This is a genomic window from Falsochrobactrum tianjinense, assembly GCF_019100495.1.
In the GTDB taxonomy this organism is placed as follows: domain Bacteria; phylum Pseudomonadota; class Alphaproteobacteria; order Rhizobiales; family Rhizobiaceae; genus Brucella; species Brucella tianjinense.
The window spans coordinates 399,949-457,619 of record NZ_JAHRVA010000001.1; the positions used below are offsets into that span (position 1 = coordinate 399,949).

Below are 57,671 nucleotides of genomic sequence, written 5' to 3' on the forward strand. Positions count from 1 at the left end.
TGAAGGGCAGCGTAGCGAAATTGCCGCGCGAGGAGAGATAGCGTGCCACATCGTCAACGCGAGGATTTTTAAGCCGTGCGAGGGTCACATGGGGTGTGAACTTGCGCGGATCGGCGGGAAGCCCCAGACGCTGGCAGATGCGCTCGATCTCCGCCTGCAATGCATTGAGATCGGGCGAGGGGGATATACCAGCATAGATGCTATGCGGCTTTTTGGAGCCGAAAGCGTCAACGCCGGTGAGATTGAGCATGAATTCGGGCCGCCTTATCCGGTCGAGTGCATCGGCGATCTCGTCGGCCACATGTCCTTCCACATCTCCTATGAAGCGCAGGGTTAAATGATAGTTTTCAACATCAATCCAGCGTGCGCCGGGAAGACCGCCTCGTAACAACGAGAGCGAAAGCGCGGCGTCGCGCGGGATTTCGAGGGCAGTGAAAAGACGCGGCATAAGCATCCTCCTCGAATCATTTTAACGCCTCTTAGCGAATCATCGATTGGTGTCGGGGGCAAGCTGATAATGTCCCCGAGCGGTTTCAGCCTCCCGATGTCCCCTTGTTTTGCACCTGTTTCAGGCTTTTCTCGATTGTGGGCATGAAATTGGACACAATCGTTTCGACGCCTTTTTCGTTGGGATGCATTCCGTCTTCAAGCAGAAGCCCCTTGTGCGTGGCGACGCCCTCAAGAAAAAACGGATAGAATGGCACCCCATGTTTTTGTGCGAGTTCCGGATAGACCGGATTGAACCTGTTGGCATAATCCTGACCCATATTGGGCGGGGCCAGCATCCCGGCAAGAATGACGGCAATGCCGCGCTCCTTCAGCCGCGCCAGCATAGTGTCGAGGTTCTTTTCAGTAATATCGGGTGAAATGCCGCGCAGCGCATCATTGGCGCCCAGTTCGAGAATCACGAGATCGGTGCCATCAGGGATCGACCAGTCGAGGCGCGACAGCCCGCCAGTCGTCGTGTCGCCGGAAACGCCGGCATTCTCGACACTGACCTCGTACCCCTTATCGTTGAGCGCTTTTTCAAGCTGTTGCGGAAAGGCAGCATTGGCGGGCAGAAGATAGCCGGCCATGAGACTGTCGCCAAAGCCGACGATCTTCATCTGCGAGAGCTGCTCGGTGGGCAGCGCGTCTTCAAGTCCCGTCGGATCTTCCGCCCGCGCACCTGCGGCCGCAACAAAAAGCACGAATAAGGACAGGCTAAGCAGGTGCAGCAAGGTCGGTTTGGGAGTTGAGAGTTTGAAACGCATCTTCGATAACCCATATTTGAGGAACTGCGGGCAAACCGCTCAGCAACTTCTGTGCGATAATCGACGCAAAACAAGTCCAAATTTGTGGCGTGCTCTGATTCTAAATATTCATATAGGAAGAAAAACGCGTGACGGAACACAGGCTCGCCCCGATTATTTCTCTTGAGAATGTCGATCTGACGCTGGGGCACGCAGCCTCCTCGGTCCATGTGCTCAGGGACATATCCCTCAATATCGAGCAAGGCCAGTCGGTTGGCGTGGTTGGGCCTTCCGGTTCCGGCAAGTCCACGCTCCTGATGGTGCTGGCGGGTCTGGAGCATGTCGATAACGGCATTGTGAAGATTGCCGGCGAGACGATCAGCGCGATGAGCGAAGATCAGGCCGCTGCTTTTCGCGGTGCGAATATCGGGATCGTGTTTCAGTCCTTCCATCTCATTCCCAATATGACGGCGCTGGAAAATGTGGCAGTTCCACTGGAACTTGCCGGGCGCAGGGATGCATTTGACGCGGCAGAACGCGAATTGCGCGCGGTGGGCCTTGGCGAACGCCTGACGCATTATCCTTCCGAGCTTTCGGGCGGCGAGCAGCAGCGTGTGGCGATTGCGCGCGCAATAGCGCCTTCGCCCAAAATTCTGATTGCCGATGAACCCACCGGCAATCTCGATACGGTAACGGGCGGCCAGATCGCCGATCTTCTCTTCGCCAAGCAGCGCGAGAACGGCCTGACCATGGTGCTCGTCACCCACGATCCCTCGCTCGCGGCGCGTTGTGACCGCGAAATTCCGGTGCGCTCGGGCCGGATTGAAGAAACGGATCAGACCGGCGCTGCCATCAAGAAACTGGCGGCAGGCGCATGAGTCCGATGCGATCTTTTGCTCTCGCCCTGCGTTTTGCCTTGCGTGAAATGCGCGGCGGCCTGTCCGGCTTCTATATTTTTCTTGCCTGTATCGCGCTGGGGGTGGCCGCCATTGGCGGCGTCAATTCGGTAGCAAACTCGGTCAGCAACGGCATCACATCGGAAGGCCAGGCCATTCTGGGCGGCGATGTCAGTTTCGCGCTCAACCAGCGTGAAGCGACCAGTGACGAACGCGCTTTCATCGAAAGTCTGGGCCGCGTAGCGCAAAGCGCCACCATGCGCTCCATGGCGCGCCTGCCCGATGGCTCCGACCAGTCGCTGGTCGAGGTGAAGGCGGTCGATGCGGCCTACCCGCTCTATGGTGAATTGAAAGTCGGGCCGCAGCAGACGCTTGCCGATATGACCGGCGAAAAGGATGGCGTCTATGGCGCTGCCGTTTCACAGGATTTTCTCAACCGCATGGGGCTTTCGCTCGGCGCGAAAATATTGCTCGGTTCGGAAACTTATGAACTGCGCGCATTGATCGAAAGCGAGCCGGATCTCCTGTCGTCGGGCTTTAATTTCGCGCCGCGTTTTCTGGTTTCTCTGGACGGATTGCGCGCGTCCGGCCTGATCCAGCCGGGAAGCCTTGTCGACCATATCTATAAAGTCGCCCTGCCCGATAATGCGCCCGACTCCGCCATAGCCCAGGTGCGGCGGCGGGCGACAGCCGACTTTCCCGATGCGGGCTGGAACATCCGCTCGCGTGCCAATGCCGCACCGGCCTTGAGTGCCAATATCGAGCGTTTTTCGCAATTCCTGACCCTGGTGGGATTGACGGCGTTGATCGTTGGCGGCGTCGGCGTCGGCAATGCGGTGCGAGCCTATCTCGACGGCAAGCGCGGCGTGATTGCGACCTTCAAATCGCTTGGCGCGCCAGCGGGTTTCGCGGTGCTGGTTTACCTCACGCAGATCATGGTCATCGGCGTCATCGGCATCGCCATAGGTCTCGTGCTGGCGGCGATCATGCCTTATGCTGCTGCCATTGCGCTCGCCAATTATCTGCCGGTGGTCGATGGCGGCGGCTTCTTTCCCGGCGCGCTGGTGCTGGCTGCAGTTTTCGGCCTTGTCACGACGCTCGCCTTTGCCATCATCCCGCTTGGCCGGGCGCGCAATATTCCGGCGACCGCGCTTTTCCGCGAGCAGGGTTTTGAACAGCGCGGCCTGCCGCCCTTCCTCTATCTCGGCCTTGCCATCCTCCTGATTGCCGCACTCGCCGGGCTTGCGCTTTACGTCGCCTATGACCGGCGTACCGCTGCGATCTTCATCGTCGCGGCCATCGCCGCTTTTGGCGTGCTGCGGCTGGTGGCCGATGGCATAGGCTGGCTTGCCCGCCGTGCGCCGCGTGTGCGTTCGACACCACTCAGGCTTGCCATCGGCAATATTCACCGTCCGGGCGCACTCACGCCTTCAGTGGTTCTCTCGCTCGGTCTCGGCCTGACGCTGATGGTGGCGCTGGCGCTGATCGATGGCAATCTGCGCCGCCAGGTGACGCAGAATATTCCCGCACAAGCGCCGGATTTCTTCTTTGTCGATATCCAGAGTAACGATATTGGCGATTTCACCAAGCTGGTCAGCGGCATCGTGCCCGATGGCAAGCTTACTTCCGGCCCGATGCTGCGCGGACGCATCGTGGCCTTCAATGACCAGAATGTGCGCGAAATGACCATCCCGCCGGAAGCAGCATGGGTTCTGCGCGGCGATCGCGGCATTACCTTCGCGCAAGATGTGCCGGAAAACTCGACCCTGACCGAGGGTGCGTGGTGGCCTGCCGATTATAGCGGCGAGCCACTGGTGTCCTTTTCCGAGCGCGAGGGCAAGGAACTGGGATTGAAGCTCGGCGACCGGGTGACGGTCAACGTGCTTGGGCGTAATATTACCGCGAAAATTGCGAGCTTCCGGCAGGTGCAATGGGAAACGCTGGCGATGAATTTCGTGATGGTCTTCTCGCCCAGCAGTTTTGCCGGTGCGCCCGCTACATGGCTTGCGACGCTGACCATTCCCGATGGCCAGAAGAACCTCGCGCCTGATGTGCTGCGGCAGGTGACGAAAACATGGCCCGCCGTGACGACGGTGAGCGTCACCGATGCGCTGGACGTGGCCAATGATCTCATCAGCCAGCTTGCGACCGCCATTCGCGCGGCGGCGGCAATTGCGCTCGCCGCTTCCGTTCTGGTGCTTGGGGGGGCGCTGGCGGCGGGCAATCGCGCCCGTGTTCACGACGCAGTGGTGCTCAAGACGCTTGGCGCCACGCGCCGCACACTGATCACCGCTTATGTAGCCGAATACATGCTGCTTGGGCTTGCGACGGCGGTCTTCGCGCTTATCGCTGGCGGGGTTGCAGGCTGGTATGTCGTGGCGGAAATCATGAAGCTCAAGGCGCAGTTCCTGCCTGATGTGGCATTGATGACCATCGTGGTTGCGTTGCTGCTCACTGTCGGGTTCGGTCTGGCCGGAACATGGCGGGTATTGGGGCAAAAACCGGCAGCCGTGCTGCGCACTGTATGAAACATTTGTAATGACGTGGCAGCGAAAAGGTTAACCCATTGGAACGCATGGGGAATGCGTTTGTGTTTTCAAGCTTTTGCGTCACGATTTTTTACAGGTAGTACTTGTACGAATGAACTGAAACCCCCATAATACCCACAGGCATGCTGGGGTCCCGCCAGCGGCGCCTGGTGGCGGCTTGAAGCGTATCTTGAAAGTCCGAAGGTTTTCGGATCAGGTGCGCCGGAACCAAGAAGAAAGCGCCCCGACACCGGACGGGACAACGCAAGAGGATTTAAGTCATGGCTGACTATCGAAACATTCAGGCGCAGAGGCCCGTAGACGGTACTCGTGTTGGTGCCGACATCGATCAGGATCTGCGCAGCTATATGCTGGGCGTCTACAATATGATGGCTATCGGTTTGGCCGTTACCGGCCTTGCCGCCTTCGCCATTGCTGCTCTCGCAACGACCACGGACCCATCCGCTGCCGTTGCCCAGCTTCCTAACGGCAAAATGATTACCGCGCTTGGCGCTGCACTTTACACGTCTCCGCTTCGCTGGGTCGTCATGCTCGCGCCGCTGGCAGCAGTATTCTTCCTGAGCTTCCGTATTGAGCGCCTTTCGGTTTCCACCGCCAATGCGGTCTTCTGGGGCTATGCCGCACTCGTCGGTCTGTCGCTGTCATCGGTCTTCCTCGTCTTCACGGGGCAGAGCATCGTGCGCACCTTCTTTGTGACGGCTGCTTCCTTCGGCGCGCTGTCGCTCTATGGTTATACGACCAAGCGCGACCTCTCCGCCATGGGTTCGTTCCTGATGATGGGTCTGTTTGGCCTGATCATCGCCTCGGTCGTCAATATCTTCCTCGGCTCCACCGCATTGCAGTTCGCAATCTCGGTGATGGGTGTTCTGATCTTTGCAGGTCTGACCGCCTATGACACGCAGTCGATCAAGGAAATGTATTACGAAGGCGACGCTTCGGATACGCAGGGCCGTAAGGTCGTGATGGGCGCGCTGCGTCTCTATCTCGACTTCATCAACATGTTCATGTTCCTGCTTCAGTTCATGGGTAACCGCGAATAAACGGCGAGAACACGGATTGAATGAAGGGCAGCGTTTTCGCTGCCCTTTTTGCTTTCAAGCGGATGCTTCCTGATGCATGTTGTGATCCTTCTCAATAACATTCCCGGTTTCTCATGCCTGTCATACGTGATTACCATTCCGCCGATATCGATGCCATTACCGCAATCTATTCCGAAGCCGTGCTGAATGGCGCAGGCTCCTACGAGATCGAGCCGCCTACGCTGGAAGAAATGAAACGCCGGTTCGATGATTTCGTCAGACAGGGGTTTCCGCTTCTGGTCGCCGAGGAGGACGGCAAGGTGCTGGGTTATGCTTATGCAAGCCATTTTCGCGCCCGACCTGCTTATAACTGGCTTGCAGAAGATTCGGTCTATGTCGCCCCGGAGGCGAAAGGCAAAGGCGTGGGCAAGCGCCTGTTGCGCGAACTGATTGCCCGCGTTACGGCGCTGGGCTTCCGGCAGTTTCTCGCGGTTATCGGCGATGGCGAGAGAAATATCGGCTCCGTGAAATTACATGAGAGCCTGGGCTTCATCCATTGCGGAAACATAAAAGGGTCGGGCTACAAGCATGGCCGCTGGGTCGATACCGTGCTGATGCAACTGCCGCTCAATGGCGGCAGTTCGAGCGATCCTGACAGAGCGCCCCTGTCAGGGGCTATCTGATCCGTTGAAAAGCTGCCAATAGCGCGGACGAAAGGCGATCCGGGTTTTTTCCGAGGCGGGATGCTCGGCCGGGATTTCGATTTCTATGCGGTCGCGCGCGCCGCCGATTTCCAGTTCCACCCGTCTTTTGCCGCCCGAACGACGGCTGGCCACGACCGTTCCTGCAATGCAGCCGCCGCAGCCGTCAAGCAGCTCCACATCGTGCGGGCGAAAGTAAAGCTGCGCTTCGCCATCGGGCTCATTTTCCGCTCTCAATCCGACATTGCGGTCGGCGAGCCATATCTCGCCACTTTCGACGCGGACGGACAGGGTGCTCGATTCCCCGATAAAGCCATAGACGAAGGGCGAGTTGGGCTTGTCGTAAACCTCGTCCGGCGTGCCGATCTGCTCGATACGGCCCTGGCTCATGACGACCACGCGGTCAGCCAGTTCAAGCGCTTCGTCCTGATCATGCGTGACGAAAACTGTCGTATGGCCGGTCTTGTCGTGAATTTCCCGCAGCCAGCGGCGCAATTCCTTGCGCACCTGCGCATCCAGCGCGCCGAAAGGCTCATCCAGCAGCAGGACCCTGGGTTCGATGGCCATGGCGCGGGCCAGCGCCACGCGCTGGCGCTGGCCGCCCGACAATTGCGACGGATAGCGGTTCTCCAGCCCCTTCATCTGCACCAGCTCAAGCAGCTCCAGCGCGCGGCGGCGGATCTCGGCAGCGGCAGGACGGCTCCTGCCCGGACGCACCTTGAGGCCGAAGCCGATATTGTCGGCAACCGTCATGTGGCGAAACAGGGCATAATGCTGAAACACGAAGCCGACATTACGCTCCTGCACGCTTTTTTGCGAAGCGTCCTCATCGCCAAAATAAATCGCGCCTTCCGTGGGTGTTTCCAGCCCCGCTATAAGCCGCAGCAATGTCGTTTTGCCCGACCCCGAGGGGCCGAGAAGCGCGATCAGTTCGCTTGAGCGAATATCCAGCGACACATTATGCAATGCCGGAAAGCGAGCAAACTCCTTGCGCACACCAGCGACCTTGACTTCCATTCCAGATCCTTCCTGTCAAAGCCCCGAACCCGCGGCCAGTTCCTCGCCAAAGCGTCGTTCAAGAATGGCCTTGAGCGCCAGCGTCACCAAAGCCAGAAAGGCCAGGAGCGACGCTACTGCAAAGGCAGCGACGAAATTATATTCATTGTAGAGAATTTCCACATGCAGCGGCATCGTGTTGGTGAGGCCGCGAATGTGGCCCGACACCACCGAAACAGCGCCGAACTCACCCATCGCGCGGGCGTTGCAAAGCAGGACGCCGTAAAGCAGGCCCCATTTGATATTGGGCAGGGTGACATAGCGGAAAACCTGCCAGCCATTGGCGCCCAGCGAAATCGCCGCTTCCTCGTCACCGGTTCCCTGCTCCTGCATGAGCGGGATAAGCTCGCGCGCGACAAAGGGAAAAGTCACGAACATGGTTGCCAGCACGATGCCGGGAACCGCAAACAGGATCTCGATACCATGGCCTGACAGCCACGGCCCAAGCAGGCTGTGGCTTGCAAAAAGCAGCACGAAGACAAGACCTGAGATGACAGGCGACACCGAAAAAGGCAGGTCGATCAGCGTCGTCAGGAGCGCCTTGCCCTTGAACTCGAATTTGGCGATGGCCCACGCTGCTGCCACGCCGAAGACCAGATTGACCGGCACCGCGATGGAAGTAACCGTCAGGGTCAGCTTGATCGCGGCCCAGGCATCGGGTTCCGCGAGTGCCGCCAGATATTCGCCCACCCCCTTGCGAAAGGCTTCCACGAAGACAGCGACCACCGGCATCACCAGAAAAAGCCCCAGAAAAACCAGCGCTATGGCGATGAGCGCGATGCGCGTCGGCTGGCTTTCGGTGATCGCCTCATGATCGGAGTTGAGCTGCTCATTCGCCATCTGCATATCTCCGCCGTGACCATGACTGAAAGAGATTGATGAAAAGCAGCATCGCGAAGGAAAGAACCAGCATGATTGTCGCCAGCGCCGTGGCGCCGGCATAGTCATATTCTTCGAGCTTGATGATAATCAGCAGCGGGGCGATTTCCGACACATAGGGCGTATTGCCGGCAATGAAGATCACCGAGCCGTATTCGCCGATCCCACGGGCGAAAGCCAGAGCGAAGCCGGTGAGAATAGCGGGTTGCAGGCTTGGCAGCAGCACGCGCCAGATTGTCTGGAACCGCGTTGCGCCAAGGGTCGCTGCCGCTTCCTCCACCTCGCGGCTGATTTCCTCGATAATGGGTTGCACCGTGCGCACCACAAAAGGCAGGCCGATGAAGATCAGCGCCACGACGATACCGGCGCGCGAAAAGGCGATGCGGATATCGAACGGCGCAAGCAGACTGCCGATCCAGCCATTGGGCGCATAGATCGATGCCAGCGCGATACCGGCGACAGCGGTGGGCAAGGCGAAGGGAATATCCACGATCGCATCGATGAAGCGTCGCCCGGCAAAACGGTAGCGCACCAGCACCCATGCCAGAATAGTGCCGAACACGACATTGACCAGCGCCGCAAGAAAGGCGGTGCCGAAACTGGTTTCCAGCGCCCGCAGGGTGCGCTCATCGGTGGCGAGCCGCCAGAAGCCAGCCAGACCGACATCCGTCGAGCGCAGGATCAAAGTTGCGAGCGGAATGAGGATAAGAAGCGTGAGATAGGCGACACTGAAACCGAACGTCAGTCCGAATCCCGGAATGACGCTCGGTTTTCTGAAATGCCACCCTGCTCTGATCGGTGCAGGGAGTGAGGGCATCAATAGTTGTTCCCTTTGTCGTTTATTCCCGGTTTCGGCGTTGTGGTCAGCCTATCTGCCCGGCCAGTCTATCATCTGCCCGGCTTGTAAATCTGGTCGAAAGTTCCCCCATCGCCAAAATGATAGGGCTGTGCCTTGGCCCAGCCGCCAAATATGGGATCATCGATCGTCACCAGCGACAATTGCGGAAATTTACGCTGCTGGCCTGCAGGGATGGCATCGGGTTTGGAAGGGCGATAGAAATGTTTGGCAGCCAGCGCCTGACCTTCGGGTGAATAGAGATATTCCAGATAGGCTTGCGCCACTTTGCGCGTCCCCTTCTCATCGGCGTTCTTGTCGACCAGCGCCACCGGCGGTTCGGCAAGAATTGATTGCGGCGGCACAACGATATCGAAAGCATCTTCACCGAATTCCGTAATCGAAAGATAGGCTTCGTTTTCCCAGGCCAGCAATACGTCGCCGAGCTGGCGCTGCACGAAGGTTGTTGTGGAACCGCGCGCGCCCGTGTCGAGCACCGGCACATGGCGGAACAGTTCGGCTATATAGTCTTTGATCTTCTGTTCATCGCCGCCATATTCCTTGTTCGCCCAGGCCCAGGCAGCGAGATAGTTCCAGCGTGCGCCGCCGGAAGTCTTGGGATTGGGCGTGATGACCTCGACCTCTTCCTTGACAAGATCGCCCCAGTCCCTGATCCCTTTCGGATTGCCTTTGCGCACCAGAAAAACGATCGTGGACGTATAGGGCGAGGAATTGTTGGGAAGGCGCTGGCGCCAGTCCTTGTCGATTTTGCCCGAGAGCGCCGCAATTGCGTCGATATCGCTTTGAAGCGCCAGCGTGACGACATCGGCCTTCACCCCATCGATGACCGAACGGGCTTGCTTGCCCGATCCGCCATGCGACATGCGGATGGTGACGGTCTCTCCGGTTTCGTCCTTCCAGTGCTTGGCGAAAGCGGCGTTATAGTCCTTGTAGAGTTCGCGAGTCGGATCATAGGATACATTCAGAAGCGCCTGATCCGCATGGCTGACCGCAATGGTCCCCATCATGGACGGCACTGTCAAAAATGCCGCCAATATCAATGAGCGTCTCGATAACTTCATGACTGTCTCTCCGTATTTTACAGGTCGAACAGTATCAGAGGTATTGCTCTTCAAGATGACCCAACATTACCATAATTTAAAAAGGGTACGAATTTTCTGCGCGGCAATACGGGACAGAAGAGAATAAATTTCCTGTTGTCGCGCAGCAAGCGCGTAGGTGCGAATGATAATTATTCATAAGGCGAGAATGGGAACGGCCGGGCCAAGCGTGATTGCAAAATATAAAGCAAAATAAAATCAGTCAAATCGCAATAAATGAGGCCCGGAATGGGATTGCGGGGGCAAGTTAGTTCCGGGCCTCAACCAGTCTTTCGACCAGCACCATGATAACGAAGCGCCGCCAATTTTGTTGCAATATTCTTCTAAAAATTTTCAATTCGATTTTATTTCCCTGATGGCGCGCCCTTTCGCGATGTCTGTGGCGGGGCGATTATGGTACCAGGTAATGGTTGGCCCATTCGCTTTCGGGTACTTCCTCACCGATCTTGTAGTGGAATGAATATATATTGATATGTTCATTATCCGTCTTGCAGACGAAGGCGAGTTTGTACCAGTGGTCGTTGCTCCGAAAAGCAGCGCCGTCGGCTCGGATGCTGTTCTTTTCAGCCACTGGATCGGAAAAAGCATAAGCAAGAACCTTGTCGACCGAGAATTTTTTCTGCTCATGGCTGATCCGTTCCATCGCCTCGACATCGCAGCGCTGTTCAAGACGCGTTGCGGGGTCGAGCTTTTCCAACTGCTCCTTTTCCAGTGCCGTCATGGCTATCGACGCGCCCGTGGCGGCGATAAGAATTGTGAAAGCGCTCAGCGTCAGCAGATACGGGGTGAAGGGAGAGAGGATCGAAGCGGATAGAAATTTCATGGGGTTTCAGGTAACTCGTTCGGTGTGAATTTTAAGGATAGAGTCTTTTTACATACTTTTTGCGTCGGCTTGTCGACCATCACGGGGAATTTATCTCCATAATCGATAGCGTGATTTTCCCGACGCTCTTGATTTGCACCGTGTGCCCATGCTTGAACCTGCTGATACGACCCATATGCTGTCCATGGCAGGCCATTTACGCTCCTGTCGCGAAAGGAAGAGACATGAAGCCCGTTTTTCTGCAATTGCAATGCACCCCCGGCAAGACCTACGAAGTGGCCGATGCCCTCTACCAGCGTGAGATCGTATCGGAACTGTATTCCACCAGTGGTGAATATGACCTGCTGGTGAAAATCTATATCGCGGAAGGGGAGGATATCGGCAAATTCATCAATGAAAATGTGCTCAACATCCCTCATATCGTGCGTTCCCTGACTACGCTGACCTTTACGGCTTTCTAAAGCATGATTATCATTAAACGCGACGCGCTTTAAGTGGGTCGATATGTCAATGTTTGATTTACCATAATGGATTATCGTTTCTCTTTCGGGAACCTCTTTGTGTCCTGTGCATTCACTGCATGATACCGCTCAAACGGATATCCTTGAATCTGCGTCCGGGGTGGCAACAGGAACGATAATGGATGATCTTGAACATAGGCGGGTATTGGTTGTGGAAGACGAAATCTTCGTCGCCCTTGATGTGGCCGCTACGGTTGAGGATGCCAACGGGACCGTTGTGGGTCCGGTCGGTACTGTTCGGCAGGCAATCGATCTGATAAACCACCAGCATATCGACGCTGCCATTCTTGATGTCAATCTGGCTGATGGCGACCTGGAGCCGATCCTCGACCGTTTGAAAAGCCGCAATGTGTTCGTCGTCATTCATACCGGCGGTGGTCTACCTGCGAGAATAGCGGCGCGCTACCCGGAAATGCCGGTTTTTCAGAAGCCTATTCCCCCCTATGTGCTCACACGCACCCTGGCAACGGCTTTCTCTTCGAGCATAACGTAAGAATAAAAGAAATTTCGTTACGTTTGAACCGGAAAATCTTTTGCATTATATCATGAATATGCTAGGTTGACGGGGTCGGTGCCTGCGCAAGCTGTCGCACGCCGGAATCCTCTCCGTTGACCGCAATTCTGCAAAACCGCTCTTTCGTCGACAATGTGGGGCAATTTGCGCTTTGCCTGCGGCGAATGGTTCTGGCATACCGGCAACAAGGTTAGATAGTTTCCAAAAGGTTTGAAAATGCCTCCTTATCGTTCGCGAACAACCACCCACGGTCGTAATATGGCTGGCGCGCGCGGCCTATGGCGCGCCACCGGCATGAAGGATGAGGATTTCGGCAAGCCCATTATTGCGGTGGTGAACTCATTCACCCAGTTCGTGCCCGGCCATGTGCACCTCAAGGATCTGGGCCAGCTCGTCGCGCGGGAAATCGAAAGCGCTGGCGGTGTCGCCAAGGAATTCAATACCATCGCGGTCGATGACGGCATCGCCATGGGCCATGACGGCATGCTCTATTCGCTGCCTTCGCGCGAGCTGATCGCCGACTCGGTCGAATATATGGTCAATGCCCATTGCGCCGATGCGATGGTCTGCATTTCCAATTGCGACAAGATCACCCCCGGCATGTTGATGGCTGCTATGCGTCTCAATATCCCGGTCGTCTTTGTTTCGGGCGGTCCGATGGAAGCAGGCAAGGTCGTCTGGGACGATGAGGTCAAGAAGCTTGATCTCGTGGACGCAATGGTTGCCGCTGCCGACGATCACTATAGCGACGAACAGGTCAAGGCGATCGAGCGCTCCGCTTGCCCGACCTGTGGTTCGTGCTCGGGCATGTTCACGGCAAACTCGATGAACTGCCTGACCGAAGCGCTTGGCTTGTCGCTGCCGGGCAATGGCTCGACGCTGGCAACACATGCCGACCGCAAGCGGTTGTTCGTCGAGGCCGGTCATCTGATCGTTGATCTCGCGCGCCGTTATTACGAGCAGGACGATCCAGATGTGCTGCCGCGTTCCATCGTTACTTTCGAGACTTTCGAGAATGCCATGACGCTCGATATCGCCATGGGCGGCTCGACCAATACGGTGCTGCATCTGCTTGCCGCCGCGCAGGAAGCGGAAGTCGATTTCACCATGGCCGATATCGATCACCTGTCGCGCCGTGTGCCGGTGCTTTGCAAGGTCGCGCCTGCCATCGCCAATGTTCATATGGAAGACGTGCATCGCGCGGGCGGTATCATGGGCATTCTCGGCCAGCTCGATAAGGCGGGCCTGCTCGATACTTCGCGTCCGACGGTCCATTCCAAAACGCTGGGCCATGCGCTCGACCAGTGGGACGTCACCCGTTCCAAGAGCGAAATGGTCCATAAGTTTTTCAGTGCAGCCCCCGGCGGCGTGCCGACGCAGGTGGCTTTCAGTCAGGAACGCCGCTTTGACAGCGTCGATGCCGACCGCGAAAAGGGCGTGATCCGCTCGAAGGAACATGCCTTCAGCCAGGATGGCGGTCTGGCCGTGCTTTACGGCAATCTGGCCGAGGATGGCTGCATCGTGAAGACGGCGGGCGTCGATGATTCGATTCTCAAATTCTCCGGCCCCGCACGTATTTTTGAAAGCCAGGACACTGCGGTTCTTGGCATTCTGAACGGCAAGATCAAGCCGGGCGATATTGTGCTGATCCGCTATGAAGGCCCGCGCGGCGGACCCGGTATGCAGGAAATGCTCTATCCGACCAGCTATCTCAAGTCGAAGGGGCTGGGCAAAGCCTGTGCGCTGATCACCGATGGACGCTTTTCTGGTGGTTCTTCGGGTCTCTCGATTGGTCACGTCTCGCCGGAAGCAGCCGAAGGCGGCACGATCGGGCTGGTGCGCGAAGGCGATATCATCGATATCGACATTCCCAATCGCAAAATCCATCTTGCCGTGGACGATGCGACCTTGGCCGAACGCCGTGCCGAACAGGATGCAAGCGGCTGGAAGCCGGTGGAGGAGCGCAAGCGCAAGGTTACCACGGCGCTGAAAGCCTATGCTGCCATGGCTACCAGCGCCGCCAAGGGTGCGGTCAGAAAACTGCCCGATTGATTGGAAATTATTCGATTATAAAGCCCCGCTTCGGCGGGGTTTTTATTGCAATGTCTTCGCCACCGCTGGCATCAGATCGTTTTGCACCGATTGCGGCGTAAACGGCCCGACATGCTTATAGACGATCCTGCCATTCTGATCGACGAGGAAGGTTTCCGGCACGCCATAGACGCCCCATTCAATGGCAGAGCGGCCTGCGCGGTCGGCACCGACCGCAACATAGGGATTGCCCAGATCGCCCAGAAAGCGCCGGGCATTTTCGGGGCTGTCCTTATAGTTGAGGCCAACCACGCGGATGCGCTCATCCTTGGCGAGTTCCATCAATAATGGATGCTCCTGACGGCACGGCGCACACCATGACGCCCAGATATTGACCAGCGTCAGCTTGCCCCCCGGGCCTGTCTTGAACTCGGCATTGTTAAGGCCGGGCACAGGCGCGCCATCGCGCAACAGGCCCTCGACGGGCGCAAGCACAGTCTGCGGAACCTGCTTGCCGATCAGTGCCGAGGGGATGGTGGAATTATCCTTGCCCGAAAGAAGCTGCACGGTGAAGATCGCGGCAAGCCCCACAAAAATCGCAAGCGGCAGCAAGGCGATCCACGTAGCGCGTTTCTTTGGTGCGGGTTTTTCCATTGTTTCAGTCATTGGGCGGTCTTTCGCGATGGTCTGGCTGAACGGCGGCGCACGCCCTGCGCTTCAAGCCGTTTCATCTCACTTTTCTGTATGCGCTGGTCGAGCAATATCCAGCCAATCATGATGGCAAGCACGATCACGGTAAGACCATAGGAGGCGATGACGAAACCGAGATGGTTCATACGGCGCTCTCCTCCTGCGTTGGCGTCGTCGCACGACTGCGGTCGGCATTGCGCGCGGCGAGCTTCTTCATGGAAGCCACGCGGCGGCGCCAGATTTCATTGCGCATCGCCATCATGTGCAGCGTGACGAACAACAGCGTGAAGCCGATGGCCATCACTAACAGCGGGCGCAGCATGGAAGCGTCGATGGTGGGGCCGTCCATGCGAAAAACCGAAGCGGGCTGATGCAGTGTGTTCCACCAGTCGACCGAGAACTTGATGATCGGAACATTGATGAAACCGACGAGCGTGAGTATCGCCACGGGTTTTGCGCTTTTGGCGGGATCATCCATGGCGCGCGACAGGGCGATAATGCCCAGATACATCAGAAAAAGCACGAAGACGGACGTAAGTCGCGCATCCCACACCCACCATGTTCCCCACATGGGCTTGCCCCAGAGCGACCCGGTCGCGAGCGCCAGCGCGGTGAACACAGCGCCCAAGGGTGCTGCGGCACGCACGGAAACATCGGCCAGCGGATGCCGCCAGACCAGCGTTCCGAGCGAGGAAACGGCCATGATCGAATAGCACATCATAGAAAGCCATGCGAAAGGCACATGAATATACATGATGCGCACGGTGATGCCCTGCTGGTAATCGTCGGGCGAGAGGAAGACCATATAGAGGCCCACAACCAGAAACAGCGCCGAAAGCCCGGCCAGCCACGGCAGCACCTTGCCCGCAAAGGCAAGAAAGCGCGTAGGATTGGCAAGGTCGAGCCAGCTCGTGGGTTTGCCTGTGGTTTTGGTCATTTCCTTCTTCATGGCCCCATACTTACCTTGCCCGGATATGCCGTTCAATTGATCGCAATCAACTGCGTCAATCCGCCGACGCTTTAAGCGCCGCACTTGCGGCAAGCGGTCCCATAACTGCGAAAAACAATGTCAGCGCGGCGAGAATAAGGAAAGGTGCCAGAAACGGCGCAACAGTGTCGGTTGCGCCATAAGAAGCTGAAACACCGAAAATCAGCACCGGGATTGTCAGCGGCAGCACGATCACCGAGACGAGCAAGCCGCCGCGCGGCAACGCTACCGCCAGTGCCGCCCCGACCGCGCCGATAAAGGCGATGGCCGGGGTGCCGACCAGAAGCGTCAGCATTGTCGCGCCAACCGCCACTGCGTCCATATTCATGAACAGGCCCAGCATGGGCGATGCGATCACCAGCGGCAGCACGCTTGCCAGCCAGTGGGCGAGGCATTTGACGAAGATGGTGAGGGGGAGCATATGCCGCTCCGCACCGATCAGCAGAAGATCGAGCGAACCGTCCTCGCGGTCGGCCTGAAATAGCCGGTCGAGGCCAAGCAATGTGGCCAGGAGCGCGCCAATCCACAGCATGGCGGGGCCGATGCGCGCCAGAAGATTGAGATCGGGACCGACGCCGAACGGCATGACGGAAATCACGGCAAGGAAGAACAATATGCCGACCAGCGCGCCGCCGCCAGCGCGGATGCTCAACCGCATATCGCGAAGCAGCAGCGCCAGCATCAGGCAGCCTCGATGGAACAGGCGGCCATGTCGAGCGTCTTGATATTGTCGAGGCCCAAAGGAATATGCGTGGCGGCGACAATCATCCCGCCTTCGCGCATATGATCGCGCATCAATCCGGCAAAACGGGTTTCCGACGCCTTGTCGAGACCGGCTGTCGGCTCATCCACGATCCACAATGGGCGATGGCTGATCAGAATTTTGGCGATGGAAACGCGACGCTTCTGGCCGGTGGAAAGATAGCCAAATGGCAGATGTTCCACGCCCGGCAGGTCGACCGCCTCCAGCGCCTCGTCGATTTCGAGCGCTTCCGCACCGTTGAATTTTTGCCAGAACAGGAGATTTTCGCGCACGCTCAGTGCGGGTTTCATGGCGTTCTGGTGGCCAAGATAATGACAGGCTTCACGCACCGGCACATTTTCGCCGTCTTCGGTGAGTTCCACCCGGCCTGTCTCCGGCTGGAGCAGGCCGCAGATGATTCGCAGCAGGGTCGACTTTCCCGAGCCGTTCGGGCCGGTGACGACCATGGCCTCACCTGAAAAAAGATCGAAGGAGAGGGGTGAGAAAACCCTCTCGCCGCCGCGCTCGCCTGCCAGATTCTCGGCCTCAAGCCGCATTTTCTCTCCTTGAGCCGCTTCAGGCTGTCTCTCGCACCGCCCGAACGGAACTATCGTAACATTTCGCCGCAAGGCGACGAATTCGTAAGATTCAGTCTGGAATCGTTTTAGAAAACTCTCTATATGAGAGCTACCATGCCAGCGGTCGGCGTGGAAACCATTTTTGGCCGATCTCAAACACTTGGCGCCTTTGCGGGCATTAAGTTTCGGGACGGACAGCGGAAATGACTGCACCCGCACCTTGGCGCGTCCTTGAAACGCTAGCCTAGGCGTTCGTCCTGGTTTTCCGGCCAGTAGCATGAAGGACGAACCCGTGTCTCACATCGACAGTTTCAAATGCCGCAGAACCCTCACCGCAGGGGGTAAGGAATATGTCTATTACAGCCTGACCGAAGCCGAAAAGAACGGTCTGGAAGGCATCTCCAAACTCCCTTTCTCGATGAAGGTTCTGCTTGAGAATCTGCTCCGCTTCGAGGACGACCGCTCCGTCAAGAAGTCGGATATCGAGAACGTCGCCAAATGGCTGACCGATCATGGCCGGGCTGGCGCTGAAATCGCCTATCGTCCGGCGCGCGTGCTGATGCAGGATTTCACCGGCGTTCCGGCCGTGGTTGATCTTGCTGCCATGCGCGACGGTCTTAAGGCTCTCGGCGGCGATCCGGAAAAGATCAACCCGCTGGTTCCGGTCGATCTCGTCATCGACCACTCTGTCATTGTCGACGATTTCGGCAATCCGAGGGCATTCAAAAACAATGTCGATCTGGAATATCAGCGCAATGGCGAACGCTACCGCTTCCTCAAATGGGGCCAGCAGGCGTTCAAGAACTTCCGCGTTGTCCCGCCCGGCACCGGCATCTGCCATCAGGTCAACCTTGAATATCTGGCTCAGGCCGTCTGGACCAAGGAAGAGAACGGCGAAACCGTCGCCTATCCCGACACCTGCGTCGGCACCGATTCCCACACCACCATGGTCAACGGCCTTGGCGTTTTGGGCTGGGGCGTCGGCGGTATCGAAGCTGAAGCCGCCATGCTCGGACAGCCGGTTTCCATGCTGCTGCCGGAAGTCATCGGCTTCCGTCTGACCGGCAAGCTCAAGGAAGGCGTGACCGCCACCGACCTCGTGCTCACTGTCACGCAGATGTTGCGCAAGAAAGGCGTCGTCGGCAAGTTCGTCGAATTCTTCGGCGCTGGCCTCGATAATATGACGCTGGCCGATCGTGCCACCATCGGCAATATGGCGCCGGAATATGGCGCGACCTGCGGCTTCTTCCCAATCGATCAGGAAACACTTTCCTATATGCACATCACTGGCCGTGACGAAGATCGCATCGCGCTGGTCGAAGCCTATTGCCGTGCGCAGGGGATGTGGCGTGAGAGCGGATCAGCAGACCCGGTCTTCACCGATGTTCTCGAACTCGACATGGGTGATGTGGTGCCTTCGATGGCTGGCCCGAAGCGTCCGGAAGGCCGCATTCCGCTGGAAAACATCGGTTCGGGCTTCGCAGATTCGCTTGAAACCGAGTACAAGAAGACCTCTGGTCAGAACACCCGCTATCCGGTTGAGGGCGAGGAGTTTGACCTCGGTCATGGCGATGTGGTGATTGCTGCCATCACGTCATGCACCAACACCTCCAATCCGAGTGTGCTTATCGCAGCCGGTCTTCTGGCCCGTAACGCGGTCGCCAGGGGCCTCAAGACCAAGCCCTGGGTCAAGACCTCGCTTGCTCCCGGTTCGCAGGTGGTTGCCGCCTATCTCAGCGATGCGGGGCTTCAGAAGGACCTCGACGCGCTCGGTTTCAACCTGGTTGGCTTCGGCTGCACGACCTGTATTGGTAACTCTGGACCGCTCGCTGCGCCGATTTCCAAGGTGATCAACGAAAAGGGCCTGATCGGCGCTGCCGTTCTGTCCGGCAACCGTAACTTCGAGGGTCGCGTTTCGCCGGATGTGCAGGCCAACTATCTGGCTTCGCCGCCGCTCGTCGTGGCCCATGCTCTCGCAGGTACAGTCACCAAGGATCTGACCAAGGAACCGCTTGGTGAAGACCAGGACGGCAATCCGGTTTATCTGCGCGATATCTGGCCTTCATCTCAGGAAATCAACGATTTCATCGTGAAGAACGTCACCCGCAAGATATTCTCCGAGAAATATGCGGATGTATTCAAGGGCGACGAAAACTGGCAGGCTGTGCAGGTTCCTGCTGGCCAGACCTATACATGGGACGACGATTCGACCTATGTGCAGAACCCGCCTTATTTCGTGGGCATGGGCAAGTCGGCCGGTACGATCGCAGACGTCAAGGGTGCCCGCGTTCTCGGCCTCTTTGGCGACAAGATCACCACCGACCACATCTCGCCTGCCGGCTCCATTAAGGCACAGTCGCCTGCTGGTAAATATCTTCTCGACCATGGCGTCGCCATTGCCGACTTCAACCAGTACGGCACGCGTCGCGGCAACCATGAAGTGATGATGCGCGGCACTTTTGCAAATATCCGTATCCGCAATCACATGCTGGGCGAAAACGGACGCGAAGGCGGCTACACCATCCACTATCCGTCGAAGGAAGAGATGTCGATCTACGACGCGGCCATGGAATACAAGGCCGAAGGCGTGCCGCTCGTCGTCTTTGCGGGCGTGGAATATGGCAACGGTTCGTCGCGTGACTGGGCGGCCAAGGGCACCAACCTGCTTGGCGTCAAGGCGGTCATTGCGCAATCCTTCGAGCGTATCCATCGTTCCAACCTTGTCGGCATGGGCATTGTGCCTTTTGTCTTCGAGGAAGGCACAAGCTGGCAGACGCTGGGCCTCAAGGGCGACGAAATCGTCACCATCGAAGGACTGGCCAATGTGCGCCCGCGCCAGAGGGTGGACGCTTCCATCGCCTATGCCGATGGCTCAGTGAAGAAGGTTCCGCTCATCTGCCGTATCGATACGCTGGACGAGCTCGACTATATGAAGAACGGCGGTATCCTCCAGACCGTTCTGCGCGATCTGGCTGCTTAACGCGAAAGCGGATAAACAGGATAGCCCGAAATCGAAAGGCCGCCGGAGTGATCCGGCGGCTTTTTCATATCTGTACTGAATCTCACCGCAACGTGAATTCCTATTGATCGATGCAATTCATACATAATAGATGTCAGCATCAATTATTGCAGGATGACGAAGCGCGATGATCCAACACCCCATTTATGGAACAAATGCCTGGCATAGCCCGGAGGCTTTCTCCGGCTGGCGTAGCGTTTGCGCCCTTGTGGGACTGGCATTCACAGGCTCTTTGTCCATGACAGGTACGGCCCAGGCGCAGGATGGCAGCAACAGAACCGCCGTTCTTGAGCTTTACACCTCTCAGGGCTGCAAATCCTGCCCGCAAGCGGACAGGAATTTAGCCGGCTATGCCGATGATCCTAATGTGCTGGCGCTGTCGTTTCACGTCAATTACTGGGATTACATGGGCTGGCGCGACACGCTGGCAACGCAAGAGGCGACAGACAGGCAGAATGCCTATCGCAATTCCTTCAACACCAAGATGGTCTATACACCGCAGGTCATCGTCAATGGCGCGACAGAAATGAATGGCGGCGACACGGCTGCAATCAACGAGCATCTCGCAGCAGCCAAGCTCAACGTTCCGGTTTCCATCCAGCGGTCGGACGATGGCCGCCTTTCCATTGAAATCGCAGCGGGCAAAAAGCCGCAAATGCCGGTGCATGTCGTTCTGTTCTATTTGCGCGATTCGGTGACAATTCCGATCACCAAGGGCGAGAACGCCGGACAATCGCTGACCTATCGCAACACGGTGAGTGACATCAACACGATTGGTATGTGGGATGGTGAGGCTATGAAAATCGAACTTCCCGTTTCTGAACTCGACCGGAAAGACGTTACCGGCTGCGCAATCGTCTTGCAGGAATACCGCAGCGATAATTCCCTCGGCCCCATTCTCGGATCGGCTCTTTTCACTGAAAAAGGCCAGGAAGGTCTCTGATTCAGATCTGAAGCATGTCACGGAAAAGTGGGAACCGATTTTCCGATAAAGACATGGGTAAAAACAAAAAGTCACAGCGTGTCATATGAGTATAATTAAACGCGACACGCTTTAAGACTGAAGCGTGTGATTCCAGTCAGGCGGAAATGAAGTTCTGGTTGGGCGACGACGGTGCTGGACGATGGAAGGTAGGTTCGGCTCGGGCAGTCCTTTGGGCGGGGGGCTTGGGGTCGGACATACCCGAACCGAACCGTCTCAGGCAACGCGTAGATGCTGGAGCCATAATCGGGCTGGAATGCGAAGTTGACAAGGCGAAAATGTGGCTGGTAATCACCATTGAGGACGCCTGTTTTTTTTCGTGAACAGTGAGGCCCCAATTTATTGGGGTTCTAATTTACCGTTTCGACCCCATGAATGACAAGCGAGCTTGAATTTATTTTATAAAAGCATCACCTTATTGTCATTAATCGAATGATCGGCGCTCTGGCATATCCGGACCCGTTCATCTTCCACCGATAGCGGAAGGAAGGATATGGATACATCAGGCGCAGCTCCGAAGGCCGCTAATGAGGACACGGCGTCCCATTCGGCGGTTACGGCCCGAATGGTTCCTCTCGGCCAATCGCGGTCCGATTCGCCCGTCGTCAGCTTCAACCGGCATGAGCTGGGAAAAATCCTCAATATCTATGGCCGTATGGTCGCATCGGGTGCATGGCGTGATTATGCCATCGACCATTTAAGCGACAGGGCTGTCTTTTCCGTCTTCCGTCGTGCAAGCGAAATTCCGCTTTTTCGTATCGAAAAGAATCCGAAATTGACACAAAAACAGGGTGCCTATTCAGTTATTGCGGCAAGTGGCTTGATCATGAAGCGCGGCCACGAGCTGGAGCGGGTCTTGCGCGTTTTCGACAAAAGCCTCAAACTGGTCGAGAGTTGAATCTCGCCGGGCAGGGCATTCCGGTCGCCATGTAGGATGCAGCGCATGGCGCGACCCGGTTTCAGGCGATATGCGCTGCTGATTTTCGTAATGCCTGATGTAGAAACGCTTGATGCAGAAATGTCTTGTGCAGGGTTGTATTATTTTTAATTTCAGTATGTTAGGGTTGTATTGCCCTGAAGTTACATAACGCAACATTAATACCGGGAAACAATTGTGCGTTGCGATTCAAACGGTTTGAATATCACCACAAGCCAGTGTCGCATTTTGGCCAAATGCTCTCGACATTCAAGGAACCGATCACGGATACTGTCGTTTCCCTGAAATAGACACCCAATTGAGTCCCAGTATCCACCCGCCATAACTTATCCCTCGGAAAGGCTGTTAAGGCACATGCCGGAATTGTCTTCTTCGCTGTCCAATTCGTCCACCTCTGATCGTAAGACCCTGGATCGGATTCCGCCCGAGCAACCTTCCCCCATACGCGCTCACTATAAATCCGAGGATGAACTGCGTGAACTCGCAGCTTCCGTCGCGCGCGGCGAAGAGCTGACATTGCCGGGCTATCAGGCTTTCGCCTTTGACCAGCGCCTGTCCGAAAATGACAAGCTCATTCTCCATGCCTATCGCTCGGCTGACGCAGCCTCGCGCGCGGGCGAGACGATTACGCCTGCCGCGCAGTGGCTGCTCGATAATCACTATCAGATTGACAAGACTGTTCAGCAGACCCGCCGCGATCTGCCACGCCGCTTCATCCAGCAATTGCCGCCCTATGCAGCCATCAAGGACATGCCGAGGATTTTCGCGCTCGCCTGGCTTTATGTGGCTCATACGGACAGCAATTTTTCGCTCAAGTCCCTGACGGCGCTCGTGCAGGGATTCCAGACCGTCGAGCCGCTGAAGATTGGTGAACTCTGGGCTCTGCCTGCGGCGGTGCGTTATTTCCTGATCGAAAATGCCCGCCGTCTGGCGCTGCGTGTCGATCGGGCGCGCAACATGCGCAATCTGGCCAATACAGTGGCGGACCGGATCGTTCTGGCTGCCAACGATCAGGAACTGGAAGCGGTTCTGGCGCAATATGCGCAGGCCGCGTGCGACAGCACTTTCGCCACCCACCTTCTCTATCGCCTGCGTGGCGCTTCCACTGACACTTCGGCTGCGGCAAGCTGGCTGGAACGTATTCTCGAACAGGAGGGCAGCAACCCGGAAGATGCCATTGTCGAGGAACATGCTCGCCAGTCCACCGGCGGCGTGACGATGGGCAATGTTATCCGCAGCCTGAAATCAATCGACGATATTGAGTGGGAAACCTGGTTCGAGACCGTCAATGAGGTCGATGCGATCCTGCGCGAGCACAGCGATTTCGAGCTTCTGGATTTCCGCTCCCGCAATGCCTATCGCGTGACCATCGAAAAGCTCGCCCGCTTTTCCAATCTGAGCGAAATCGATATTACCTGGGCGGCGTTGAAGCTTGCGCAAGAGAAAAGCGATGCCGAAGGCGGAGCTTCTGGGCTAGCGGGGGGCAATGCTTCGATTGCCTATTACCTCTCCGGTGAAGGCCGCGGGGAGCTTGAGAAGGTTTGCGGCTACCGGGCGCCGTTCAGTGTCAAAGTCCTGCGTTTCTATCGCAATATCGGCCTGTGGGGTTTCTTCATTCCCACGGCGATCTTCACCATCCTGATTCTGCTGCTGGTGAATTACTGCATGATCCGTGCGGGTCTTTCGACCGATCTGCGCACGCTGTTCACCTTGCTGGCGATCTTCCCTGCGATGGATGCGTCCTATTCCTTGTTCAACGCGCTGGTGCCATGGTTCATGCAGCCGACACGGCTGATCGGCTTCGAGTATAAGGACGGACTGCCGCCGGAAGCACGTACGCTTGTCGCGGTGCCGACCTTCATCACCTCGCGAGATTCAATCGACGAACAAATCCGCAATCTCGAAGTCCATTATCTTACCAATCCGCGTGGCGAGATCTTTTTCGCGCTCGTCAGCGACTGGATGGACGCGAAGCAGGAAATCACGCCTGCCGATATGGAGATTTTCGAATATGCGCGCGACGAGATCGCCAAGCTCAACGAGCATTATACCGGCGATGAACAACCGCGTTTTTTCCTTCTCCACCGCCGCCGTCTCTATAATGAGAAGCAGGGCTGCTGGATGGGCTGGGAGCGCAAGCGCGGCAAGCTGCATGAGCTGAATCTGCTTCTGCGCGGCGATCAGGATACGAGTTTCTTCCCCGGCGATCCGCGCCTGCCTAGGGATATCAGATACGTTATGACGCTGGATGCGGACACGCGTCTGACACCGGAAGCCGTCACCAATCTGGCGGGCAAGCTCAGCCATCCGCTCAACCGTCCGGTTCTCGATGCGAAAACCGGGCGCGTGACGCGGGGATACGGCATTCTCCAGCCGCGCGTAACGCCTTCATTGACGACCGGCGACGAAGCGTCGTTTCTCCAGCGCGTATTCTCCGTCAATCGCGGCATGGATCCTTATGTCTTTGCGGTTTCCGATTCCTATCAGGATCTTCTGGGTGAGGGCACTTTTACTGGCAAGGGCCTTTATGATATCGACGCTTTTGAAGCGGCGCTCAAAGGACAGGTGCCGGAAAATACGCTTCTGAGCCACGATCTTCTCGAAGGCGGCTACGCCCGCGCAGCGTTGGTCAGCGATGTTGAAGTGGTGGAAGATTATCCCACCGGCTACAATGTCGATGTCTCGCGCCATCACCGCTGGGCACGCGGCGACTGGCAGCTTCTACCATGGCTGTTTTCGACCACTAGCGGGGTAAATACGACCACGCGCTGGAAAATGGTCGATAATCTGCGCCGCTCGCTCAACCCGATCTTCTGGGTTCTGGCAGCCGTCGTCGGCTGGAGCGTTCTGCCTATTGGTCCCGCTGCCGTCTGGCAGGCATTCCTGATTGTTAGCATGTTCGTGGCGCCGACTTTCGGCATCGTCACGAATCTCATTCCGGCAAGCATGGACTATTCGCTCAAAGGTCACGCCCAGTCGATTCTCACCGATATTGCGCTAGGTACTGCGGATGTGGCGCTGCGCACGACCTTCATTGCTCATTCCGCCTATCTCATGGCCGATGCGATCGCGCGCACGATTTACCGCCTGTTTGTCTCGCGCCGCAATCTGCTCGAATGGCGCACAGCGGCGCAGGCCAGCTCTTCGCCTGATACGCTTCTCTATTATTACCAGATGATGTGGCCAGCGCTTGTGATTGCTGGCGCTGCTATACTCCTGCCGCTTGCCGCCGAAAGCCATGCCGCGTTGATCGCAGCACCCTTTGCGGTGATCTGGTTCGCCTCGCCGCTGATTGCCTGGTTGGTCAGCCGCTCGGCCAAGCCGCAGGATACGCTGGAAGTTCTTACCGAAGACAAGGCGGATTTGCGCCGTTATGCGCGCCGCACATGGCGTTACTTCGCCGAATTCACCAATGCGGAAAACAATCATCTGCCGCCGGATAATTTTCAGGAAGAACCGGCACCGATCGTTGCGCAGCGTACCTCGCCCACCAATATCGGCGTCTATCTTCTTTCGGTCGTGGCGGCGCGAGATTTCGGCTGGATTGGTTTTGAGGAAACGCTGAACCGCATCGAAGCGACCGTCACCACGCTTGAGAAGATGGAGAAATATCAGGGCCATCTCTACAACTGGTACGAGACCCACACGCTGACCCCGATGACCCCGCTTTACGTTTCGGCGGTGGATAGCGGCAATCTGGCTGGTCATCTGGTCACGCTTTCCTCGGCGATGGAAGAATGGGCCGAAGCGCCATCCGTCTATATGCAGGGTGATCTCGACGGGATTCTCGATGTCAATGACATCGTCGAGAAAACGATTGGCAAAATCCCCGATGATCGCCGCATCTTGCGGCCGCTTCGCCGTCGTCTGGAAGAGCGCATCGCCAATTTCCGCCGCGCCGTGCGCACCATTAAGGAAGAACCGGAAACGGCATCTTTCCGCACGATCAACCTGTCGTTGTTTGCCTCCGACATCGTGCGGCTGATGGATGAGCTGGATAGCGAGGTCGAAACGCCCGCCAGCGCCGAGGCCAGCGAATGGGCGCGGATTCTCGTCGATACCTGCAAGGCCCATACCGACGATGCGATGGGCGAACACAATACGGATGAATTGCGCGAGCATCTGCGCGATCTCGCCTCCCGCTCGCGCCAGCTTGCTTTCGATATGCAGTTCGGCTTCCTTGAGCGCAAGGAGCGCCGCCTGCTTTCCATCGGCTTCCGCGTGCAGGAAAACGAACTGGACGAAAGCTGCTATGATCTGCTCGCATCCGAAGCGCGCCTGGCGAGCCTCTTTGCTATCGCCAAGGGCGATGTGCCGGTTGAGCACTGGTTCAAGCTCGGTCGTCTGCTGGTGCCGGTCGGCTGGAAGGGGGCGCTGCTCTCCTGGTCCGGCTCGATGTTTGAATATCTGATGCCGCCGCTGGTCATGTCGGAGCCTCTCGGCTCGCTGCTTGACCAGACGAACAAGCTTATCGTGCAGCGCCAGATCGATTACGCGACCTCGCGCGGCCTGCCCTGGGGTATTTCGGAAGCGGCGTTCAATGCGCGCGACGCGCATATGAATTACCAATATTCCAATTTCGGCGTACCCAATCTCGGTCTTCAGCGTGGCCTGTCGCGCAATGCGGTCATCGCGCCCTATGCGAGCCTGCTGGCCGCGCAATATCAGCCGGCTGCAGCGGTCGCCAATCTCAAGCGGCTGGAAAAGCTTGGTGCGCTGGGTCGCTATGGCTTTCATGATTCGGTAGATTTCACCCCGTCGCGCGTGCGCGAGGGTGAGGCCTATGCGGTGGTGAAGAACTACTATGCGCACCATCATGGCATGGCGATCATTGCGGTCAACAACGTGATCTTTGAAGGCCGCATGCGCGAGCGCTTCCATTCCGACCCGGTGATCGAGGCGGCGGAACTTCTGTTGCAGGAAAAGGCCCCGCGCGAAATTCCGATGGTCTACGCCAAGACGGAAAATCCGATGCGCGTGGATTCAGGCGGCTTCGACGATGCGCCGATGCGCATCATCGATGTGCCGTTCAAGGCTCCGCGCACCACGCATATGATGTCCAACGGCCAATATGCGCTGATGGTCACGGCCAATGGCTCCGGCTACAGCCGCTGGCACAATTGGGACATTACCCGTTTCCATGCTGATGCCTCGGAAGACCTGCAAGGCACCTTCCTGTTCCTGCGCGACATGGAAAACGGTTACTGGTGGTCGGCGACCGGCGAGCCGGTGCGCAATCCGGAAGAGGAAAGCAAGACCGTCTTCACCGAGGACAAGGCCGAGTTCTACAAGACTGCCAATGATATCAAAACGGTCATGGAAGTGATCGTTTCCTCCGAATGCGACGGGGAGGGCCGCAGGCTCGATATCATCAATACGAGCGCCAGCGACCGGATGATCGAGGTCACATCCTATGCTGAGCTGGTGCTCACTGACACCGACAGCGATGCGGCGCATCCGGCATTCGCCAAGATGTTCGTTGAAACCGAGATCGATGATAATGGCTCGACGATCTACGCCAAGCGCCGCAAGCGCGCGCCTTCCGATCCCGATATTCATGTCGCGCATTTCGTTGCCGATCTGACCGGAGCAGTGCGCGAAACAGAAATCGAAACTGACCGCCGCGCCTTTATTGGCCGAGGCCGCTCCCTGCGCAATGCCGTGGCTTTTGACGAAGGTGCCAAATTTACCGGCAGTCAGGGCTGCGTGCTCGATGCGATTGCATCGGTGCGCACCCGCGTCCGCGTTCCAGCCCACAAGAAGGTCAGTCTCGTTTTCTGGACCTTTGCAGGCGGCAGCCGCGGTGCGGTTGAACATGCCGTGGCGATGCACCGTCATCCCGAGACGTTCGCCCGCGAATATTCGCTCTCATGGACCAGTTCGCAGGTGCAGCTATACCATATCGGCATCAGGCCGACGGAAGCCGCCGATTACCAGAAGATAGCCGCCTATCTGCTCTATCCTGAGCGCACGCTGCGCCAACCGCCGGAAACCATTGCAAGCGGCCTTGGCAAGCAATCCGATCTATGGCCGCTGTCGATTTCGGGTGATTATCCGATCTTCGCGCTGCGCATCGACAATGAAGCCGACCTCGATGTGTTGCGTGGAGTGCTGCGTGCGCAGGAATACTGGCGCAGCAAGGGATTGACCGTCGATGTGGTCGCGGTCAACGAACGCGCTTTCTCCTACGCGCAGGATACTCAGCGCGCCATTGAATGGATTGTGGAAGGCTTCCGCGCGCGTGGCGGTGGGCAGTCGCATATTTTCGCAGTGCGTCGCGACCAGATGAGCGAGGAAACCTACAACACGCTTCTGGCTTCAGCTCGCATTGTGATGCATGCGCAGAATGGTTCGCTCGCCGAACAGTTGCGCCGCAGCGAGGAAATCACCGGCGATCTGGCCGCGCGCAGCGATGCCCGAATCGTCGCTGAGGAGTTGACGCAAGTACCGGACGGGAGCGAACGCGTGCCGTCTGTCGCAAGCCGAAGCGGTGAAGAGCGCCGCCTCGCTTCCGCGCCGCGTCCTATCGAAGTGCCGCGTCCTTCGGGCGACGACCTGAGCTTCTGGAACGGCTATGGCGGTTTTGCCGAAGATGGCAGCTATGTCGTACGCGTCAATGGCAGCACCAATACGCCGCATCCATGGATTAATGTGATAGCCAATCCCTCCTTCGGCTTCCATGTTTCGGCAGAGGGTTCAGCCTTCACCTGGGCAGGCAACAGTCGCGACTATCAGCTTACGCCCTGGGCGAACGATCCAGTCACTAATCGTACTGGCGAGGCGATCTACATTCTCGACCGCGAAACGGGTCGCACTTTTGCACCGACTGCCAATGTATTGCGCGATGAGGCGGTCACCTATGAAGCCCGCCATGGCCATGGCCACAGTGCGTTCTCGGCGCAACATGGCGAACTGGCGTTGGAACTGACCCATATTGTCGATGTCGAAAAGCCGGTCCGGCTCTCGCGCCTCACCATCGCCAATCATGGCCGGGCAATGCGCAAGCTGCGTATTTATGGCTATGTTGAATGGGTTCTGGGCAATGTCCGCGCGAAAAATGCACCCTTCATCGTGCCTTCGCATGATGATGAAATGGGCGCGCTTTTCGCCACCAATCCCTACCATCCGGAAAAATCCGGGCAGGTGGCTTTCTTTGCCGCAAATGAAAAGCCGCATTCGCTTACATCCGACCGCAATGAGTTCATTGGCGCTACCGGTTCGGTCGACAGGCCGGAAATCGTGCTTCAGGGCAAATCGCTTTCCAATACGGTCGAGGCTGGCCGCGATCCATGCGCAGCGCTTGCATTCGATATTGAAGTGGGGCCGGGCGAAAGCCGTGAACTGGTCTTCCTGCTTGGCAATGCCGACAACCAGGAACAGGCCACAGCACTGGTATCCGAAATCCGGCAAGTCTCGTTCGACGAGAGGCTCGCCGCGACCGAAAAACAATGGGAAGGTCTCTTCAATCGCGTGCAGGTGAAGACTCCCGATCCAGCTTTCGACCTGATGGTCAATGGCTGGCTGCCTTATCAGGCAGTGGCCTGCCGGATCTGGGCGCGTGCTGCCTTCTATCAGGCCAGCGGCGCTTTCGGCTTCCGCGACCAGTTGCAGGATACGCTTTCGCTTCTGCTCATGGATTCCTCGCTCGCTCGCGCACAGATCATCAATGCGGCTTCGCGCCAGTTCCGCGAGGGTGACGTGCAGCATTGGTGGTTGCCCGCAACAGGGGCAGGTGTGCGCACGCTGATCTCTGATGATGTGGTCTGGCTCGGCTATGGTGCCTCGCTTTATGTCGAGACCACGGGCGACCGCTCCATTCTTGATGAAAAGCTGCCCTTCCTTGAGGGCCGCAAGCTTGAAGAGGGTGAACATGATGCCTTCTATGAGCCGGAAATCTCCAAAGATACCGCAAGCCTTTACGAACATTGTGCGCTGGCGCTAGACCTCGCGGTCACACGCACCGGCAAGCACGGCCTGCCGCTCATTCTTGGCGGCGACTGGAATGACGGCATGAATCTTGTTGGCGTGAAGGGCGAGGGCGAAAGTGTATGGCTCGGCTGGTTCCTTGCCTATACGCTCAAGCAATTCATTCCAATTGCTCAATCGCGTGAGGACCCCGCGCGCGCGGAACGCTGGCAGGCGCATGTGGAAAGCCTGACCAAAGCCCTCGACCGCGATGGCTGGGATGGCGAATGGTATCGCCGCGGTTTCTATGACAATGGCGCACCGCTCGGCTCCAAGGACAGTGACGAATGCCGCATCGATGCCATCGCGCAGTCCTGGAGCGTACTGTCGGGCGTTGCCGATCCCAGACGTGCCGAACAGGCTATGGCCTCGCTCGAAAAATACCTGCTGGACGACGGGGAAGGCGAGTTGCTGCGTCTGTTCACGCCGCCTTTCGACAAGACGGTACAGGAGCCGGGCTATATCAAGGGCTACCCGCCCGGCGTTCGCGAAAATGGCGGCCAATATACCCATGGTGCGACCTGGGCCATTCTGGCGCTGGCGCGCATGGGCAAAGCGGCGGAAGCATGGCGGCTGTTCTCGCTCATCAGCCCGATCAGCCATGGCCGCAACCCGGATGTCTACCGCGTTGAACCTTATGTGATCGCCGCCGATATCTATTCCGTTGAGCCGCGTCGCGGGCAGGGCGGTTGGACCTGGTATACCGGATCGGCGGGCTGGTTCTATCGGATTGCGACTGAGGGAATCCTTGGCGTGACCAGGCGCGGCGACCGCCTGCATCTCGACCCGGCGCTGCCGCCGGAATGGGATGGATACGAGGCAAGCTTACGCTTTGGCGATGCTCTCTACCGTGTCAAGATTATCACCGGTGCAAAGAGCAAAGCCCTCCGGTTGAATGGCCGCAAGCTCACAAAGCCGGATGACGGCGTACCGATCAAACCGGACGGCGAACATGAAATTGTCATGGAGCTTCCCAAAAACCAGTGAAGCATTTAAAAAGGCGGGCGAAACCCGCCTTTTTTGCTGCGCCCGGTGTTAAGGGCTGCGGCGCTTATGGAATGGAGGCCGTCATGGCCAGAACTGATATTGCGCGACGCGTGTATAACCACGCATGGAAGCTCGATCCGATTGTCCGCAGCCTGCTGGACACGGATTTTTACAAGCTCCTGATGTTGCAGATGATCTGGGGTCTTTATCCCAAGGTGAACGCGACCTTCTCGCTAATCAACCGCACGACTTCCGTGCGCCTGGCCGACGAGATCGATGAGGGGGAGCTGCGCGCCCAACTCGATCATGCGCGCACATTGCGTTTCTCCAAGAAAGAAATGATCTGGCTTGCAGGTAATACCTTCTATGGCCGCAAGCAGATTTTCCAGCCGGAATTCCTTAACTGGCTGCCTGATTTTCAACTGCCGGAATATGAATTGCGCCGCCGCGATGGCCAGTATGAGCTGCATTTTCATGGGCCATGGACGCACACCACCATGTGGGAGATTCCGGCGCTTGCCATCATCAATGAATTGCGCTCGCGCGCGGCCATGAAAAATCTCGGGCCATTCTCGCTTGATGTGCTCTACGCTCGTGCCAAGGCCAAGATGTGGAGCAAGGTCGAACGATTGCGCAAGCTGCCAGACCTCAAGGTCTCGGATTTTGGCACCCGCCGCCGCCATTCTTTCCTCTGGCAGCGCTGGTGCGTCGAGGCGTTGAAGGAGGGTATTGGCGACGCCTTCACCGGCACCTCCAATGTACTGCTGGCCATGGATACCGATCTGGAGGCGCTTGGTACCAATGCCCATGAACTGCCGATGGTGCTGGCGGCCCTTGCAAAGACAGACGACGAATTGCGCAGCGCGCCCTACCGCGTGCTTCAGGACTGGAACCGCTATTATGGCGGCAATCTCCTGATCGTGTTGCCCGACGCCTTTGGAACAGCTGCCTTCCTGCGCAATGCGCCTGACTGGGTCGCTGACTGGACCGGCTTTCGTCCCGACAGCGCGCCTCCCATCGAAGGCGGCGAGCGTATCATCGAATGGTGGAAATCGCGGGGCAAGGATCCGCGAGAAAAGCTTCTGATCTTTTCCGATGCGCTTGATGTCGACACCATCGAGGAAACCTATCGCCACTTTGAGGGCCGCGTGCGAATGAGTTTTGGTTGGGGTACCAATCTGACCAATGACTTCGCCGGATGTGCGCCCAACACCATTCATGGCCTCAAGGCTATATCGCTGGTCTGCAAGGTCACGGACGCCAACGGGCATCCGGCGATCAAGCTTTCCGATAATCCGCAAAAAGCAACGGGCGACCCGAAGGAAGTTGAACGTTATCTGAAATTCTTTGGCAATGAAGAGCGGGTAGAGCAACTCGTCAAGGTGTGACGTTTAATCGATATCCGTCACCGATTTGGTGCTCAATCCCGCATTTCGGTGGCCCATGGCGGGTTGGCGCCCGCGCGTGAAACCGTGATCGCCGCTGCCCGGACTCCCAGAGCGACAGCTGCATGAATCTGGTCCTCGTCCAGATTGGCGATGGCCTGTTTGTCCAGCAGGCCCTGCACGTGCAGGCTGGCCAATATGCCGGCATTGACCGTATCGCCCGCCCCGACTGTATCCACCACATCCACCTTGACGCCCGGAACCCGTACGCTTGCATTGGCGCTATAAGCGTCGGCCCCATGAGCTCCCTTGGTGATGACGATGAGCTTTGGCCCAAGCTTGAGCCATTCACCTGCAATCTCGTCATGGCTACCCTTTTCGCCGAACCAGTCGAGATCCTCGTCCGACAGCTTCACGATATCGGCCAACGCGATCATGCGCTTCATGCGCGCCAGATGCTTTTCGCGGTCGTTGATGAAGCTCGTGCGGATATTGGGATCGAGGAACATGACGCGCTTTGACGCTTCGCGGATCATCAGCGTTTCATAGATATTGCCGCACGGTTCCGAAATCAGGCTGATGCAGCCAAAAAGCATCGCCTTGACTGTGTCATCAATGAGCGGCATGTCGTCTTTGGACAGCATGCGCCCGGCTGTGTTCTCGTCGTAAAACGCATAGCGCGCCTGCCCCTCGATCAGCCGCACGAAAGCAAGCGTAGTCGGTCGGTCGGAGATTGCCGCGAAGGAATAATCGACATTGGAGCGTGCGAGTGTATCGCGCAAAATCTCGCCCAGAAAATCCGAAGAAAGACCGGAAAAGAAGCCAGTCGGGACATCCAGCCTGCCCAGCGCGATAGCTGTATTGAATACCGAGCCGCCTGCGAAAGGCATAAAAGCCGTTGCGCCTTCCGCAGTTTCGCGCGGCAGCATGTCGATCAGGGCTTCACCGCAGCAAAGGATCATCGCCGGTCCTTTCATCTCCCTATTATCAGACGTGCTGGCCGCCATTGATATGAATTTCCGATCCTGTCACATAAGAGGAGGCTTCGTTGCACAGGAAATAGATGGTTTCCGCCACTTCTGATGTTTTGCCAAGGCGGCGCATCGGCAATTGTTCGACCAGCTTGTCGGTGCCTGGCGACAGGATCGCAGTATCGATCTCGCCCGGCGCGATGGCGTTGACGCGAATGCAGTGCGGGCCGAAATCCGAGGCCATCTCGCGGGTCAGCGCGGCAAGCGCCGCCTTCGATGTCGCATAGGCCGTGCCTGCGAAGGGGTGCACGCGGCTTCCGGCGATGGATGTGACATTGACCACCGAGCCTTGCGCGGCCTCCAGCTCCTTGAACAGACCCCGCGCCAGCATGATGGGGGCCATGAGGTTCACCTGAAAAACATCGCGCCATGTCGCCATTGGCGTTTCCAGCGAGTTCATGCGGCGACCGCCCTCGCCTTTGGGTGAAATACCCGCATTATTGACCAGCGCATGCAGCTTGCCGCCATTGTCTTCCAACCTGCGGCGAATTTCAGCGATGGCCTTGCCGATGTCTTCCTGATCGGCAAGATCGACCTTCACATGATCTTCCGGACCGGCAGGCCATGGGCAGTTCTCCGCGAAATCCTGCCGCGAGCAGGTGATGACGCGCCATCCCGCGCGCGAAAACCGTTTCACCGTTGCATGGCCAATGCCACGGCTTGCGCCTGTCAGGACCAGTGTTTTGCGCTCCGCATCCGATTTGGGAGCATCGGACTGGGACATATCGTTATTGGAAACTGTGGACATGACAACCTCACTCTCAATCCCTGCATAGACTAAGCCGCGCGGGATTTCGAGTGGATTTAACGAAGATCGACCCAGCCTGCCTCACTAAAGCATATCTCCCAAAAGCGGGAACCGGTTTTGGGTTAAAGACATGCGAAAGAACAAAGATTTAAAGCGCGTCGCATGATTACCATTAAACGCGATGCGTCTTAGACCGCGAGATCGGGCTGGCTACTGCGGCTGGCCCGAACACTTATTGCGAATTACCCATGATAATGTCGAGCAGCGTTGTTGATTTGCGCTGTTGCGGCTCGCTCCCTATATTGGCGGGCGGCATGGGTCGATTATCGTTGGCGCTGACTGGATAATTGGCTGGTGTACCCTGTTTCTGGCCCTGTTGCTGGATTGAATTTCGCGTGGGCGAATCCGGCGCGGGCGGCCAGTAACCGTCATCGCCATTGCCCGCGATGGGCTGATTGCCATAGCCGTCCTGCGACATCAGGCCCGGATCGTAAGGCGCATTCGGATCGATCCCGTCATTGCCGCCGGGCAATACATCCTGAATCTCGTAATGCCCGGGCAGTTCCATGATGGGAACGCCCTTATGGGCTTCCTTCATGAAGGTTTTCCAGGCTGTTACCGGCAGGCCCGATCCGAAGACGCGCTTCATGGCTTTGCCGTCATCATTACCGAACCAGACGCCGGTGGTGAGGTTGGCGGTATAACCAATGAACAAGGCATCGCGGAAATTCTGGCTGGTGCCGGTCTTGCCCGCCGCGGGCCAGCCGAAAGCGGCACGTCTGGCGGTTCCGTCTTCGACAGTGCGACGCAGCATGGCGTTCATCATGCCAAGATTGCGCTCACTGATGACACGCGGGCCGACGCCATCCTGCTTCTGATAAAGCACATTGCCCTGCGAATCCGTGACCTTCGTGATGAAGTAGACCGGCGCGCGATAGCCGCCATTGGCAAAAGGCACATAGGCGTCGGTCAGTTCGAGAAGCGTTACTTCCGATGTGCCGAGCGCAAGCGAGGCGTTGGGCGTCAGCTTCGACTGCACGCCGAGCCGGTGCGCGGTGTCGACTACTGTCTGCGGGCCGACTTCCATAACAAGCTGGGCGGAAACGGAATTGAGCGAGTGGGAAAGCGCAGTTGCAAGCGTCACCGGCCCCATATATTTGCCGCTATCGTTGCTTGGCGTCCATTTTCCGATGCGTATCGGCGCGTCATTGCGGATTGAATCGGGCGTGCGTCCCTGTTCCAGCGCGGAAAGATAGACGAAGGGCTTAAAAGCGGAAGCGGGCTGGCGATGGGCGTCGGTTACGCGGTCGAACTGGCTTGCCGCATAATCATAGCCGCCCACCATGGCGCGCACCGCGCCGGTATTGTCGATGGAAACAAGCGCACCCTGGCTGACATTCATCTTCTTGCCGTTTTCCAAAATCTGATCCTTGATCGCACCTTCAGCAGCCTCCTGAAGATTGAGATCGACCGTCGTCTGGACCGTGATGTCATCGCGAGCTTCGCCGATCAGATCGGGCAGTTCGGAAACCACGCGGTCGGCGACATAATTCTCCGATCCTTGCCAGTAGGATGGAGCGCGGGTGGGCGGCTCGCTTTCCGCGATAGCCAACTGCCTGTCATCGATCATGCCTTCCTCGCGCATTGCGCCGAGAACGACCCTGGCGCGCGCGGCAGCCGCCTCCGGGTCACGCGCGGGCGAAAGGCGCGACGGTGCTTTGAGGAGACCGGCCAGGGTGGCCGCTTCCATCAGGTTCACGTCCTTGGCAGATTTGCTGAAATAACGTCGTGACGCGGCATCGACGCCATAGGCGCCCGAACCGAGATAGACCCGGTTGAGATACATTTCGAGTATCTGGTCTTTGCTGTATTTGTGCTCAAGCCAGAGGGCGAGCATGACTTCCTGAACCTTTCGCTCCAGCGTGCGTTCGGGCGAAAGGAACAGGTTCTTGGCAAGCTGCTGCGTGAGTGTCGAGCCGCCCTGTACGGTGCGGCCCGATGCGATATTGGTGACGACCGCGCGCGCCAGACCGATCGGATCAATGCCGAAATGCGAATAGAAACGGCGGTCCTCGATGGCCATCACGGCTTGCGGAATAAAGGACGACATTTCATGCAGGCCGACGGCCTGTCCGCCGGTCGTGCCGCGATTGGCGATCAGATTGCCGTTCACATCGACGATGCGTACATTGGGCGGCCGGTCGGGAATGGCCCAGTCGGTTGTGGGTGGCATTTTGGCTGCGAAATAAACCAGCATTCCAGCGAAAGCGATACCACCCCACAGGCCAAGCACCAAACACCAATAGATTGCGCGGCGCGCAAAGCCGAAAAATCCCCCGTGTTTTGTCTTTTTGCTGCGACGCGAGCCGCGCGGCCTGCGATCTTTCGGCGGCTTTCCTGCCTGTGGCGTTCTGGCCATGCGGTCCCCCTCATCAACGGTGAACATGTCTTCGTCTGCTTGCCGAGCTTTCCCGAAGGTAGGTTCGATACGTTCTTTTCTGCCGCCTCGCGAAGCCATATCTGCTCAGATCCGCCCACCACTCGCAGGTCGCCTCGATGAATGAGACCCGCCTTTATCAAACTTACACGCACATATTGAGGGCGCTGTAACCGCCTGAAGGGTAAATGCGGCAGTTTAAAGGGGCGTAAACCCGATGCAGATAAATTGTCTCGAATATTTCAGTAAAAAGAAAAGGCCCCGCATTGCGGGGCCCTTTATCAAGATCGGTTTGAGCCAGATCAGAACTTATACGCGAGGCCAAGACGAACGTCGTGGGTCTTGAACTTGTTCTCGACGTCGTAACCGGTGTCGAAGTCATAATCCTTATTACCGTAATCGGTGTAACGGTATTCAAGCCGCAGGATGACATTGTCGGTCGCCGCATAGTCGATACCGCCGCCAATGGTCCAGCCAGTGTGCGTCTTGCTTTCGGAGTAGCCGACGAAATCCACGCCATCTGTAGCCGAGATCGAGTTCTTGATGCTGCCGAATGCCACACCGCCTGCGATGTAAGGCAGGAAGCGATCAAAGGCATAACCGGCGCGAGCGCGCACGGCACCCGACCAGCGCAGCTTGCTGTCGAGGCTGGTAGTAATGCCCTGATCGGTTTCGGAATAGCCGTCTTCAAGGTCATTGTAGGTTACGTCAGCGTCGATACCCAGAATGAAATTGTTTCCAACATCAAAATTATAGCCGCCATAGATACCGCCAAGAAAGCCGTCGGGCTTGACCTCGAGGTAATCTACGCCGTCGCTGAATTCTGACTTGCCCCATCCATAGCCGATCTGGCCACCGATATAGGCGCCTTCCCACGAGAAGGCAGGAGGAAGAATAACCGGTGCGGGCTCTTCCTGAATGATAGCATCAGCCGCCTTGGCGCCGGTTGCGGCGAGAAGAGCGACAGTCGATGCGAGAAGCAGAGCTTTGATCTTCATGATGGTCCTCCAAGGGAAAATGTTACCCCTAATATAAGCGAATCCTCAAAAGAGTCTGTAGCAAGCAGGACACACCTGCCACTTTGTGACAGGTCTATTACATAAGCCCCTTACGATTGAAGGAAAGATTTGTGCGTTGCAAAGCTGTCCGCCAGCGCGATCAGTGCTGTAATTTCTGACAATCCCACGCTATAAGCGGCCAGGGTGACACAAGCATTTCCGGCTGAAAAGTGAACTGCCCTGAAGGAGAAAAACAGATGGGTGGAGGCGCGGGGGCTGCACGTCGTATCGACTGGGTCGATATAGCCAAGGGCATCTGCATTATCTTCGTGGTTATGATGCATTCTACGCTTGGCGTGGAAAAAGCGGCTGGGGCTCAGGGCTGGATGCATTATGTCGTCGCCTTCGCCAAGCCTTTCCGTATGCCGGATTTCTTTTTGATCTCAGGCCTGTTTCTCAGCCTCGTCATCGACAGGCCGTGGCGGCGCTATCTCGATCGCAAGGTCGTGCATTTTCTTTATTTCTATATTCTCTGGCTGACGATCCAGTTTGCCTTCAAGGCGCCAGGCATTGCCAGTGAAGCAGGCATCTCCGGCGTCGTGAATGCTTATCTCATGGCCTTCATAGAGCCGTTTGGAACGCTCTGGTTCATCTATATCCTTCCTGTTTTCTTCATTGCGACGCGGCTTTTGAAGCGGGTGCCGGTGGGGATTACTTTCGCTGCGCTGGCTTTTCTGGAAATCCTGCCGATCCATACAGGCTGGGTCATGGTGGATGAGTTCTGCTCGCGCTTCGTCTACTTTTTTGCGGGCTATGCCTTTGCGCCTGCGATCTTCCGTATTGCCGACTGGCTGCGCCAGCGGCCACTAATCGGGATTGCCGGTCTGCTTGTCTGGAGTGTCGTCGAGGTGAAGCTTGTCTTCATGCCAGTGCCGGAGAGCCTTGCTTTCCTCATTCCACCTGCTGCCGATCTTCTGGATGGGCGCGGAGCGGTGAGCGACCTGCCGATCATGTCGCTTCTGCTCGGAATTGTTGGTGCATTGGCGATTATTTCGGTCTCGTCCCTGCTTGGTCTGCTTGCGGAAAAAAACTGGCTGCACAGGGGGCTGAGCTGGCTCGGAGCACATTCGATCGTCGTCTATCTCGCCTTCTTCCTGCCGATGGCCATTGCCCGGACAGTCCTGTTGAAACTCGGTATCGGCGATATAGGCACGGTCTCTCTGCTGACGACAGCCAGCGGCGTGATAGGCCCGGTCATTCTTTATGGTCTCATCCAGTGGACCGGCTACGGGCAGTTTCTGTTCCGTCGACCGGCCTGGGCTTATATTGACGCGATGCCGCAAAAGAAAACGGCGGCCACTGCCGCCGTTTAAACTGTTAACTATGGGAGAATATGTCGGTTTCCGGCCAGCCCATGAGATCGAGTTCCGAACGGGTTGGCAGGAACTTGAAGCAGGCTTCGGCCTGCTTTGTGCGGCCATCGCGCTCAAGACGCTGTTCCAGGACAGCTTTCAGACGATGCAGATAGAGCACGTCGGAAGCGGCATATTCGAGCTGCGCCGGCGATAGTGTTTCCGCCGCCCAGTCGGAGGACTGCTGCTGCTTGGAAATGGAAACGTCCAGAAGCTCACCGCAAATTTCCTTGAGACCGTGCCGGTCCGTATAGGTTCGGGTGAGCTTCGATGCGATCTTGGTGCAGAACACCGGCTGCGGCATGGTACCGAAGGCATGCGCCAGTACCGCCAGGTCGAAACGGCCGAAATGAAAAATCTTGGTGATCGAACGGTCTTTCAGAAGCTTCACCAGATTGGGAGCTTTCTTCTGTCCAGCCTCGATCTGGATTACGTCCGCAGTGCCGTCACCGGGCGAAATCTGCACCACGCAAAGCCGGTCGCGATGGGGGTTGAGACCCAGCGTTTCGGTATCGATGGCAACCGCATCCACCTGATAATTGTCGAGGTTCGGCAGGTCGTTCTTGTGAAAACGGATAGTCATTTATTCTTCCTTGTTTGGCCGCGATAGCGACCATGATATGCGCCCTACCTGGCAGCGATAGCCGCCATAATTCGGGCCCATGAGCGCTGCCCCTTATGAAAGGAGTTCAGTTCGTATTTTTCGTTTGGCGAATGGATGCGGTCATCTTCCAGGCCGAAACCGACCAGCAGCGATTCCATGCCGAGGAACGTGTCGAAATCGCCGACGATCGGGATCGAGCCGCCCATGGCGATCAGCACGGCAGGCTTCGGCCATTCGTCTGAAAGCGCGTCCTTGGCCTTCGAAACGAGCGGCGAGTCGTATGGCAGCTGGATGGCAGGCGAACCACCATGCGGATGGAATTCCACCGAGCAGTCAGCCGGAATCCGTTCCTGCACGAAAGCGCGGAAGGCTTCGCGGATTTTTACCGGATCCTGTTTATGCACAAGGCGGAACGAAACCTTGGCGGAAGCCTCCGCCGCAATGACGGTCTTGAAGCCTTCGCCGGTGTAGCCGCCGGTGATGCCGTTCACTTCCGCCGTCGGGCGTGCCCATGTCAGTTCAAGGACGCTGCGGCCCTTCTCGCCGGACGGAATCGACAGGCCGATCGGGCCGAGGAAATTTTCCGCTGTGCGACCGAGACCTTCCCATGATTTGAGAATCTGAGTCGGCGTTTCTTCCACGCCTTCGTAGAAACCCGGAACTGTCACGCGTCCGGTTTCGTCGTGAAGATCGGCCAGAATCTTGCTTAGAATGTGGATCGGATTTGCTGCAGCGCCACCGAAGAAGCCCGAATGCAGGTCGCGGTCGGCTGCCTTGATGACGATTTCCTCGCCGACGAGGCCGCGCAGGCCAACGCTGATGGCAGGCGTTTCAGCATCCCACATGGCGGTGTCGCAGACAAGCGCCACATCGGCTTTTAGCTCTGCCTTGTTGGCATCGAGGAAAGGCTTCAGCGATGGTGAGCCGGATTCTTCCTCACCTTCGAACAGGAGCGTCACCTTGACCGGCAGCGTGCCGTTGACGGCCTTATAGGCGCGGCAGGCCTCTACGAAGGTCATGAGCTGGCCCTTGTCATCGGACGTGCCGCGTCCGGTCAGAATCTTGCGGCCGCTGCCCATGTCCTTGATCGCCGGAGCGAATGGATCGTTTTCCCACAGGTTCAGCGGATCGACCGGCTGCACGTCATAATGACCGTAGAACAGCACATGCGGCGCGTCCGGTGTGGCACCTTCATGATGGGCAACCACCATCGGATGACCGGGCGTATCGCGCACGCTGGCGTCGAAACCGATCGAGTTCAGGTCCTCTACCAGCCATTCTGCTGCCTTGCGGCAATCAGCCTTGAAGGCCGGATCGGTGGAAATTGACTTGATCCGCAGGAGATCGAACAGATGGTCAATGCTTTTGTCGAGATTGGCATCGAGATGGCCGAGAACTTTGTCGAGGTTGGACGTGGGATGCGTGGACATGGGATTTGCCTGCCTGCGATTCATGAAACTGGCGGCAGACTACAACCAGAGCCTTCAAGAAGAAACCCGGTGCGCCCGTTGTGAACTTCATTTGCGCGGACCATCAAGGAAAAATGGTGTAAAAATGATTGACCGTTGTGGTGAGGGTATACCACAACGGCCATATCACTATACTCAAAGCGGCAGCCCGGAGAGGGGAATGAGGCTGCCGCATCATCCGGTATCCAACGGGGGACGGGTTGGAACACCGGCGATCGACGAACTGTCGATGATTAGGATTTGGCCCTTCAAAAGTGGCTATTCAAGGGCACGGAAGATTACAAATCTGTAACAAAAACGTTATTAACGTGATGAGACTTGAAGTCTGCAGATCGCGCGATCCGCGCCTTTCAAGTGGATGGCGCAGCCCTCTGCCACTGCGTCGGTTTTCTTTGCGTCCGCTTTGCTTTAAGCCTTGAAACAAATTTCAGCAAAAGTGCGTAGCGGTTTTGCGCCCGGACTCCGAAATTGCGTAAGGACCAGGAACAGGCATGAAACAAGGCGATCATCTCTTTCTCGTTGACGGCTCTGGCTATATTTTCCGCGCCTATCATGCCCTGCCGCCGCTGACCCGCAAGTCGGATGGCCTGCCGGTGGGCGCGGTCGCAGGTTTCTGCAACATGCTCTGGAAGCTGCTCAAGGACGCACGCAATACGGATGTGGGTGTGGCTCCCACACATTTCGCGGTTATTTTTGACTATTCGTCAAAGACGTTCCGCAATGAGCTTTATCCCGAATATAAGGCCAATCGCACGGCTCCGCCCGAAGATCTCATTCCCCAATTCGGCCTTATCCGGCAGGCGACCCGCGCCTTCAATCTTCCCTGCATCGAAAAACAGGGTTTTGAAGCCGACGATCTGATCGCAACCTATGCCCGCCTTGCCGAGCAGGCGGGCGGCGATGTCACCATCGTTTCGTCTGACAAGGACCTCATGCAACTCGTGACGCCACTAGTGTCCATGTATGACGGCATGAAGGACAAGCAGATTTCCATTCCCGAAGTCATCGAGAAATGGGGCGTTGCCCCGGAAAAGATGATCGATCTGCAATCGCTTACTGGCGACAGCACCGATAATATCCCCGGAATTCCCGGCATCGGTCCGAAAACGGCGGCGCAATTGCTCGAAGAATATGGTGATCTTGATACGCTGCTGGCTCGTGCGAGCGAGATCAAGCAGAACAAGCGCCGCGAGAATATCTTAGCCTTTGCCGATCAGACCAAACTTTCGCGACAGCTTGTCACGCTCAGGACGGACGTTCCACTCGACGTTCCGCTTGATGCACTGGTGTTGGAGCCTCAAAACGGGCCGCGGCTGATCGGTTTTCTCAAGACGATGGAATTTACCACGCTCACCCGCCGCGTGGCCGAGGCAACCGATACGGATGCGTCGGCGGTCGAGCCATCTCATGTCGAGACCGAATGGGGCGCGGATGCCCACGGCCCCGATATCGATGTGCCGGAAGGAGAGACATCGCAAGCTGCATCTGTTGGCGCTCATGCCGCAGCCGATGGCTATACGCCGCTTGATTTGGCGCAAAAGCGGGCATCGGATGGATTGGCGGAAAAGATCGACACAAGCGTCTATACCTGCATTCGCGATCTTGGAACGCTGAATCAATGGCTGGCCGAGGCGGTCGAAAATGGCCTTGTCGCTTTCGATACGGAAACGAACTCGCTCGATCCGATGCAGGCGGGACTGATCGGCTTTTCGCTGGCGCTTGCTCCGGGCAAGGCGGCCTATATCCCGCTTCAGCATAAGTCCGGTGCTGGCGACCTGCTTGGCGGCGGGATGGTCGAGGGGCAGATTCCGCTTGGTGAAGCGCTTGCTGCCCTGAAGCCGGTGCTTGAGGATCCGTCTGTCCTCAAGATCGCGCAAAACATGAAGTATGACTGGCTGGTCATGCGCTGCCACGGCATCAATGCCGTTGCTTTCGACGATACGATGCTGATCTCCTATGTGCTGGACGCAGGTGTTGGCGGGCACGGCATGGACCCGCTGGCGGAGCGCTGGCTCGGACATACAACAATTCCCTACAAGGACGTGGCGGGTAGCGGCAGAAGTGCCGTGACCTTCGATATGGTCGATATCGACCGCGCCACGGCCTATGCGGCGGAAGATGCAGATGTCACCCTTCGTCTCTGGCAGGTACTCAAGCCGCGTCTGGCGGCAGAAGGACTGATGTCGGTCTATGAACGGCTCGAACGCCCGCTGGTCGATGTGCTGGCGCGCATGGAAGAGCGCGGCATCTCGGTTGACCGACAGGTTCTCTCGCGTCTTTCCGGTGATCTGGCGCAGGCCGCCGCAGCTTTCGAGGACGAAATTTACGAGTTGGCGGGCGAGAAATTCACCATCGGTTCGCCCAAGCAGCTCGGGGATATTCTGTTCGGCAAGATGGGATTGCCGGGGGCTTCCAAGACCAAGACCGGCCAATGGTCCACCTCCGCGCAGGTATTGGAAGACCTTGCCGCCGCAGGCCATCCGCTGCCGCGCAAGATTGTTGACTGGCGTCAGCTTACAAAGCTGAAATCCACCTACACCGACGCGCTGCCGGGTTTCATCAACCCGCAAACCAAGCGCGTTCACACGTCCTATGCGATGGCGTCGACCTCGACCGGTCGGTTGTCGTCATCCGATCCAAACTTGCAGAATATTCCGGTGCGCACCGCCGAAGGCCGCAAGATCAGGACCGCTTTCATTGCCGAACCAGGCAACAAGCTGATTTCTGCCGACTATAGTCAGATCGAACTGCGCGTATTGGCTCATGTGGCGGATATTGCGCAATTGAAACAGGCCTTTGCCGACGGCGTCGATATTCACGCCATGACGGCATCGGAAATGTTCGGCGTGCCGGTGGAAGGGATGCCGTCCGAGGTGCGCCGTCGTGCCAAGGCGATCAATTTCGGCATCATCTATGGTATTTCCGCCTTCGGTCTTGCCAATCAGCTTTCGATTCCGCGCGAGGAGGCGGGTCAATATATACGCACCTATTTCGAGCGCTTCCCTGGCATCAAGGATTATATGGAAGCGACCAAGGCTTTCGCCCGCGAACATGGTTATGTCGAAACCATCTTCGGTCGCCGCGCCCATTATCCCGACATCAAGGCATCCAATGCGCAGGTGCGCGCCTTCAACGAACGTGCGGCCATCAATGCGCCCATTCAGGGATCGGCGGCTGACATTATCCGCCGCGCCATGATCCGCATGGAAGACGCGTTAGCGGCAGAAAGACTCGCCGCGCGCATGTTATTGCAAGTGCATGACGAACTGATCTTTGAAGTACCGGAAGAGGAGGTGGAGAGAACCATCCCCGTGGTGCGCCATATCATGGAAAATGCGGCCATGCCCGCAGTATCGCTTACCGTGCCATTGCATGTCGATGCGCGTGCGGCGCATAACTGGGATGAGGCACATTAGGGGCTGACCCGGTTGACCTGAGCGGCCCGACCCTATAGGAAAAGCGCAATTCTGTTGCTTCGGTAGTCGCCGGCGGGTCGTGAACATTGGGTTTGCGGCCAATGGGTATGCGGCTTGAGAAGCTTTTGTGAAAGTCATTCATGTCTCTGCCCGAAACCATCGCTCCGGCTCTTTCCGGGGCAATAGCCGCTCGCGGTTATAATACGCTCACCGCTGTCCAGAATGCCGTTCTGGCTCCCGAAACGCTTGATGCCGATCTGCTCGTTTCCGCGCAGACCGGCTCCGGCAAGACCGTTGCATTCGGTCTTGCCATGGCTTCCACCATCCTTGGTGATGAACTGCGCTTCGGTAATCCCGAAGCCCCGCTTGCCATAATTATCGCGCCGACGCGCGAACTGGCGCTTCAGGTGCGCCGCGAACTGGAATGGCTTTATGCCGATACCGGCGCGCGGATTGCTTCCTGCGTTGGCGGCATGGATATTCGCACTGAACGCCGGGCGCTGGAACGCGGTTCGCATATCGTCGTCGGCACGCCGGGACGCCTGCGCGACCACATCACTCGTTCGGCGCTCGACATGTCGGCGCTGCGGGTTGTCGTGCTCGATGAAGCCGACGAAATGCTTGATATGGGTTTCCGCGAGGATCTGGAGTTTATTCTCGGTGAAGCTCCGGCGGATCGCCGCACGCTGATGTTCTCCGCAACGGTGCCAAAGCCGATTGCCCAGCTTGCCAAGCGTTTCCAGAATAATGCGCTGCGCATTTCGGCCGCTGGTGAAGCGGGGCAACACGCCGACATCGATTATTTTGCTATGCCGGTTCCGCCGCATGAGCGCGACCATGCGGTCATCAACACACTGCTTTATTACGATGCGCAGAACTCCATCATTTTCTGTTCCACCCGCGAAGCGGTGAAACACATGGCAAGCCGCCTTTCCAATCGCGGTTTTGCTGTGGTGGCGCTATCGGGCGAGTTGAGTCAGGCCGAGCGCAACAATGCGCTCCAGTCGATGCGCGACGGGCGCGCCCGCGTCTGCGTGGCAACGGACGTTGCCGCGCGTGGCATCGATCTGCCCAATCTCGATCTGGTCATTCATGCCGATCTTCCGACCAATGCCGAGACGATGCTGCACCGCAGTGGTCGTACCGGGCGCGCGGGCCGCAAGGGTACCTGCGTGCTGGTTGTACCTTTCTCACGCCGTCGTATTGCAGAACGCCTTCTGCATATGGCGAAGCTCGACGCGCAGACAGTGCCGGCCCCTAGCATCGCAGCCGTTCAAGCTAAAAACAATGAGCGCATTCTCAACGGCGAAGCCTTCAATCAGCCGGTTGAAGAGGAGCATCAGGACCTGCTCAAGGCGCTTCTGGAGCGCTATACGCCGGAGCAGCTTGCCGGGGCCTATCTCAATCGCGAACTTTCGCTTGCACCCGCACCGGAAGAATTGTCCGATGCGCCGGTTCATCCGATCGGCGGTAAAAGACTCCATGATCGCTTTGAGAAAAACGATCGTTTCAACCGCCGCGAACAAGGCGAGCCGGGCGAGCGTTTCGACCGCAACGCCCGCTTCGATGGCGTGTGGTTCTCGGTTTCAGCGGGCCGCAAGCATCGCGCCGATCCGAAATGGCTGCTGCCGTTGATCTGCAAGGCTGGCGACGTGTCCAAGCGCGATGTTGGTTCGATCAAGATATTCGACAACGAAACCCGCTTTGAAATTTCAGCTTCCAAGGCTGATGAGTTCCGTCGATCGGTCGAAGAACGCGGCACCGGCGAAAAGGGTCTGGTGATCCGTACGGCTGTGGCAGGCGCTGGCGGTGACGCTGCTCCGCGCGAGGGCAAGGGTAGCTTCAAGCCGCGCGGCGACAAGTTCAAGGGCGACTTCAAGAAGCCTGGCAAGAAATTCGACGGCGGCAAAAAGCGCCGCGAAGACTAAGCTGCAATCCAAAAAAAGCCCCGGAAATCCGGGGCTTTTTCGTATCAGACGTCGAGATTGGCGACGCTCAATGCATTGTCTTGAATGAACTCGCGGCGTGGTTCCACCTCATCTCCCATCAGGCGGCTGAAAAGCTGGTCCGCATCGGTCGCATCCGTGACCTTGACCTGTAGAAGCGAGCGTGCATTGGGGTCGAGCGTGGTTTCCCAAAGCTGTTCGGCATTCATTTCGCCAAGACCTTTGTAACGTTGCAGCGTCAGGCCCCTACGTCCGGTTGCGAAGATCGCATCGAGCAGCGCCATCGGGCCGGAAAGCGTGTCGACCTTATCCTTGCGGCGCAGCACCGGCGGTTCGGCGAAGACATCCGCCAGCCGTGAAGCAACGCGGTCGATCTGGCGGGCGTCGGCGGAGCCGAGCAGCGCCATGTCGAGAATGGCTATATCCTTCACGCCGCGCACCATGCGCTCAAAACGATAGCCACCATCTTCGGTCGCATGACCCGACCAGCCGCGCTCGGTTTCTTCCGAAATCATATCGAGGCGCTTTGCAACAGTATCGGCAGAGGCCTGGGCTATGACATTGTTGGACGCGGCATCAGGATTAAGAAGCCCGGCAATCGCAGCCTGCTCCACCACGCGGCGATCATAGCGAGTGTGCAGACCGTTCAGAAGCTGGCGCAGCATACGCGCGTCATCAACCAGCGACCACAAATCCGCCGAGGCACGCATTTCACCGCTTCCCAGCTCCAATGTCGCTTCTTCGAGGCCCGTTTCGATGAGGAAATCTTCGAAAGCAGCCTCATCCTTGATATATTGCGAGGACTTGCCGCGCGTCACCTTATAGAGCGGCGGCTGCGCGATATAGATATGACCGCGCTCGATCAGTTCCGGCATCTGGCGGAAGAAGAAGGTCAGCAGCAGGGTACGGATATGCGCGCCGTCGACATCGGCGTCAGTCATGATGATAATCTTGTGGTAGCGTAGCTTATCGGGGTTGAAGCCGTGAGTTTCGTCCTTGCCGATGGAAGTACCGAGCGCCGTAATCAGCGTGCCAACCTGATCTGACGAAATCATCCGGTCGAAGCGTACGCGCTCCACATTGAGGATCTTGCCTCTCAGTGGCAGGATTGCCTGGTTCTGGCGTGAGCGCCCGCTTTTGGCGGAGCCGCCTGCGGAGTCACCCTCGACGATGAAGATTTCCGATTTTGCCGGATCACGCTCCTGGCAATCGGCCAGTTTGCCCGGCAATGAGGTAACGCTAAGCGTACTCTTACGCGTAATGTCCCGCGCCTTGCGCGCTGCTTCGCGCGCGGCTGCGGCTTGAATGACCTTTTCGACGATGATCTTGCCGCCTGACGGATGCTCCTCAAGCCAGGTCGACAGCGCTTCGTTGACGAGGCTTTCCACCACCTGCCGTACTTCCGAGGAAACCAGCTTGTCCTTGGTCTGCGACGAGAATTTCGGGTCGGGCACCTTGACGGAAAGAACGGCGGTCAGTCCCTCACGGCAATCGTCGCCGGTGAGTGTGACCTTTTCCTTCTTGGTCATGCCCGAAGCATCGGCATAGCCCGTCACCTGACGGGTCAGCGCACCGCGGAAACCAGCCAGATGGGTGCCGCCGTCGCGCTGCGGAATATTGTTGGTGAAGCACAGTACCTTTTCATGATAAGAATCATTCCACCACATGGCGACTTCGACGGTCATGCCGTCCTTTTCGCTGCGGATATAGATAGGGTCTTGCAGAAGCGGCTTCTTGCCCTGATCGATATATTTGACGAACTCGATCACGCCGCCGTCATAATGCAGTACCTGTTCGCGCACATCCGCATGACGGTGATCTGCCAGCTTGATGCGAACGCCGGAATTGAGGAAAGCCAGCTCGCGCAGGCGGCGCTCCAGCGTCTCATAGTCGAAATCGACCATGCTGAAAGTGTCGGGTGAAGGCAGGAAGCTGACTTCGGTACCTGTCTCGCTGCCTGCATCGCCTGTGACGGCTAGCGGGGCATCGGCCACGCCGTGCGTAAACGAAATCTCGTGGATTTTTCCGTTACGGCGGATTTTGAGGCGAAGCCAGACGGAAAGCGCATTCACGACCGACACGCCCACGCCATGAAGGCCGCCGGAAACCTTGTAGGAATTCTGGTCGAATTTGCCGCCAGCATGGAGCTGGGTCATGATGACTTCGGCAGCTGATACGCCTTCTTCCTTGTGGATGTCGGTCGGGATACCGCGTCCGTTATCGGTCACGGTGCACGAGCCGTCGGCATTCAGCGTTACGGTAACAAGTGTGGCGTGCCCTGCCAGTGCTTCGTCGATCGCATTGTCGACCGTTTCGTAAACCATGTGATGCAGGCCGGAGCCGTCGTCCGTATCGCCGATATACATGCCGGGACGCTTGCGAACAGCATCCAGACCTTTCAGGACACGAATGGAATCCGCGCCATATTCGGCGGGGGCTTCGGAATTCATCTCTGGAGTCTCGCTCATGAAAATCTTTCGAAAATGCGCCGCGAACGCGGCCTTAAAGCCTGCTGCAATTGCAGCATTAAAAACCCTGTCGAATCACACGACAAACATGGCTTTAATATAGGCGCTTGCGTCTGATTCTCCAAATTTTGCAGCCCAATTTGCCGGGGATTCCGGTGCTTTGGCCACAGAACGGCGATAGCGCTGGCACGGGGCGTCTGGATACGTCACAATTGCCGCTTATATCATCTTGATGGCATTCGAATTTCTTCACATATGAGGAACGCCTGATGGAAGCAGCCGCCGCAATGATGCAGAACTCGACGCCCTTCGTACCGCCTGCGCCACGACCGCGTGACAAGCCTGTCGGGCGTTTCGAGATGATGCGCGTTGTCTATCGTAATCCGCTCGAACTCTGGGGCGAGCCTTCCTATAATGAACCATGGGTCAAGGTAAGCTGGTTCGGCATGAGGACGATCATCGCCAACGATCCGGGGCTTATCCGCCACGTGTTGGTGGACAATGCCTCCAATTATCCGATGTCCGCCATCCGCCAGCGTGTGCTGCGCCCGCTTCTGCGAGACGGTCTCCTGACGGCTGAAGGGCAAGTCTGGAAGCGCTCGCGCAAGGCCATGGCTCCGATCTTCACCCCGCGCCATATCAACGGTTTCGCGCAGACCATGCGCGACCGCTCGCGCCTTTTTGTCGAACGTTACAAGACGTCGGGCACGATTACCGATGTCGCGCATGACATGACGCTTTTGACATACGACATTCTGGCCGAAACGCTGTTCTCGGGCGAGATTGCAGGTGATCCGAACGATTTCGCGCGTCAGATCGACAAATTGTTCGAAACCATGGGGCGCGTCGATCCGTTCGACCTTCTGGGCCTGCCGGACTGGTTGCCGCGCTTCACGCGGCTGCGCGGCCAGCAATCGCTGGGCTTCTTTCGCGAGCTTGTTTCGGAAACCATCGCTCTGCGCAAGGCACGCATGGACAAGGGCGAGGATGTGCCGAACGATTTTCTGACGCTGCTCTTGCGCGCCGAAGGGCCTGAAGGCTTGAGCCGGGCCGAGATCGAGGACAACATCATCACCTTTATTGGTGCGGGTCATGAAACCACCGCCCGCGCACTTGGCTGGACGCTCTATCTGCTTGCCAAGGCACCTCATGAGCGCGAACAGGTCGAGGTGGAAATCGATGGATTTTTCGCACAGGGCGGACGTGATGTGCCATCGCACGAATGGCTGGCGAAATTACCCTTCACCCGCGCTGCCTTCGAGGAGGCGATGCGGCTTTACCCACCCGCGCCTTCGATCAACCGCGAAGCTGCGACCGACGACAGCTATGGCGATCTGAAAATCGAGAAGGGCACCACCATTCTGGTGATGCCCTGGGTCATCCATCGCCACCGGCTTTATTGGGACCAGCCGGATGCCTTCATGCCGGATCGCTTCTGGCCGGAAAACCGCGAGCGGCTCGACCGTTTTCAGTATCTGCCCTTTGGCGCAGGCCCGCGCGTCTGTATCGGCGCGAGCTTCGCATTGCAGGAGGCTGTCATCGCATTGGCTACGCTGCTTGACGGTCGCCGCTTCGACGTGCTGGAAACCACAAAGCCATGGCCGGTGCAGAAGCTGACGACGCAGCCGCAGGGCGGCTTGCCGATGAAGGTGATCAGGCGCTGATGAGCCTCTCGGAGTGCCAGCGGATGTGGTCCTCCATAAAGGTCGAGATGAAGAAATAGGAATGGTCATAGCCCTCGCGCATATTGAGCGTGAGTGGAATACCGGCTTTCTTGCACGCCTCTTCCAGAAGCCATGGGCGTAAGCCCTCATTGAGAAAACCATCCGCCGTACCCTGATCGACAAGAATTTCCGGAAACCGGTATCCGTCCTCAATCAGCAGCGTCGTATCATATGGGCGCCATGCGCGTTCTTCCATGCCCAGATATTTTTCCAGAGCCGGTTTCGACCAGCCAGCCGTCGAAGGCTGAACGATTGGCGCGAAGGCTGACACGGATTTGAAACGGTCGGGGTTTTTCAGCGCAATGGTCAAGGCACCGTGTCCGCCCATGGAGTGGCCGGTGATCGCCTGCCGTGCCATGTCGAGCGGAAACTCTGTTGCGACCAGATCGGTCAGTTCTTGTGTGATGTAGCTGTACATCTGGTAGTTTCGGGCGAAAGGTTCCTGTGTCGCATCGACATAGAAGCCCGCACCCTTGCCGAATTGCCAGTTGTCGGGTTCGTCTGGAATATCGTCGCCGCGTGGACTTGTATCCGGGCAAATGACGGCAATTCCCAGTTCCGCGGCCATTTGGCGATATTCGCCCTTGTCCATCACGTTCTGATGTGTGCAGGTGAGGCCGGAAAGATACCACAGAACCGGCACCGGACCGTCGGCGGCCTGCGGCGGGAGGAAGACGGAAAAGGTCATATCGCACTGGCAGCTTTCGCTCTTGTGGCGATAGACGCCTTGCGTTCCGCCAAAGCATTTTGCGGTCGAAATCGTTTCCATGGACATTTTCTAGCTCCCGAGTGCGACCGCGACATTGACCGATGCGGCGACGAGGACGGTGTTGAAGAAGAACGATACGATGCTATGCAGCAATGTGATTTTTCGCATCGCGGTAGTTGTGACATTCGTGTCAGAAGTCTGGGCCGTCATGCCTATGACATAGGCATAATAGGTGAAATCCCAGCCCGAAGGCTCGGGAGTGCCGGGAAATTCGAAGCCGCCGCGGTGACGGCTCGCATGGCTTGAATCGTCGCCCGCGGGCTCTTCCGGCTGCCAGTAGACATGGGCATAGTGAATGGCCGTCATCATGTGAATCGTGCACCAGCCGAGCGGCACCGAGGCAAGCGTCATGACCAGTGCGAAGATGTCGGCCTTCGGTTGCTGGTTTATGAGGATGAACAGCGAAACAATCGCGACAATGACAGTCGCAAATGTCACCAGAAAGATAATCCAGACCGGCTCGTCGGTGCTGGCCGCGTGCTTTTTCAGATAGGCCGCGGTGAGCTTCGGCAAGGCCGTCATCGCCAGGACCAGATATAGCACGAAAAAGCAGTTTGCCCCGATGACGGGCGCAAGCGGGCTTTTTAGAATCCAGGCAATGATGAAGGCCGCTGCGCCGCCGGCTGCCGCGAGATAAAACGACACATGACGGTGCAGGAGATACATCAGGCTTCTGCTCCCTGCGGTTCGAGCCGCATATCGACGTGCGGAATACCATCTTCCAGATATTCGTCAGAAATCGCAACGAAGCCGAACGAGCCATAGAATTTTTGCAAATGGCTTTGCCCGCCAAGTTCGGCTGGAAGGCCGGGAAAATGCGTCCGCACGAATTCTACCGCTTCTTTCATGAGCCGCTGGCCAAGCTTGTCGCCGCGATAATCGGGCGCCACGACGACGCGCCCGATCTTCACCGGCTTATTTCCTTCCGGCGGCAGAACCCGCAGACTTGCTGCGAGTTCATCACCATCCAGAATACGCAGGTGAAAAGCGCCGATATCCCTGCCGTCGATTTCCGGATAGGGGCATTTCTGTTCGACCACGAAGACATCCATACGCAGCTTCAGCAGAGCGTAAAGCGCACGGGGGGACATGTCATCGAGCACGTCCCACCGGGATATGAGTGCCTTTTCCTGCATCAATATACCACGACAGAACGGATGGATTTGCCTTCATGCATGAGGTCAAAGGCGGTGTTGATTTCGTCGAGCGGCATGGTGTGGGTGATAAGATCATCAATGTTGATCTTGCCTTCCATGTACCAGTCAACGATCTTCGGAACGTCCGTGCGTCCGCGCGCGCCGCCAAAGGCCGTACCCTTCCAGACGCGCCCGGTGACGAGCTGGAACGGACGCGTGGCGATTTCCTTGCCCGCTTCCGCCACACCGATGATGATCGATTCACCCCAGCCGCGATGGCAGCATTCCAGCGCCTGACGCATGACGTCGGTATTGCCGGTGGCATCGAAGGAATAGTCCGCACCGCCATCGGTCAGGTCTTGAATGGCCTGCACCACCTTGTCGTTGCCAATCTCGCGCGGGTTGATGAAGTCGGTCATGCCGAACTTCTTCGCCATTTCCACCTTGGCCGGATTGATGTCCACGCCGATGATCTTGTCCGCGCCGACCATGCGCGCACCCTGAATGACATTGAGACCGATGCCGCCGAGGCCGAACACAACGACATTGGAACCCGGACGAACCTTCGCCGTGTAAATCACTGCACCGATGCCCGTCGTAACACCGCAGCCGATATAACAAATCTTGTCGAAAGGCGCATCTTCGCGCACCTTGGCGACGGCGATTTCCGGCAAAACAGTAAAGTTCGAGAAGGTCGAGCAGCCCATATAATGGAACACTTCACCGCCATCGCAGGAGAAGCGGGTGGTGCGGTCCGGCATCAGACCCTGCCCCTGCGTTGCGCGGATCGAGGTGCAGAGGTTCGAACGCTGGGACAGGCAGGTTTTGCACTGGCGGCATTCGGGCGTGTAAAGCGGAATGACGTGATCGCCCGGCTTGACCGAGGTCACGCCTGCGCCCACTTCGCGCACGATACCCGCACCTTCATGGCCGAGGATCGCCGGGAATTTTCCTTCCGAATCGAGGCCGGAGAGCGTATAGGCGTCGGTATGGCAAATGCCCGTCGCCATGATTTCGACCAGCACCTCGCCAGCGCGGGGTCCCCCGATCTCGACTGTTTCAATGGTGAGTGGCTTTTTTGCCTCCCACGCGACAGCTGCGCGTGACTTCATGACGATGTTTCTCCCTTTCAGTCTATCTTAGTTCAACGCACTCATTTGAGGTAGGTGCGCAGAATCCGCATGATTTCGTCGATTTGCGTATCGGGGTCGGCTTTCGTTTCCTGCGCGAATGTTTCGCGAAAATGACTCTCCAGTACTTCTGCCATCAATCCGTTGGCTGCGCCGCGCAGGGCCGCGATCTGCTGTAACAGGGCCGCGCATTCCGTGCCTGCTTCCACAGCGCGCTCCAGCGCTTCGGCTTGACCGCGAATGCGGCGCAGGCGCATTAGGGCACGCTTCTTGTCTTCCGGTGAATGCGGCATGGAAACTCCCGATTTCCGCAAAATCTATATACTATGGGGGAGTATGTCAATTCTGGACAAGAGCGCCTCGCTCATGCAAACCGCCAAAGCATGTAATCGAAACGGTGAACACTTTTGTCACATCTGCCCGATCTTCCCGTCACCCGCATTCTGCCGCAGCTCGACGCCGCACTTGCCGCACATGCAAGCGCGGTGCTGGTCGCACCTCCCGGCGCTGGTAAAACGACGCTGGTGCCGCTGCATTTCCTAAATGCAAACTGGCGCGGAGATGGGGTGATTGTGCTGCTGGAGCCTCGCCGTCTGGCGGCGCGCGCCGCAGCGCGACGCATGGCATCGCTCCTTGGCGAAGAACCGGGTGAGACGGTCGGCTACCGCATGCGCCTTGAAAGGCGAGTCTCCGCACGCACGAAAATCCTCGTCGTGACCGAAGGCGTCTTTGCGCGCATGATTCTCGATGACCCGGACCTCAGGGGCGTCGCCGCAGTCCTCTTCGATGAGTTCCACGAACGCAGTCTCGATGCGGATTTCGGACTGGCGCTGGCACTGGATGTACAGGCAGCACTGCGCGACGACCTGAAAATTCTCGTCATGTCGGCAACGCTCGACGGTGCGCGCGTCTCATCGCTTCTGGGAGACGCGCCGGTGATCGAGAGTGAGGGGCGTGCTTATCCGGTCGATATCCGTTATCGCGACCGCAGGGCGGATGAGCGCATCGAGGATGGCATGTCCCGTGCGATCCGTGAGGCCCTGGCGGACGAGGCAGGCAGCATTCTGGCGTTTTTACCCGGACAAAGCGAGATTGAGCGGACAGTGCGGCTTCTGGAAGGTCGTTTGCCGGCAAATGTCCATCTCGCACCTCTTTATGGCGCGATGGAAGGCCGGGATCAGGACGCGGCGATCAAGCCTGCACCCGCAGGGTACCGCAAAGTGGTGCTGGCAACATCGATAGCTGAAACCTCCATTACTATTGATGGCGTGCGGGTGGTAATTGATTCAGGCCTTGCCCGCTTGCCAAAATATGAACCGGCCACCGGCCTCACACGCCTTGAAACCGTGCGTACTTCTCGCGCGAGTGCCGATCAACGCGCTGGTCGTGCTGGTCGTACCGAACCGGGTATCGCCATTCGCCTCTGGCATCAGGGACAGACGGCATCTCTCCCCGCATTCTCCCTGCCTGAAATTCTGGAAGCCGATTTGTCTGGCCTTGTTCTTGATGCGGCCGCATGGGGCGTGATCGATCCGGCAACGCTTTCGCTGCTCGATAAACCACCGCTACCTGCCTTAAGGGAAGCCAAAGCGCTGCTTACGCGGCTTGGCGCACTGGATGAAACAGGGCGTCTGACTGCGGACGGCGAAGCGATGCGTTCGCTAGCTCTGCCTGCACGCCTTGCGCATATGGTGGCAGAAGCGGGTAAACGTGGCGAGGCATTGCGGGCCGCAGAACTCGCCATGCTTCTGACCGAGCGTGGCCTTGGTGGTAACGAAACCGACCTCGACACCCGCATGTCGCGTTTTCGCAATGATCGTTCCGACCGTGCGCAGCGCGCCAAAGGACTGGCAAAACGCCTTGCCGCCAATGTGCCGAACAATGGCGAGCCTGCCGGTTCCGGCACTGGTCGGATGTTGATCGATGCTTATCCGGATCGTATCGCCAAAGCACGTGGCCAGATCGGGCAATTTTTGCTGGCCAACGGGCGTGGTGGCGAAGTCGATCCCGGCATTAGCCTCAGCCGCGCATCATGGCTGGTGGTGGCCGATATGTCCGGCAGAGCAGGACGCGCGCGTGTCTTATCTGCTGCTGAAACATCGGAAGCCGAAATCCGCGCCGCGCTTGGCAACAAGATCGAAAGCGGGCGACAGGTCGTCTATGACGCAGAAAAGAATGCACTTCGTGCTCGCGAGGCTGTGCGCATCGGCGCCATAGCGCTTTCCGAGAAACCGCTTGCAGCACCGTCCGGCATCGCTGCGGATGAGGGGGTGATTGCCGCCGTGCGTGAACATGGTCTTGATATTCTGCCATGGAGCAAGGAGGCCAATATTCTGCGCCGCCGTCTCGGCTGGCTCAAACGGGGCCTCGGCGACCCATGGCCATCCATGGACGACGAGCATCTTCAGGAGAAGCTTGAAGACTGGTTATTGCCGTTTCTGACCGGCGAAGCGCAGTTGGACCACATTCCTGGCCATGTCTTGAAAAACGGTCTGATGAGCCTTGTTCCTTTCGATCTGCAACGCAGTGTCGATCGGCTTGCGCCGACCCATTTCGAGGTGCCGACCGGATCGAACATTCCGATTCGCTATGACGCTGAGGAGCCGGTGATTGCCGTGCGCGTGCAGGAGCTGTTCGGTCTTGACGTTCACCCGGCAATTGCCAATGGCAAGGTGCCGCTGCTTCTTGAGCTATTGTCTCCGGCGCATCGTCCTATCCAGATCACGCGTGATCTGCCCGGCTTCTGGAAAGGATCATGGGCCGATGTGCGCACCGACATGCGCGGGCGATATCCGCGGCACGTCTGGCCGGAAGATCCCGCAAAAGCGCACCCCACACGCCGTGCCAAGCCACGCGGGACGTGATCTCCAGCCTGCGACCGGATAACGCAGTTTCCCTTGCACGACTATCTGCCTTGCCGCATAAGGGGCAGACCTTTGGGGGAACCATGCACGCTGAGTTCAACAATCGCGCTTCCAATATTTCGCGTCGCCCGCGTCTTACCACGCTCGTTCGCGTGCGCTGGCTTGCCGTTGCCGGTCAGACGGCGGCGGTCATGCTGGTGGCCCTTTATCTCCAGTTTCCGTTTGCTGTTGGAATCTGTTTCGCACTGATTGCCTGTTCGGCCTGGCTCAACCTCTATCTGGCCTTTCGTTTCCCGACCAATCACAGGCTCAATCCGGCAGCGGCCAGTCTCGTGCTGGCATTCGATATTCTACAGCTCGCAGGACTTCTTTATCTCACCGGCGGATTGCAGAATCCATTCATCATCCTGATGATTGTGCCGGTTATCATTTCGGCCACGTCGCTTTCCGCGCGGCACACGCTTGTATTGGCGCTGCTGGTCGTCGCTTGCACATCCGTGCTGACCATAGAACACGAGCCGCTACCGTGGTATCCCGGCGAAACGCTGAACCTGCCCTTTCTTTTCGTCGTCGGTATCTGGTGCGCCATCATTTCCGCGCTGGGTTTCACCGGGGTCTATGCCTATCGCATCGCGGAAGAGGCGCGCCAGCTCGGCGATGCGTTGAGCGCCGCCGAACTGATTCTTCAGCGTGAACACCACCTGACGGCGCTGGACGGTCTGGCCGCGGCGGCAGCGCATGAACTTGGCACGCCTCTGGCAACAATCGCCCTCGTGGTGAAGGAAATGCAGCGTTCGCATGCCAACGATCCCGGCCTTGCGGAAGACATCGCGCTCCTGCACTCGCAGACGCAACGCTGCCGCGAAATCCTTCTGCGCCTCACCAGTCTTTCCTCCGAAAACGAAGAGCATATGTCGCGTCTTCCGCTATCTTCACTGATCGAGGAAGTGATCGCGCCGCACCGTAATTTTGGTATCGTTATCGACGTGCAGCGGATGGAGGGGCCAAAGCCGGAACCAGTGACACGGCGTAATCCGGGGCTTCTCTATGGCCTCGGCAATCTGGTGGA

42 protein-coding genes (2 of these 42 only partly in view) are annotated in these 57,671 nt (G+C 57.7%); 18 read left to right on the forward strand and 24 right to left on the reverse strand.

The features are described from left to right. Both thpR and KUG47_RS01910 read right to left on the reverse strand, forming a co-directional pair. Positions 1-448, reverse strand: partial view of an RNA 2',3'-cyclic phosphodiesterase gene (thpR, locus tag KUG47_RS01905; RefSeq protein WP_217676264.1) — the 5' portion only. Its footprint begins 143 nt before the window's first position; the window shows 448 of its 591 coding nt (coding positions 1-448); it begins with the start codon at positions 446-448; the stop codon falls past the left edge of the window. A gap of 85 nt (positions 449-533) precedes the next feature. After that, entirely contained in the window at positions 534-1,253 is a 720-nt protein-coding gene (locus KUG47_RS01910) for an arylesterase (protein ID WP_217676265.1), read from the reverse strand. A gap of 128 nt (positions 1,254-1,381) precedes the next feature. Here KUG47_RS01910 and KUG47_RS01915 point away from each other — a divergent pair, with 128 nt between their 5' ends. The 4 genes from KUG47_RS01915 (at position 1,382) to KUG47_RS01930 (ending at position 6,379) form a co-directional block, all read left to right on the forward strand. After that, complete coding sequence (locus KUG47_RS01915; RefSeq protein WP_217676266.1) at positions 1,382-2,110, forward strand: ABC transporter ATP-binding protein; 729 nt, start codon at positions 1,382-1,384, stop codon at positions 2,108-2,110. After that, entirely contained in the window at positions 2,107-4,656 is a 2,550-nt protein-coding gene (locus KUG47_RS01920; protein WP_217676267.1) for an ABC transporter permease, read from the forward strand. Before KUG47_RS01915 ends, KUG47_RS01920 begins: the two co-directional genes overlap by 4 nt. 281 nt (positions 4,657-4,937) lie before the next feature. Further along, on the forward strand, positions 4,938-5,717 hold the full coding sequence (locus tag KUG47_RS01925) for a Bax inhibitor-1/YccA family protein (RefSeq protein WP_217676268.1): 780 nt from the start codon (positions 4,938-4,940) through the stop codon (positions 5,715-5,717). 113 nt (positions 5,718-5,830) lie between these two features. Further along, positions 5,831-6,379, forward strand: coding sequence for a GNAT family N-acetyltransferase (locus KUG47_RS01930; RefSeq protein WP_217676269.1), 549 nt, complete (start codon positions 5,831-5,833; stop codon positions 6,377-6,379). Here the strand turns inward: KUG47_RS01930 and KUG47_RS01935 are convergent. The 5 genes from KUG47_RS01935 to KUG47_RS01955 all read right to left on the reverse strand — a co-directional run bounded on the left by KUG47_RS01935 (position 6,365) and on the right by KUG47_RS01955 (position 11,111). Continuing rightward, positions 6,365-7,414 (reverse strand): sulfate/molybdate ABC transporter ATP-binding protein, encoded by a 1,050-nt coding sequence (locus KUG47_RS01935; RefSeq protein WP_217676270.1) that lies wholly within the window; start codon positions 7,412-7,414, stop codon positions 6,365-6,367. The genes KUG47_RS01930 and KUG47_RS01935 overlap by 15 nt on opposite strands. Before the next feature lie 15 nt (positions 7,415-7,429). Next, positions 7,430-8,293, reverse strand: a complete 864-nt coding sequence (gene cysW / locus KUG47_RS01940) for a sulfate ABC transporter permease subunit CysW (protein ID WP_217676271.1) — start codon at positions 8,291-8,293, stop codon at positions 7,430-7,432. Then, positions 8,283-9,149 (reverse strand): sulfate ABC transporter permease subunit CysT, encoded by an 867-nt coding sequence (gene cysT / locus KUG47_RS01945; RefSeq protein WP_217676272.1) that lies wholly within the window; start codon positions 9,147-9,149, stop codon positions 8,283-8,285. Before cysT ends, cysW begins: the two co-directional genes overlap by 11 nt. Positions 9,150-9,220: 71 nt before the next feature. Next, positions 9,221-10,249, reverse strand: coding sequence for a sulfate ABC transporter substrate-binding protein (locus KUG47_RS01950; RefSeq protein ID WP_217676273.1), 1,029 nt, complete (start codon positions 10,247-10,249; stop codon positions 9,221-9,223). A gap of 430 nt (positions 10,250-10,679) precedes the next feature. Next, positions 10,680-11,111 carry a DUF930 domain-containing protein gene (locus KUG47_RS01955; RefSeq protein ID WP_217676274.1) on the reverse strand — a complete coding sequence of 144 codons (432 nt, stop codon included), beginning with the start codon at positions 11,109-11,111 and terminating at the stop codon, positions 10,680-10,682. Positions 11,112-11,335: 224 nt separating this feature from the next. Here KUG47_RS01955 and KUG47_RS01960 point away from each other — a divergent pair, with 224 nt between their 5' ends. The 3 genes from KUG47_RS01960 to ilvD all read left to right on the forward strand — a co-directional run bounded on the left by KUG47_RS01960 (position 11,336) and on the right by ilvD (position 14,198). After that, positions 11,336-11,572: an Lrp/AsnC ligand binding domain-containing protein gene (locus tag KUG47_RS01960; RefSeq protein WP_217676275.1), complete on the forward strand. Its 237-nt coding sequence runs from the start codon at positions 11,336-11,338 to the stop codon at positions 11,570-11,572. 178 nt (positions 11,573-11,750) lie between these two features. Next, entirely contained in the window at positions 11,751-12,125 is a 375-nt protein-coding gene (locus tag KUG47_RS01965; protein ID WP_217676276.1) for a response regulator, read from the forward strand. 237 nt (positions 12,126-12,362) lie between these two features. Next, positions 12,363-14,198, forward strand: a complete 1,836-nt coding sequence (gene ilvD, locus KUG47_RS01970; RefSeq protein ID WP_217676277.1) for a dihydroxy-acid dehydratase — start codon at positions 12,363-12,365, stop codon at positions 14,196-14,198. Between the two features lie 42 nt (positions 14,199-14,240). On the opposite strand, the gene KUG47_RS01975 is transcribed toward ilvD, so the two are convergent. The 5 genes from KUG47_RS01975 to ccmA all read right to left on the reverse strand — a co-directional run bounded on the left by KUG47_RS01975 (position 14,241) and on the right by ccmA (position 17,154). Continuing rightward, complete coding sequence (locus tag KUG47_RS01975) at positions 14,241-14,843, reverse strand: DsbE family thiol:disulfide interchange protein (RefSeq protein ID WP_217676278.1); 603 nt, start codon at positions 14,841-14,843, stop codon at positions 14,241-14,243. After that, positions 14,840-15,013, reverse strand: a complete 174-nt coding sequence (gene ccmD, locus KUG47_RS01980) for a heme exporter protein CcmD (RefSeq protein WP_217676279.1) — start codon at positions 15,011-15,013, stop codon at positions 14,840-14,842. Before ccmD ends, KUG47_RS01975 begins: the two co-directional genes overlap by 4 nt. Beyond that, a complete protein-coding gene (locus KUG47_RS01985; RefSeq protein WP_217676280.1) occupies positions 15,010-15,804 on the reverse strand; it encodes a heme ABC transporter permease in 795 nt (264 codons plus the stop codon). Before KUG47_RS01985 ends, ccmD begins: the two co-directional genes overlap by 4 nt. 67 nt (positions 15,805-15,871) lie before the next feature. Then, positions 15,872-16,537: a heme exporter protein CcmB gene (ccmB, locus tag KUG47_RS01990; protein ID WP_217676281.1), complete on the reverse strand. Its 666-nt coding sequence runs from the start codon at positions 16,535-16,537 to the stop codon at positions 15,872-15,874. Further along, positions 16,537-17,154 carry a heme ABC exporter ATP-binding protein CcmA gene (gene ccmA / locus KUG47_RS01995; RefSeq protein ID WP_217676282.1) on the reverse strand — a complete coding sequence of 206 codons (618 nt, stop codon included), beginning with the start codon at positions 17,152-17,154 and terminating at the stop codon, positions 16,537-16,539. Before ccmA ends, ccmB begins: the two co-directional genes overlap by 1 nt. 313 nt (positions 17,155-17,467) lie before the next feature. On the opposite strand from ccmA, the gene acnA reads away from it, so the two are divergent. The 5 genes from acnA (at position 17,468) to pncB (ending at position 32,453) form a co-directional block, all read left to right on the forward strand. After that, on the forward strand, positions 17,468-20,155 hold the full coding sequence (acnA, locus tag KUG47_RS02000) for an aconitate hydratase AcnA (RefSeq protein ID WP_217676947.1): 2,688 nt from the start codon (positions 17,468-17,470) through the stop codon (positions 20,153-20,155). Positions 20,156-20,402: 247 nt separating this feature from the next. Further along, complete coding sequence (locus tag KUG47_RS02005; protein WP_217676948.1) at positions 20,403-21,137, forward strand: DUF1223 domain-containing protein; 735 nt, start codon at positions 20,403-20,405, stop codon at positions 21,135-21,137. Positions 21,138-21,669: 532 nt separating this feature from the next. Continuing rightward, positions 21,670-22,074, forward strand: a complete 405-nt coding sequence (locus KUG47_RS02010; RefSeq protein WP_217676283.1) for a DUF2794 domain-containing protein — start codon at positions 21,670-21,672, stop codon at positions 22,072-22,074. 393 nt (positions 22,075-22,467) lie between these two features. Next, positions 22,468-31,065 (forward strand): glycoside hydrolase family 94 protein, encoded by an 8,598-nt coding sequence (locus KUG47_RS02015; RefSeq protein WP_217676284.1) that lies wholly within the window; start codon positions 22,468-22,470, stop codon positions 31,063-31,065. A gap of 83 nt (positions 31,066-31,148) precedes the next feature. Next, positions 31,149-32,453 (forward strand): nicotinate phosphoribosyltransferase, encoded by a 1,305-nt coding sequence (gene pncB, locus KUG47_RS02020; protein WP_217676285.1) that lies wholly within the window; start codon positions 31,149-31,151, stop codon positions 32,451-32,453. 32 nt (positions 32,454-32,485) lie between these two features. On the opposite strand, the gene KUG47_RS02025 is transcribed toward pncB, so the two are convergent. The 4 genes from KUG47_RS02025 to KUG47_RS02040 form a co-directional block, all read right to left on the reverse strand. Further along, on the reverse strand, positions 32,486-33,412 hold the full coding sequence (locus tag KUG47_RS02025; RefSeq protein WP_217676286.1) for a carbohydrate kinase family protein: 927 nt from the start codon (positions 33,410-33,412) through the stop codon (positions 32,486-32,488). 25 nt (positions 33,413-33,437) lie between these two features. Continuing rightward, complete coding sequence (locus KUG47_RS02030; RefSeq protein WP_217676287.1) at positions 33,438-34,229, reverse strand: SDR family NAD(P)-dependent oxidoreductase; 792 nt, start codon at positions 34,227-34,229, stop codon at positions 33,438-33,440. 232 nt (positions 34,230-34,461) lie between these two features. Beyond that, on the reverse strand, positions 34,462-36,747 hold the full coding sequence (locus tag KUG47_RS02035; RefSeq protein WP_217676288.1) for a transglycosylase domain-containing protein: 2,286 nt from the start codon (positions 36,745-36,747) through the stop codon (positions 34,462-34,464). A 221-nt stretch (positions 36,748-36,968) separates the two neighbouring features. Further along, complete coding sequence (locus KUG47_RS02040; RefSeq protein WP_217676289.1) at positions 36,969-37,664, reverse strand: outer membrane protein; 696 nt, start codon at positions 37,662-37,664, stop codon at positions 36,969-36,971. A 257-nt stretch (positions 37,665-37,921) separates the two neighbouring features. Here KUG47_RS02040 and KUG47_RS02045 point away from each other — a divergent pair, with 257 nt between their 5' ends. Next, positions 37,922-39,037, forward strand: coding sequence for an acyltransferase family protein (locus KUG47_RS02045; protein WP_217676290.1), 1,116 nt, complete (start codon positions 37,922-37,924; stop codon positions 39,035-39,037). A gap of 4 nt (positions 39,038-39,041) precedes the next feature. Here KUG47_RS02045 and KUG47_RS02050 read toward each other — a convergent pair whose 3' ends face one another. Both KUG47_RS02050 and KUG47_RS02055 read right to left on the reverse strand, forming a co-directional pair. After that, positions 39,042-39,659 (reverse strand): ribonuclease D, encoded by a 618-nt coding sequence (locus KUG47_RS02050; protein WP_185917249.1) that lies wholly within the window; start codon positions 39,657-39,659, stop codon positions 39,042-39,044. 44 nt (positions 39,660-39,703) lie between these two features. Next, on the reverse strand, positions 39,704-41,110 hold the full coding sequence (locus KUG47_RS02055; protein WP_217676291.1) for a dipeptidase: 1,407 nt from the start codon (positions 41,108-41,110) through the stop codon (positions 39,704-39,706). 530 nt (positions 41,111-41,640) lie between these two features. Between KUG47_RS02055 and polA the strand changes: the two genes are divergently transcribed. Both polA and KUG47_RS02065 read left to right on the forward strand, forming a co-directional pair. Next, entirely contained in the window at positions 41,641-44,565 is a 2,925-nt protein-coding gene (gene polA / locus KUG47_RS02060; protein ID WP_217676292.1) for a DNA polymerase I, read from the forward strand. Positions 44,566-44,705: 140 nt separating this feature from the next. After that, positions 44,706-46,493 (forward strand): DEAD/DEAH box helicase, encoded by a 1,788-nt coding sequence (locus tag KUG47_RS02065; protein ID WP_217676293.1) that lies wholly within the window; start codon positions 44,706-44,708, stop codon positions 46,491-46,493. A gap of 44 nt (positions 46,494-46,537) precedes the next feature. Here the strand turns inward: KUG47_RS02065 and gyrB are convergent, their stop codons facing one another. Further along, the gene (gyrB, locus tag KUG47_RS02070) at positions 46,538-48,979 is read right to left on the reverse strand and encodes a DNA topoisomerase (ATP-hydrolyzing) subunit B (protein WP_217676294.1); all 2,442 of its coding nucleotides are present in this window, start codon (positions 48,977-48,979) and stop codon (positions 46,538-46,540) included. 269 nt (positions 48,980-49,248) lie between these two features. On the opposite strand from gyrB, the gene KUG47_RS02075 reads away from it, so the two are divergent. Continuing rightward, on the forward strand, positions 49,249-50,643 hold the full coding sequence (locus tag KUG47_RS02075) for a cytochrome P450 (protein WP_254799247.1): 1,395 nt from the start codon (positions 49,249-49,251) through the stop codon (positions 50,641-50,643). On the opposite strand, the gene fghA is transcribed toward KUG47_RS02075, so the two are convergent. Genes fghA through KUG47_RS02100 form a run of 5 tightly spaced genes read right to left on the reverse strand, consistent with a single transcriptional unit; the run spans position 50,633 to position 54,031 of the window. Then, a complete protein-coding gene (fghA, locus tag KUG47_RS02080; protein WP_217676950.1) occupies positions 50,633-51,472 on the reverse strand; it encodes an S-formylglutathione hydrolase in 840 nt (279 codons plus the stop codon). The genes KUG47_RS02075 and fghA overlap by 11 nt on opposite strands. 9 nt (positions 51,473-51,481) lie before the next feature. Beyond that, complete coding sequence (locus KUG47_RS02085) at positions 51,482-52,138, reverse strand: DUF1345 domain-containing protein (protein WP_217676295.1); 657 nt, start codon at positions 52,136-52,138, stop codon at positions 51,482-51,484. After that, complete coding sequence (locus KUG47_RS02090; protein ID WP_185917256.1) at positions 52,138-52,608, reverse strand: GNAT family N-acetyltransferase; 471 nt, start codon at positions 52,606-52,608, stop codon at positions 52,138-52,140. Before KUG47_RS02090 ends, KUG47_RS02085 begins: the two co-directional genes overlap by 1 nt. Further along, positions 52,608-53,720 (reverse strand): S-(hydroxymethyl)glutathione dehydrogenase/class III alcohol dehydrogenase, encoded by a 1,113-nt coding sequence (locus KUG47_RS02095; protein ID WP_185917257.1) that lies wholly within the window; start codon positions 53,718-53,720, stop codon positions 52,608-52,610. The genes KUG47_RS02090 and KUG47_RS02095 overlap by 1 nt, the downstream gene beginning before the upstream one ends. A 41-nt stretch (positions 53,721-53,761) precedes the next feature. Then, positions 53,762-54,031, reverse strand: coding sequence for a metal/formaldehyde-sensitive transcriptional repressor (locus KUG47_RS02100; protein WP_217676296.1), 270 nt, complete (start codon positions 54,029-54,031; stop codon positions 53,762-53,764). Positions 54,032-54,145: 114 nt separating this feature from the next. On the opposite strand from KUG47_RS02100, the gene hrpB reads away from it, so the two are divergent. Together hrpB and KUG47_RS02110 are read left to right on the forward strand one after the other, a co-directional pair. Beyond that, positions 54,146-56,602: an ATP-dependent helicase HrpB gene (hrpB, locus tag KUG47_RS02105; RefSeq protein ID WP_217676297.1), complete on the forward strand. Its 2,457-nt coding sequence runs from the start codon at positions 54,146-54,148 to the stop codon at positions 56,600-56,602. Between the two features lie 83 nt (positions 56,603-56,685). Next, positions 56,686-57,671 carry the 5' portion of an ActS/PrrB/RegB family redox-sensitive histidine kinase gene (locus KUG47_RS02110; RefSeq protein WP_217676298.1) on the forward strand. The gene runs 307 nt beyond the window's last position, so only the first 986 of its 1,293 coding nucleotides appear in the window; the start codon lies at positions 56,686-56,688; its stop codon lies off the right edge, out of view.

Excerpts from the sequence above, each read along its gene's own strand:
- KUG47_RS01910 (WP_217676265.1), bottom strand. The coding sequence starts at position 1,253 with ATGCGTTTCAAACTCTCAACTCCCAAACCGACCTTGCTGCACCTGCTT.
- KUG47_RS01920 (WP_217676267.1), top strand. The coding sequence starts at position 2,107 with ATGAGTCCGATGCGATCTTTTGCTCTCGCCCTGCGTTTTGCCTTGCGT.
- KUG47_RS01925 (WP_217676268.1), top strand. The coding sequence starts at position 4,938 with ATGGCTGACTATCGAAACATTCAGGCGCAGAGGCCCGTAGACGGTACT.
- KUG47_RS01930 (WP_217676269.1), top strand. The coding sequence starts at position 5,831 with ATGCCTGTCATACGTGATTACCATTCCGCCGATATCGATGCCATTACC.
- KUG47_RS01935 (WP_217676270.1), bottom strand. The coding sequence starts at position 7,414 with ATGGAAGTCAAGGTCGCTGGTGTGCGCAAGGAGTTTGCTCGCTTTCCG.
- cysW (WP_217676271.1), bottom strand. The coding sequence starts at position 8,293 with ATGGCGAATGAGCAGCTCAACTCCGATCATGAGGCGATCACCGAAAGC.
- cysT (WP_217676272.1), bottom strand. The coding sequence starts at position 9,149 with ATGCCCTCACTCCCTGCACCGATCAGAGCAGGGTGGCATTTCAGAAAA.
- KUG47_RS01950 (WP_217676273.1), bottom strand. The coding sequence starts at position 10,249 with ATGAAGTTATCGAGACGCTCATTGATATTGGCGGCATTTTTGACAGTG.
- KUG47_RS01955 (WP_217676274.1), bottom strand. The coding sequence starts at position 11,111 with ATGAAATTTCTATCCGCTTCGATCCTCTCTCCCTTCACCCCGTATCTG.
- KUG47_RS01960 (WP_217676275.1), top strand. The coding sequence starts at position 11,336 with ATGAAGCCCGTTTTTCTGCAATTGCAATGCACCCCCGGCAAGACCTAC.
- KUG47_RS01965 (WP_217676276.1), top strand. The coding sequence starts at position 11,751 with ATGGATGATCTTGAACATAGGCGGGTATTGGTTGTGGAAGACGAAATC.
- ilvD (WP_217676277.1), top strand. The coding sequence starts at position 12,363 with ATGCCTCCTTATCGTTCGCGAACAACCACCCACGGTCGTAATATGGCT.
- KUG47_RS01975 (WP_217676278.1), bottom strand. The coding sequence starts at position 14,843 with ATGACTGAAACAATGGAAAAACCCGCACCAAAGAAACGCGCTACGTGG.
- ccmD (WP_217676279.1), bottom strand. The coding sequence starts at position 15,013 with ATGAACCATCTCGGTTTCGTCATCGCCTCCTATGGTCTTACCGTGATC.
- KUG47_RS01985 (WP_217676280.1), bottom strand. The coding sequence starts at position 15,804 with ATGACCAAAACCACAGGCAAACCCACGAGCTGGCTCGACCTTGCCAAT.
- ccmB (WP_217676281.1), bottom strand. The coding sequence starts at position 16,537 with ATGCTGGCGCTGCTGCTTCGCGATATGCGGTTGAGCATCCGCGCTGGC.
- ccmA (WP_217676282.1), bottom strand. The coding sequence starts at position 17,154 with ATGCGGCTTGAGGCCGAGAATCTGGCAGGCGAGCGCGGCGGCGAGAGG.
- KUG47_RS02010 (WP_217676283.1), top strand. The coding sequence starts at position 21,670 with ATGGATACATCAGGCGCAGCTCCGAAGGCCGCTAATGAGGACACGGCG.
- KUG47_RS02015 (WP_217676284.1), top strand. The coding sequence starts at position 22,468 with ATGCCGGAATTGTCTTCTTCGCTGTCCAATTCGTCCACCTCTGATCGT.
- pncB (WP_217676285.1), top strand. The coding sequence starts at position 31,149 with ATGGCCAGAACTGATATTGCGCGACGCGTGTATAACCACGCATGGAAG.
- KUG47_RS02025 (WP_217676286.1), bottom strand. The coding sequence starts at position 33,412 with ATGATCCTTTGCTGCGGTGAAGCCCTGATCGACATGCTGCCGCGCGAA.
- KUG47_RS02030 (WP_217676287.1), bottom strand. The coding sequence starts at position 34,229 with ATGTCCACAGTTTCCAATAACGATATGTCCCAGTCCGATGCTCCCAAA.
- KUG47_RS02035 (WP_217676288.1), bottom strand. The coding sequence starts at position 36,747 with ATGGCTTCGCGAGGCGGCAGAAAAGAACGTATCGAACCTACCTTCGGG.
- KUG47_RS02040 (WP_217676289.1), bottom strand. The coding sequence starts at position 37,664 with ATGAAGATCAAAGCTCTGCTTCTCGCATCGACTGTCGCTCTTCTCGCC.
- KUG47_RS02045 (WP_217676290.1), top strand. The coding sequence starts at position 37,922 with ATGGGTGGAGGCGCGGGGGCTGCACGTCGTATCGACTGGGTCGATATA.
- KUG47_RS02050 (WP_185917249.1), bottom strand. The coding sequence starts at position 39,659 with ATGACTATCCGTTTTCACAAGAACGACCTGCCGAACCTCGACAATTAT.
- KUG47_RS02055 (WP_217676291.1), bottom strand. The coding sequence starts at position 41,110 with ATGTCCACGCATCCCACGTCCAACCTCGACAAAGTTCTCGGCCATCTC.
- polA (WP_217676292.1), top strand. The coding sequence starts at position 41,641 with ATGAAACAAGGCGATCATCTCTTTCTCGTTGACGGCTCTGGCTATATT.
- KUG47_RS02065 (WP_217676293.1), top strand. The coding sequence starts at position 44,706 with ATGTCTCTGCCCGAAACCATCGCTCCGGCTCTTTCCGGGGCAATAGCC.
- gyrB (WP_217676294.1), bottom strand. The coding sequence starts at position 48,979 with ATGAGCGAGACTCCAGAGATGAATTCCGAAGCCCCCGCCGAATATGGC.
- KUG47_RS02075 (WP_254799247.1), top strand. The coding sequence starts at position 49,249 with ATGGAAGCAGCCGCCGCAATGATGCAGAACTCGACGCCCTTCGTACCG.
- fghA (WP_217676950.1), bottom strand. The coding sequence starts at position 51,472 with ATGGAAACGATTTCGACCGCAAAATGCTTTGGCGGAACGCAAGGCGTC.
- KUG47_RS02085 (WP_217676295.1), bottom strand. The coding sequence starts at position 52,138 with ATGTATCTCCTGCACCGTCATGTGTCGTTTTATCTCGCGGCAGCCGGC.
- KUG47_RS02090 (WP_185917256.1), bottom strand. The coding sequence starts at position 52,608 with ATGCAGGAAAAGGCACTCATATCCCGGTGGGACGTGCTCGATGACATG.
- KUG47_RS02095 (WP_185917257.1), bottom strand. The coding sequence starts at position 53,720 with ATGAAGTCACGCGCAGCTGTCGCGTGGGAGGCAAAAAAGCCACTCACC.
- KUG47_RS02100 (WP_217676296.1), bottom strand. The coding sequence starts at position 54,031 with ATGCCGCATTCACCGGAAGACAAGAAGCGTGCCCTAATGCGCCTGCGC.